The sequence below is a fragment of the Vibrio sp. UCD-FRSSP16_30 genome (assembly GCF_001676025.1).
Classification (GTDB): Bacteria; Pseudomonadota; Gammaproteobacteria; order Enterobacterales; family Vibrionaceae; genus Vibrio.
The window spans coordinates 1-57,671 of the sequence record NZ_LZFW01000079.1 but is presented as its reverse complement, the minus strand read 5'-3'; the positions used below and the strand labels follow the sequence as shown (position 1 = coordinate 57,671).

At 41.5% G+C, this 57,671-nt stretch carries 51 protein-coding genes, 1 rRNA gene and 1 other annotated feature (1 of these 53 running past the window's edge); of the genes, 32 read left to right on the top strand and 20 right to left on the bottom strand.

Annotated elements, in window-relative coordinates; genetic code table 11:
• Both arcA and A9260_RS15415 read right to left on the bottom strand, forming a co-directional pair.
• On the bottom strand, positions 1 to 699 hold the 5' portion of the coding sequence (gene arcA, locus A9260_RS15420; protein WP_068700523.1) for a two-component system response regulator ArcA. Its footprint begins 18 nt before the window's first position; the window shows 699 of its 717 coding nt (coding positions 1-699); the start codon lies at positions 697 to 699; the stop codon falls past the left edge of the window.
• 403 nt (positions 700 to 1,102) lie between these two features.
• Positions 1,103 to 1,672 (bottom strand): outer membrane beta-barrel protein, encoded by a 570-nt coding sequence (locus tag A9260_RS15415; RefSeq protein WP_231892623.1) that lies wholly within the window; start codon positions 1,670 to 1,672, stop codon positions 1,103 to 1,105.
• Between the two features lie 292 nt (positions 1,673 to 1,964).
• Positions 1,965 to 2,081: a sequence feature (Thr leader region), on the top strand.
• A 25-nt stretch (positions 2,082 to 2,106) separates the two neighbouring features.
• On the opposite strand from A9260_RS15415, the gene thrA reads away from it, so the two are divergent.
• From thrA to thrC, 3 genes are read left to right on the top strand one after another with little or no spacing between them, the layout of a single operon-like run.
• Positions 2,107 to 4,566 carry a bifunctional aspartate kinase/homoserine dehydrogenase I gene (gene thrA / locus A9260_RS15410; protein WP_068700521.1) on the top strand — a complete coding sequence of 820 codons (2,460 nt, stop codon included), beginning with the start codon at positions 2,107 to 2,109 and terminating at the stop codon, positions 4,564 to 4,566.
• A 2-nt stretch (positions 4,567 to 4,568) separates the two neighbouring features.
• On the top strand, positions 4,569 to 5,531 hold the full coding sequence (gene thrB / locus A9260_RS15405; protein ID WP_068700519.1) for a homoserine kinase: 963 nt from the start codon (positions 4,569 to 4,571) through the stop codon (positions 5,529 to 5,531).
• Entirely contained in the window at positions 5,528 to 6,808 is a 1,281-nt protein-coding gene (thrC, locus tag A9260_RS15400) for a threonine synthase (RefSeq protein ID WP_068700516.1), read from the top strand. The genes thrB and thrC overlap by 4 nt, the downstream gene beginning before the upstream one ends.
• A 129-nt stretch (positions 6,809 to 6,937) precedes the next feature.
• Here thrC and grcA read toward each other — a convergent pair whose 3' ends face one another.
• Positions 6,938 to 7,315 (bottom strand): autonomous glycyl radical cofactor GrcA, encoded by a 378-nt coding sequence (gene grcA, locus A9260_RS15395; protein ID WP_068700514.1) that lies wholly within the window; start codon positions 7,313 to 7,315, stop codon positions 6,938 to 6,940.
• 319 nt (positions 7,316 to 7,634) lie between these two features.
• On the opposite strand from grcA, the gene nfo reads away from it, so the two are divergent.
• The 3 genes from nfo to A9260_RS15380 all read left to right on the top strand — a co-directional run bounded on the left by nfo (position 7,635) and on the right by A9260_RS15380 (position 10,034).
• Positions 7,635 to 8,486, top strand: a complete 852-nt coding sequence (gene nfo / locus A9260_RS15390; RefSeq protein WP_068700511.1) for a deoxyribonuclease IV — start codon at positions 7,635 to 7,637, stop codon at positions 8,484 to 8,486.
• A 246-nt stretch (positions 8,487 to 8,732) separates the two neighbouring features.
• A complete protein-coding gene (gene ung / locus A9260_RS15385) occupies positions 8,733 to 9,413 on the top strand; it encodes a uracil-DNA glycosylase (protein WP_068700509.1) in 681 nt (226 codons plus the stop codon).
• A gap of 69 nt (positions 9,414 to 9,482) precedes the next feature.
• A complete protein-coding gene (locus tag A9260_RS15380) occupies positions 9,483 to 10,034 on the top strand; it encodes a hemerythrin domain-containing protein (protein WP_068700507.1) in 552 nt (183 codons plus the stop codon).
• Positions 10,035 to 10,110: 76 nt separating this feature from the next.
• On the opposite strand, the gene A9260_RS15375 is transcribed toward A9260_RS15380, so the two are convergent.
• Positions 10,111 to 10,296, bottom strand: a complete 186-nt coding sequence (locus A9260_RS15375; protein WP_068700505.1) for a DUF3545 family protein — start codon at positions 10,294 to 10,296, stop codon at positions 10,111 to 10,113.
• A gap of 394 nt (positions 10,297 to 10,690) precedes the next feature.
• Between A9260_RS15375 and A9260_RS15370 the strand changes: the two genes are divergently transcribed.
• The 4 genes from A9260_RS15370 (at position 10,691) to A9260_RS15355 (ending at position 14,113) form a co-directional block, all read left to right on the top strand.
• A complete protein-coding gene (locus A9260_RS15370) occupies positions 10,691 to 12,187 on the top strand; it encodes an alanine/glycine:cation symporter family protein (RefSeq protein ID WP_156684074.1) in 1,497 nt (498 codons plus the stop codon).
• A gap of 103 nt (positions 12,188 to 12,290) precedes the next feature.
• Positions 12,291 to 13,064, top strand: coding sequence for a peroxide stress protein YaaA (yaaA, locus tag A9260_RS15365; RefSeq protein WP_068700503.1), 774 nt, complete (start codon positions 12,291 to 12,293; stop codon positions 13,062 to 13,064).
• Between the two features lie 38 nt (positions 13,065 to 13,102).
• The gene (locus A9260_RS15360; RefSeq protein ID WP_068700501.1) at positions 13,103 to 13,642 is read left to right on the top strand and encodes a GNAT family N-acetyltransferase; all 540 of its coding nucleotides are present in this window, start codon (positions 13,103 to 13,105) and stop codon (positions 13,640 to 13,642) included.
• A gap of 42 nt (positions 13,643 to 13,684) precedes the next feature.
• Positions 13,685 to 14,113, top strand: a complete 429-nt coding sequence (locus A9260_RS15355; protein ID WP_068700499.1) for a VOC family protein — start codon at positions 13,685 to 13,687, stop codon at positions 14,111 to 14,113.
• 118 nt (positions 14,114 to 14,231) lie between these two features.
• Here the strand turns inward: A9260_RS15355 and srmB are convergent, their stop codons facing one another.
• From srmB to fldB, 3 genes are all read right to left on the bottom strand, one after another.
• Positions 14,232 to 15,452 carry an ATP-dependent RNA helicase SrmB gene (gene srmB, locus A9260_RS15350; protein WP_068700497.1) on the bottom strand — a complete coding sequence of 407 codons (1,221 nt, stop codon included), beginning with the start codon at positions 15,450 to 15,452 and terminating at the stop codon, positions 14,232 to 14,234.
• 74 nt (positions 15,453 to 15,526) lie between these two features.
• Positions 15,527 to 16,252 (bottom strand): tRNA1(Val) (adenine(37)-N6)-methyltransferase, encoded by a 726-nt coding sequence (locus A9260_RS15345; RefSeq protein ID WP_068700495.1) that lies wholly within the window; start codon positions 16,250 to 16,252, stop codon positions 15,527 to 15,529.
• A 125-nt stretch (positions 16,253 to 16,377) separates the two neighbouring features.
• Entirely contained in the window at positions 16,378 to 16,896 is a 519-nt protein-coding gene (fldB, locus tag A9260_RS15340; RefSeq protein WP_068700494.1) for a flavodoxin FldB, read from the bottom strand.
• Between the two features lie 120 nt (positions 16,897 to 17,016).
• Between fldB and xerD the strand changes: the two genes are divergently transcribed.
• The 5 genes from xerD to lysS all read left to right on the top strand — a co-directional run bounded on the left by xerD (position 17,017) and on the right by lysS (position 23,250).
• A complete protein-coding gene (gene xerD / locus A9260_RS15335; protein WP_068700492.1) occupies positions 17,017 to 17,922 on the top strand; it encodes a site-specific tyrosine recombinase XerD in 906 nt (301 codons plus the stop codon).
• A 50-nt stretch (positions 17,923 to 17,972) separates the two neighbouring features.
• Complete coding sequence (locus A9260_RS15330) at positions 17,973 to 18,713, top strand: thioredoxin fold domain-containing protein (protein WP_068700490.1); 741 nt, start codon at positions 17,973 to 17,975, stop codon at positions 18,711 to 18,713.
• Between the two features lie 67 nt (positions 18,714 to 18,780).
• On the top strand, positions 18,781 to 20,520 hold the full coding sequence (gene recJ, locus A9260_RS15325) for a single-stranded-DNA-specific exonuclease RecJ (protein ID WP_068700488.1): 1,740 nt from the start codon (positions 18,781 to 18,783) through the stop codon (positions 20,518 to 20,520).
• 113 nt (positions 20,521 to 20,633) lie between these two features.
• Positions 20,634 to 21,732 (top strand): peptide chain release factor 2 gene (prfB, locus tag A9260_RS15320; protein ID WP_156684073.1). Its coding sequence is split into 2 segments (ribosomal slippage): positions 20,634 to 20,708 and positions 20,710 to 21,732, totalling 1,098 coding nucleotides; the frame shifts between segments, so codons are not numbered across the junction.
• Positions 21,733 to 21,744: 12 nt separating this feature from the next.
• A complete protein-coding gene (gene lysS / locus A9260_RS15315) occupies positions 21,745 to 23,250 on the top strand; it encodes a lysine--tRNA ligase (RefSeq protein WP_068700484.1) in 1,506 nt (501 codons plus the stop codon).
• 105 nt (positions 23,251 to 23,355) lie between these two features.
• Here the strand turns inward: lysS and A9260_RS15310 are convergent, their stop codons facing one another.
• Positions 23,356 to 23,799, bottom strand: coding sequence for a CBS domain-containing protein (locus tag A9260_RS15310; RefSeq protein ID WP_068700482.1), 444 nt, complete (start codon positions 23,797 to 23,799; stop codon positions 23,356 to 23,358).
• Positions 23,800 to 24,063: 264 nt separating this feature from the next.
• On the opposite strand from A9260_RS15310, the gene queA reads away from it, so the two are divergent.
• The 7 genes from queA (at position 24,064) to ispH (ending at position 31,417) form a co-directional block, all read left to right on the top strand.
• Positions 24,064 to 25,116 (top strand): tRNA preQ1(34) S-adenosylmethionine ribosyltransferase-isomerase QueA, encoded by a 1,053-nt coding sequence (gene queA / locus A9260_RS15305; RefSeq protein WP_068700480.1) that lies wholly within the window; start codon positions 24,064 to 24,066, stop codon positions 25,114 to 25,116.
• A gap of 195 nt (positions 25,117 to 25,311) precedes the next feature.
• The gene (gene tgt, locus A9260_RS15300) at positions 25,312 to 26,445 is read left to right on the top strand and encodes a tRNA guanosine(34) transglycosylase Tgt (RefSeq protein ID WP_068700477.1); all 1,134 of its coding nucleotides are present in this window, start codon (positions 25,312 to 25,314) and stop codon (positions 26,443 to 26,445) included.
• Positions 26,446 to 26,589: 144 nt separating this feature from the next.
• Positions 26,590 to 26,925, top strand: coding sequence for a preprotein translocase subunit YajC (yajC, locus tag A9260_RS15295; protein ID WP_068700475.1), 336 nt, complete (start codon positions 26,590 to 26,592; stop codon positions 26,923 to 26,925).
• 22 nt (positions 26,926 to 26,947) lie between these two features.
• Positions 26,948 to 28,801 carry a protein translocase subunit SecD gene (gene secD, locus A9260_RS15290; RefSeq protein ID WP_082957162.1) on the top strand — a complete coding sequence of 618 codons (1,854 nt, stop codon included), beginning with the start codon at positions 26,948 to 26,950 and terminating at the stop codon, positions 28,799 to 28,801.
• An 11-nt stretch (positions 28,802 to 28,812) separates the two neighbouring features.
• Positions 28,813 to 29,760 (top strand): protein translocase subunit SecF, encoded by a 948-nt coding sequence (gene secF, locus A9260_RS15285; RefSeq protein ID WP_068700471.1) that lies wholly within the window; start codon positions 28,813 to 28,815, stop codon positions 29,758 to 29,760.
• Between the two features lie 87 nt (positions 29,761 to 29,847).
• The gene (gene fkpB, locus A9260_RS15280) at positions 29,848 to 30,279 is read left to right on the top strand and encodes an FKBP-type peptidyl-prolyl cis-trans isomerase (protein WP_068700469.1); all 432 of its coding nucleotides are present in this window, start codon (positions 29,848 to 29,850) and stop codon (positions 30,277 to 30,279) included.
• A gap of 193 nt (positions 30,280 to 30,472) precedes the next feature.
• Complete coding sequence (gene ispH / locus A9260_RS15275; RefSeq protein ID WP_068700467.1) at positions 30,473 to 31,417, top strand: 4-hydroxy-3-methylbut-2-enyl diphosphate reductase; 945 nt, start codon at positions 30,473 to 30,475, stop codon at positions 31,415 to 31,417.
• 61 nt (positions 31,418 to 31,478) lie between these two features.
• Here ispH and A9260_RS15270 read toward each other — a convergent pair whose 3' ends face one another.
• The gene (locus tag A9260_RS15270; RefSeq protein WP_068700464.1) at positions 31,479 to 32,963 is read right to left on the bottom strand and encodes a carbon starvation CstA family protein; all 1,485 of its coding nucleotides are present in this window, start codon (positions 32,961 to 32,963) and stop codon (positions 31,479 to 31,481) included.
• Between the two features lie 215 nt (positions 32,964 to 33,178).
• Here A9260_RS15270 and A9260_RS15265 point away from each other — a divergent pair, with 215 nt between their 5' ends.
• A complete protein-coding gene (locus A9260_RS15265; protein WP_068700462.1) occupies positions 33,179 to 33,523 on the top strand; it encodes a DUF2799 domain-containing protein in 345 nt (114 codons plus the stop codon).
• Positions 33,524 to 33,614: 91 nt separating this feature from the next.
• Here A9260_RS15265 and A9260_RS15260 read toward each other — a convergent pair whose 3' ends face one another.
• The 3 genes from A9260_RS15260 to A9260_RS15250 form a co-directional block, all read right to left on the bottom strand.
• Complete coding sequence (locus A9260_RS15260; protein WP_068700458.1) at positions 33,615 to 35,114, bottom strand: hypothetical protein; 1,500 nt, start codon at positions 35,112 to 35,114, stop codon at positions 33,615 to 33,617.
• 260 nt (positions 35,115 to 35,374) lie between these two features.
• Positions 35,375 to 36,280 carry an N-acetylmuramic acid 6-phosphate etherase gene (gene murQ, locus A9260_RS15255; RefSeq protein ID WP_068700456.1) on the bottom strand — a complete coding sequence of 302 codons (906 nt, stop codon included), beginning with the start codon at positions 36,278 to 36,280 and terminating at the stop codon, positions 35,375 to 35,377.
• Positions 36,281 to 36,317: 37 nt separating this feature from the next.
• The gene (locus A9260_RS15250) at positions 36,318 to 37,436 is read right to left on the bottom strand and encodes an anhydro-N-acetylmuramic acid kinase (RefSeq protein WP_068700454.1); all 1,119 of its coding nucleotides are present in this window, start codon (positions 37,434 to 37,436) and stop codon (positions 36,318 to 36,320) included.
• A gap of 94 nt (positions 37,437 to 37,530) precedes the next feature.
• Here A9260_RS15250 and nagZ point away from each other — a divergent pair, with 94 nt between their 5' ends.
• Positions 37,531 to 38,520, top strand: a complete 990-nt coding sequence (gene nagZ, locus A9260_RS15245) for a beta-N-acetylhexosaminidase (RefSeq protein WP_068700452.1) — start codon at positions 37,531 to 37,533, stop codon at positions 38,518 to 38,520.
• Here nagZ and btsR read toward each other — a convergent pair.
• Positions 38,494 to 39,219 (bottom strand): two-component system response regulator BtsR, encoded by a 726-nt coding sequence (btsR, locus tag A9260_RS15240; RefSeq protein ID WP_068700450.1) that lies wholly within the window; start codon positions 39,217 to 39,219, stop codon positions 38,494 to 38,496. The two genes, nagZ and btsR, sit on opposite strands and share 27 nt — an antisense overlap.
• Positions 39,212 to 40,912, bottom strand: coding sequence for a sensor histidine kinase (locus A9260_RS15235; protein ID WP_068700448.1), 1,701 nt, complete (start codon positions 40,910 to 40,912; stop codon positions 39,212 to 39,214). Before A9260_RS15235 ends, btsR begins: the two co-directional genes overlap by 8 nt.
• A 268-nt stretch (positions 40,913 to 41,180) precedes the next feature.
• On the opposite strand from A9260_RS15235, the gene A9260_RS15230 reads away from it, so the two are divergent.
• Together A9260_RS15230 and tyrA are read left to right on the top strand one after the other, a co-directional pair.
• Positions 41,181 to 42,254, top strand: a complete 1,074-nt coding sequence (locus A9260_RS15230) for a 3-deoxy-7-phosphoheptulonate synthase (protein WP_068700446.1) — start codon at positions 41,181 to 41,183, stop codon at positions 42,252 to 42,254.
• 12 nt (positions 42,255 to 42,266) lie between these two features.
• On the top strand, positions 42,267 to 43,397 hold the full coding sequence (tyrA, locus tag A9260_RS15225) for a bifunctional chorismate mutase/prephenate dehydrogenase (RefSeq protein ID WP_068700444.1): 1,131 nt from the start codon (positions 42,267 to 42,269) through the stop codon (positions 43,395 to 43,397).
• Between the two features lie 72 nt (positions 43,398 to 43,469).
• Here the strand turns inward: tyrA and ettA are convergent, their stop codons facing one another.
• Positions 43,470 to 45,137 carry an energy-dependent translational throttle protein EttA gene (gene ettA, locus A9260_RS15220; protein ID WP_068700442.1) on the bottom strand — a complete coding sequence of 556 codons (1,668 nt, stop codon included), beginning with the start codon at positions 45,135 to 45,137 and terminating at the stop codon, positions 43,470 to 43,472.
• A gap of 213 nt (positions 45,138 to 45,350) precedes the next feature.
• On the opposite strand from ettA, the gene A9260_RS15215 reads away from it, so the two are divergent.
• Together A9260_RS15215 and trpR are read left to right on the top strand one after the other, a co-directional pair.
• Positions 45,351 to 47,303 (top strand): transglycosylase SLT domain-containing protein, encoded by a 1,953-nt coding sequence (locus A9260_RS15215; protein WP_068700440.1) that lies wholly within the window; start codon positions 45,351 to 45,353, stop codon positions 47,301 to 47,303.
• A gap of 32 nt (positions 47,304 to 47,335) precedes the next feature.
• Positions 47,336 to 47,632 (top strand): trp operon repressor, encoded by a 297-nt coding sequence (trpR, locus tag A9260_RS15210; RefSeq protein ID WP_068700438.1) that lies wholly within the window; start codon positions 47,336 to 47,338, stop codon positions 47,630 to 47,632.
• A 15-nt stretch (positions 47,633 to 47,647) separates the two neighbouring features.
• Here the strand turns inward: trpR and yjjX are convergent, their stop codons facing one another.
• The 5 genes from yjjX to bamD all read right to left on the bottom strand — a co-directional run bounded on the left by yjjX (position 47,648) and on the right by bamD (position 52,330).
• The gene (gene yjjX / locus A9260_RS15205) at positions 47,648 to 48,163 is read right to left on the bottom strand and encodes an inosine/xanthosine triphosphatase (RefSeq protein ID WP_068700436.1); all 516 of its coding nucleotides are present in this window, start codon (positions 48,161 to 48,163) and stop codon (positions 47,648 to 47,650) included.
• 12 nt (positions 48,164 to 48,175) lie between these two features.
• Positions 48,176 to 49,354: a chorismate mutase gene (locus A9260_RS15200; RefSeq protein ID WP_068700433.1), complete on the bottom strand. Its 1,179-nt coding sequence runs from the start codon at positions 49,352 to 49,354 to the stop codon at positions 48,176 to 48,178.
• Positions 49,355 to 49,484: 130 nt separating this feature from the next.
• Entirely contained in the window at positions 49,485 to 49,832 is a 348-nt protein-coding gene (hpf, locus tag A9260_RS15195) for a ribosome hibernation-promoting factor, HPF/YfiA family (protein WP_068700431.1), read from the bottom strand.
• A gap of 232 nt (positions 49,833 to 50,064) precedes the next feature.
• Positions 50,065 to 51,516: a lytic transglycosylase F gene (locus A9260_RS15190; RefSeq protein WP_068700429.1), complete on the bottom strand. Its 1,452-nt coding sequence runs from the start codon at positions 51,514 to 51,516 to the stop codon at positions 50,065 to 50,067.
• Between the two features lie 88 nt (positions 51,517 to 51,604).
• The gene (gene bamD / locus A9260_RS15185; RefSeq protein ID WP_068700427.1) at positions 51,605 to 52,330 is read right to left on the bottom strand and encodes an outer membrane protein assembly factor BamD; all 726 of its coding nucleotides are present in this window, start codon (positions 52,328 to 52,330) and stop codon (positions 51,605 to 51,607) included.
• 138 nt (positions 52,331 to 52,468) lie between these two features.
• On the opposite strand from bamD, the gene rluD reads away from it, so the two are divergent.
• From rluD to A9260_RS15160, 4 genes are all read left to right on the top strand, one after another.
• Positions 52,469 to 53,446, top strand: coding sequence for a 23S rRNA pseudouridine(1911/1915/1917) synthase RluD (rluD, locus tag A9260_RS15180; protein ID WP_068700425.1), 978 nt, complete (start codon positions 52,469 to 52,471; stop codon positions 53,444 to 53,446).
• Entirely contained in the window at positions 53,443 to 54,165 is a 723-nt protein-coding gene (gene pgeF, locus A9260_RS15175; protein WP_068700423.1) for a peptidoglycan editing factor PgeF, read from the top strand. The genes rluD and pgeF overlap by 4 nt, the downstream gene beginning before the upstream one ends.
• A gap of 103 nt (positions 54,166 to 54,268) precedes the next feature.
• Positions 54,269 to 56,845, top strand: a complete 2,577-nt coding sequence (gene clpB, locus A9260_RS15170) for an ATP-dependent chaperone ClpB (protein ID WP_068700421.1) — start codon at positions 54,269 to 54,271, stop codon at positions 56,843 to 56,845.
• A 536-nt stretch (positions 56,846 to 57,381) separates the two neighbouring features.
• Positions 57,382 to 57,671: ribosomal RNA gene (locus tag A9260_RS15160) — 16S ribosomal RNA — on the top strand; the annotation flags it as partial.

Sequence of the window (57,671 nt, the reverse complement as noted above, 5' to 3'; positions counted from 1 at the left end):
ACAAAAACGGTAGCCTTCACCGTGAATTGTAGCAATAATTTCTGGCGTACCAGCAACTGACTCAAAATGCTTACGGATGCGACGAATAGTCACGTCTACCGTGCGGTCATGAGGTTTTAGTTCACGGCCTGTCATTTTCTTCAATAATTCTGCACGAGTTTGGATTTTTCCTGGGTTTTCACAGAAGTGAAGTAACGCACGAAACTCTGAACGCGGCAATTTGTAGCTTTCGTTGCTTGGGTTAACTAAAGAGCGGCTGTTTATATCTAAAACCCAACCGTTGAATGTGTATTTTTCAACGTTTTTGGTTTCTTCGCCTTCTTTGTTTACGCTCATTGAGCGAGACAAAAGGTTACGAGCACGAATAGTCAATTCACGAGGGTTGAATGGTTTTGTGATGTAATCATCAGCCCCAATCTCAAGCCCTAAAATTTTATCAACTTCATTGTCACGACCGGTTAAAAACATAAGAGCAACATTAGCTTGTTCTCTTAATTCTCTAGCCAAAAGTAGGCCGTTTTTACCAGGTAAATTAATATCCATTATGACCAAGTTAACTGGGTTTTCAGAGATAACTTGATGCATAGAAGTACCATCAGTTGCTTCGAATACACTGTATCCTTCGGCTTCAAAGATACTTTTAAGAGTACTACGAGTAACTTGTTCGTCTTCAACAATAAGAATGTTAGGGGTTTGCATTGGCTCTACCTAAACTATGTGTAATTGGTTGTAAATATATAAATTCTAGGCAAAAAATAACATCAAGGTAATCAATTTGTGCATATATAATACACCTTATGAGTACTTTATCTTAATGTCCCCCTCCTTGGAAATTCTCTAAGATACCTTCAAATCCTTCAGTAACTTTCATTCTTAGCCAAATTAATTGCGCATCATACCGACTTAACAGCTTGATAACAATCGAATATTGTTAATTTATTGCACTTGTTTGATTTTAATCAACAGTCAATTTTAACAAATATTGAGAAAAAAGCCAAAATTGTGTGATGAATGTCGAAGTTTTTTTATGAGAAGAAAATCTGGTGTCTTACCTACATATGCTGTCGTTGCAATAGTGTAAAGATTGTACGATTGATGAAGATTAGAAGCTAAATCCTAGTTTAACTTCAATGGCGCTTTGCCATTCTTCATAGTCTACAGTCGCCTTTAAGTTGAGATTGTCTGTAAGCATGTATTTCCCTGATAACTCCGCACCAATATAATCACTGATGGTGACAGCTTCTGAGTCTGGGGAGGCGTAGATGGCACTATTTAATGAAAGCTTATGGTTGAAATGATAATTAACACCACTGAGAAAACCTCGATTAATACTGCCTCGGTTTTCATTATGCTCAGAGCTGGATATTCGAGTTGCGACATACAGATCGATATTATCAAACACAGAGTAGGCATAACCGGTATCAACCCGCCACTCATCAAATTGCTCGCCAGAGCTTGGCGCGGCTGACATAAATAATCGGTGAGGGGATTGAGTCTCAGTTAAGTTAGCAGGAGAGCTTATAGTGGATGAATGTTCAGAGTCAGCAGAGTGCGTGTCGGTAGAGCTGAAGTCTGTAGAACTAAAGTTTGTCGAGCAAAAAGCTTGAGAGCTGAAAAGCACAAAAGTAATAGAGGCAATCATAGAAATGACATACTGATTATTTAAGCGCATCTTGCCTCCTCGAATCCTTGAGAGTTTCAAGTATGGTTGGAGAAAAGAGGAATTGCTATTGAGTTGCTTATAATTTATCCATATAAGCTTATCCAAGTAAGCAATGGTGGTGACTTTATGTGAGTGAGTTGTTCTGATAAATAAAGCTTTGATGTTTATACTTTGTTCGCACTTTTGTCGTAAAAAAGAAGAAATACGCATTTTTTGTTAATTTATCATTGACGAATTAGAGCAAAATAGGTAAATCTAGAAGTAGAAATATAAAGTTAAGTAGATGACATACCAATGAATACACGCAGCCCGATTACCACAATCATTATTACCAGTACTACGAGTATTGGGGCAGGCTGCTGAAAGAACACTTTTTAAAAAATAGGCCTGTATCCCACCAGATACAGGCCTTTTTTTTGCACTTTTTAGCTCAGGAGAATGGAATGCGAGTATTAAAATTTGGAGGATCGTCGTTAGCGGATGCGGATCGATTTTTGCGCGCGGCGAGTATTATTGCAAATAATGCTGATCAGGAAGAACTTGCGGTTGTGTTATCAGCACCAGGCAAAACAACCAACAAGTTAGTAGCCATTATTAACTCAGCTCTAGAAAAACAAGATGCAGAGCTGCAAGTTAAAGAATTACGAAAATCATTCTTTGAACTTGCTGAAGACATCAAACAGCAGTTACCCAATGTCCAGTTAGATGCTTTCTCTAACCAAGTCGATGAATCGCTTGGAAATCTAGCTGAGTTTATTCAAGGCATTCAGTTGTTAGGTATGTGCCCAAACAATGTTAATGCTCGCATTATCAGTAAAGGCGAGAAAATCTCTATTCAGTTAATGAAGGCGGTTCTTGAAGCTAAAGGGCAAGCGGCTGGTTTAATTGATCCTGTTCAATACTTGTATGCAAAAGGTGATTATTTAGAAGCAATGGTTGATGTTGAAATTTCAACGCAAAACTTTGTTCAATCACCACTACCCAAAGATGAAGTTCATCTAATGCCTGGTTTTACCGCTGGCAATAGTAAAGGTGAGCTAGTCACATTGGGTCGCAACGGCTCTGATTATTCAGCCGCTGTGTTGGCCGCATGTTTACGTGCCGACTGTTGTGAAATCTGGACTGATGTTGATGGCGTTTATAACTGTGACCCTCGTTTAGTTGAAGATGCGCGTTTATTGAAATCTCTTAGCTATCAAGAAGCAATGGAGCTTTCTTACTTTGGGGCGTCTGTATTGCATCCAAAAACCATTGCACCTATCGCTCAGTTCTCGATTCCTTGCTTGATTAAAAATAGCTTTAACCCGCAAGGACCAGGTACTTTAATTGGTTTAGATACTGGTGAAGACAACCTTGATATTAAGGGTATTACCACTCTTAATGAGCTAACAATGGTCAACGTATCAGGCCCTGGCATGAAAGGCATGGTAGGTATGGCAAGCCGTGTATTTGGCGCGATGTCTTCTGCTGGTATCTCTATTGTTTTGATCACTCAATCTTCTTCTGAATACAGCATTAGTTTCTGTATTGAAGCCGCTGATCGCTTGCGCGCACAGCTAGTACTTGAAGAAGCGTTTGAGTTAGAACTAAAAGACAGCTTATTAGAGCCTGTTGAGTTTATCGATGATGTGGCAATCCTAACGCTCGTCGGTGACAGAATGCGCACCTCTCATGGTGTTGCGTCTAAATTCTTTACTTCTTTGACTCAAGTAAACGTCAATATTGTTGCGATTGCTCAGGGTTCATCAGAGCGCGCAATATCAGCGGTTATCCCAGAAGATAAAATTGCTAAAGCAATCAAAGCTTGTCATGAAAACTTGTTTAACTCTAAACACTTCCTTGATCTATTTGTGGTAGGTATTGGTGGTGTCGGTGGTGAACTGGTGGATCAGGTTGCTAGACAACAGCAGAAGCTTGCTAAGAAAGGTATCGTGATTCGAGTATGCGCATTGGCAAATAGTCAGGGCATGCTTTTAGATGGCGAAGGTCTCGATCTTGAGCAATGGCGCGATCGCATGGGCGGCGCGAGTGAGCAGTTTAGCTTGCAATCATTGAGTGCTTTGGTTCAGCGTAATCACATTATCAACCCAGTGTTAGTGGACTGTACTTCAAGTGAAAATGTTGCAGGGCAATATGCGGACTTTTTGCAAGCGGGCTTCCATGTCGTGACACCTAACAAGAAAGCCAATACTGCTAGCATGTCTTATTACCATCAGTTACGTCAGGTTGCGCGTTCTTCTCGTCGTAAATTGATGTATGAAACAACCGTTGGCGCAGGATTACCGGTTATTGAAAACTTGCAGAACCTAATCAGTGCTGGTGATGAATTGGTTAAGTTTAACGGTATTTTGTCTGGCTCATTATCCTTTATTTTTGGCAAGCTAGATGAAGGTATGACTCTCAGCGAAGCGACAAAAGTCGCAATGGATAACGGCTTCACAGAGCCGGATCCTCGTGATGATCTATCCGGTATGGATGTGGCTCGTAAGCTGCTTATCTTAGCTCGTGAAACGGGCATGTCGATTGAACTAGAAGACGTTGTTGTCGATCAAGCATTGCCACCGGGCTTTGATGACTCAGGTTCAATTGCAGACTTCGTTGCTCGTCTTCCAGAAGCGGATGCGTACTTCTCAGAACAATTGGCTATTGCCGCAAAAGAAGGCAAAGTACTTCGTTATGTTGGTGAAATAAACGAAGGCAAATGCCGCGTGAGAATCGCCGCTGTTGATGATAATGATCCTCTATTTAAAATAAAAGATGGTGAAAACGCATTGGCATTTTATAGCCGTTACTATCAGCCAATCCCACTGGTTATGCGCGGTTATGGCGCAGGTACAGAGGTGACAGCTGCCGGTGTCTTCTCTGATGTAATGCGTACACTAGGTTGGAAGTTAGGAATCTAAACATGAAAGACAGTGTTTGCGTTTACGCCCCAGCATCAATTGGCAATGTCAGTGTTGGCTTTGATGTGTTGGGCGCTGCAGTTTCACCTATTGATGGCTCCTTACTCGGAGATAGAGTTTTAGTTGCAACGGGTGATTCTGAATTTTCGTTAAAAACCGCCGGTAGTTTTGTCACAAAGCTACCAAGTGATGCTAAACAAAATATTGTTTATCGTTGCTGGCAAGTGTTTGCAAGAGAGATGTCGGGCAAAAAATTGCCGATGCGCCATCTTGAGATGACACTGGAAAAAAACATGCCCATCGGTTCTGGGTTAGGCTCTAGTGCTTGCTCTATTGTGGCGGCATTAGATGCCTTAAATCAGTTTCATGATGACCCATTAATGCAAACTGAATTGTTAGCCTTAATGGGCGAGATGGAAGGCGAGATTTCAGGTGGTGTGCATTACGATAATGTCGCGCCTTGTTATCTTGGCGGTGTGCAATTGATGGTGGAAGAGCTAGGAATTATCAGTCAAGAAGTCCCTAGCTTTGATAGCTGGTATTGGGTTATGGCTTATCCGGGCATCACAGTTTCAACTGCGGCAGCTCGTGAGATATTACCTGCGCAATATCGCAGACAAGATATTATTGCTCACGGTCGACATCTTGCAGGCTTTATTCATGCTAGCTATTCTGGTCAGCCAGAGTTGGCGGCAAAAATGATTAAAGACGTTATCGCTGAACCATATAGACAGCGACTATTACCCGGTTTTTCAAAAGCTAGAGAGTTTGCATTAACCGCCGGAGCGCTGACTTCAGGAATTTCAGGCAGTGGTCCCACAATGTTTACTATCTGTGATAGTTTAGAGATTGCAGAGCGAGTAAAAACTTGGCTTGAAGCTAACTATGTACAAAATGACGAAGGATTCGTGCACATCTGCCAAATAGATCAGCAGGGTTCGAAGGAAACAGGAAGTAAATTATGAAGCTGTACAATATCAAAGAAAACGACGAAAAAGTCTCATTTGGACAGGCTGTTCGTCAGGGACTAGGACGTAATCAAGGGCTATTCTTCCCAACGGATATTCCTGAGCTAGAGAATGTTGATGCGTTGCTTGAAGAAGACTTTATTCCGCGAAGCAGCAAAATATTGTCAGCATTAATTGGCGATGAACTGTCAGAAGCTCAAGTTTCTGAGATGGTTAAATCTGCATTTCAATTTCCAGCACCGATCAAACAAGTTAAAGATGGCACTTACGCTTTAGAGCTATTTCATGGCCCAACACTAGCCTTTAAAGACTTTGGTGGCCGTTTTATGGCGCAGTCGCTGGCAACAGTATCTGAAGGTGGCAAGATCACTATCTTAACCGCGACATCAGGTGATACTGGCGCTGCGGTAGCACATGCGTTTTATGGTATGGAAAACATCAATGTTGTTATCTTGTATCCGAAGGGCAAAATCAGTCCTTTGCAAGAGAAGCTATTTTGTACCTTGGGTAAAAACATCCATACCGTTGCCATTGATGGTGACTTTGATGCTTGTCAGGCATTAGTTAAGCAAGCATTTGATGATGAACAGCTTCGTCAAGAAATTGGCTTAAACTCTGCAAACTCAATTAATATCAGCCGTTTAATGGCTCAAATCTGTTATTACTTTGAAGCAGCCGCTCAACTGAGCAAAGCACAGCGCGAAAACTTAGTGATTTCAGTGCCAAGTGGTAACTTTGGTAACTTAACTGCAGGTTTACTGGCTAAAGCTCTTGGATTACCGATTAAGCGCTTTATTGCCGCAACAAATGCAAACGATACTGTGCCTCGTTATTTAGAAACAGGTAAGTGGGATCCTAAGCCAACAATAGCCACAACGTCGAATGCGATGGATGTGAGTCAACCAAATAACTGGCCGCGTATTGAAGAGCTTTGCCAGCGTAAAGGTTGGGGCTTAGATACATTAGGTCGCGCTGCAGTTACTGATGAACAAAGTGCCGCAAGCGTTCAAGAACTCTATGGCCTTGGTTACTTATGTGAGCCACATGGTGCAATTGCTTATCGCTCTCTTCAAGAGCAACTAAAAGATGGCGAAACTGGATTGTTCTTATGTACGGCGCATCCAGCTAAGTTTAAAGAAGTTGTCGATGAAGTTTTAGGAACCGATATTGATTTACCTGGACCACTTGCTAAGCATGCGGTTATGGATTTGCTCTCTGAAGACTTAGCCAATGATTTTGAATTGTTAAAGGCAGTCTTGAGAAAAGTGCAGTAAGGATATTACGGCTACTGATGCAAAAACGACGCTTTGGCGTCGTTTTTATTATCTAAAAAGCAAAAAAAAGCTTGGTTTAAACCAAGCTTTTTTGTTTTTACTTAAGTTCTAAATTATATAATTTCTAAATTACATAGACTCAGTAAAAGTACGAGCGATAACGTCACGTTGTTGCTCTGGAGTTAGAGAGTTAAAACGAACAGCGTAACCAGATACACGGATTGTTAGCTGTGGGTATTTCTCTGGGTGAGCAACTGCGTCTTGAAGAGTTTCACGTTTTAGAACGTTCACATTCAGGTGCTGACCGCCTTCAATTTTTGGTGCTTTTTCGATAGCAATTTCACGGCTTTCGAAGTCACCTAGATCAGAAGCTGAGATCAATTGATCAGCCTCATAACCAGATGTTGCCACAACACAACGAGCTTCATTCTTTTCAGAATCTAGTAGCCAGATAGAGTTTAGAAGCTCATCGTTAGCTGCTTTTGTGATTTGAATACCTTTGATCATGATTTCTCCTCAGCCACATATGTGGGATTGATTTTCGGATATATTTAGAGCATTTTTGAGTTGCTCATTGCATGTCTGCCATTCTAATATTGATTTAGGTCAAAAAACAACTAAAAACCGTATTTTTTTTGGGGTATTTATTATGATTACGATCAAGTTATAGTTAATTCATAGGCTTACACGAAGTTTATTAACAACCTTAGTTAATTTGTTGGTTAATGTGTGGTTTTTTAACAACATTTGTAAGAAAATTATTGCTATTCAATTTGAGCATAATAGAAATTTAAGCCTGAATTTTTAAAAAATAAAGAGAATTTCAATGTCAAAAAGTAAGTTTATAGGAGCGCATGTTTCTGCCGCTGGTGGCGTGGAAAATGCGCCAATTAGAGCCAAGGAAATTGGTGCAAATGCTTTTGCTTTATTTACTAAGAATCAGCGTCAATGGGCGGCAAAACCATTAACTCAAAAAAGTATCGATTCCTTTAAGAAAAACTGTACAGCATTAGGTTTTTCATCAGAGCAAATATTACCGCATGATTCTTACCTGATTAATCTAGGCGCTCCAGAAGAAGAGAAGCTAGAAAAGTCACGAGCTGCGTTTATCGATGAAATGGAGCGCTGTGAGCTACTAGGGCTGACCTTACTTAATTTTCACCCTGGTAGTCATTTAAAGAAAATTTCCGAGACTGAGTGCTTAGCACGCATTGCTGAGTCCATTAATTTAGCGCATCAAGCCGTACCTAATGTTATTGCGGTAATTGAGAATACGGCAGGGCAAGGAACAAACCTAGGTTGGCGTTTTGAGCATTTAGCGGAAATTATTCATCAAGTTGACGATAAAAGCCGTGTTGGAGTGTGCCTTGATACCTGCCACACTTTTGTTGCCGGTTATGATTTGAGAACTTTTGAAGCCTGTGAAAACACTTTTGCGGAGTTTGAACGTGTGGTTGGCATGCACTATTTGCGAGCAATGCACATTAATGATTCAAAAATTGCATTAGGCGGTAAGGTTGATAGACACCATTCTTTAGGTGCGGGTGAGATAGGCTGGGATTGCTTTAAATATATTTCTCAAGATTGTCGCTTTGACGGTATTCCGTTGATCCTTGAAACCATTGAGCCTGAGCTATGGAAAGATGAAATCCAAGCACTGCGAGCATTTGCAATATAAGTTTGATCTCAAATAATTTGCTTTATTGGCACGTTTCTTTCATTACTTACTGTGATTTACCTCACAAAGTATTATGGAGTGTGCCATGTTCAAATTTGTTTCTGTTTTTCCACAAGCTCGACCTTGTCAGCCTACCCATGGATATCACCGCACCCCTCAACGAACGACTAAGAAGAAGTAATATCTAATTTGCTTACATTATGCCAATATTTTGCTATTCAATTGAGAGTAGCAGGGTAGGTTAGTGTGAGTTGGCAAGATTTTATTGAAGCGGAACGTTCTCAAGATTATTTCCGTTCTTTGCAGGCGTTTGTTGACGCAGAGCGATTGTCAGGGAAGACAATTTATCCCGATCCAGAACATGTCTTTTCGGCATTTACTCAAACACCAATAGAAACCGTTAAAGTCGTTATTTTAGGTCAAGACCCTTATCATGGTCCTAATCAAGCACATGGTTTAAGTTTTTCAGTATTACCCGGAAATAAAATCCCTCCTTCATTACGCAATATCTATAAAGAACTCACTCAAGACATTACCGGCTTTGCTGTACCAGAACATGGCTATTTACAAGCTTGGGCAGAGCAAGGTGTATTGTTGCTCAATACCGTATTAACCGTAGAGCAAGGTCAGGCACATTCTCATGCTAAAAGTGGATGGGAGATTTTTACCCAAAGAGCGATTGAGTATCTGACAAGCCAACAGCAAAATATTGTATTCATGCTTTGGGGCGCGCATGCGCAAAAGAAAGGAGCATGTATCAATCCTGTCCATCATTGTATCTTAACATCACCGCATCCTTCCCCTTTATCGGCAAGGCGTGGTTTCTTTGGCTGTCAGCACTTTTCAAAGGCTAATGTTTATCTAAAGCAACATGGAAAAAGCCCTATAAATTGGCAGGTTCCTAGTGCCAATCTGACGCTTTTTTAAGCTAGAACAAAACATAACCTGTAAAATTGCATAAACTTAAAGCTGTTATTGGTATTAAAGGATTAGATCATGATGATTGAAAGAATCCAGCGAGAGCATGCTTATATGATTCGTTTGCTGGGGATTTTAAAAGCAAAGTTAGTGCAAGTTCAGGCTGAGGAGCCGGTTAACTATACTTTATTGAAAGAGATTGTTGATTATCTTTGTGTGCACTCAGAAAGAACGCATCATCCAAAAGAAGATCTTATTTATCAGTATTTTGTTAGTAAGTATGGTGAGCAAAGTGATGTGAGTGACTTAGCCGCTGAGCATGTGGCACTCTCAAAAACAACTCATGAATTTTTAGATATTGTTGATATGATCTTACAAGATGCCGTTGTGCCAACGGATGTGTTTGCTGAGCAACTTGAAAGCTTCATCCATAATCAAAAGCAGCATCTATACCTTGAAGAGCATAAGATCTTGCCTTTGATCAACCAAACGCTAACAACATCAGATTGGCAATACCTAGAAAGCCAATGGGGTGCTCAGGAAGAGGATCCTGTATTTGGTGAGACGATTGCCGATAAATACAAGCAATTGGCTGAAAGAGTAAAACAAATCGATAAAGAGCTTATCTAGTATTGCGAACAAAATAAAAGGATGGGTATTAACCCATCCTTTGCCCGTAAGTCTGGTGAATCTGAGATCTTTAGGGCTACAGTTTAATATCCTCTAATTGATAATCACTGCATACATCCAAATCCATCAACTCCTTTTGAAGTTTTTGACGATCTTTTATTGCTTCAATTTCACGCCATTTGCGCTTTACAGGTTTAGAACGAGTTCTGCGAGTCGTACGTTCTTCCGTTTCAAAGATATTTTCAAGTTGCATGCCATCCATAAGCTACCCCTTTTAACTGTAATTAAGTACTTTCAGTTTTACCTAGCAGAGCTAATTTCATTTTTGCTGTGCGAGTAAACCTACCGTTATTATTAACATGAACTGCCTAATAGTATCTTTGAAGTGTTTCTCAAATATGAATCTAAAGTAACAAAATTGTGTCTCTAACTGTTTTTAATATACTGAATAGCAACATGAATGTTTAAATGTTGCGCACAAAAGGGTGCAATTTGATTTTCTTCGATTATATCGGCATTATTCGACCGCAAAATTAAATTTCAAAAATGGTACGAGCGAGGCAAGTCACTTTTGATTGCGTTCAGATCTAATGATTAAAACTGAATCATAACCATTTTATTACTCTTAACTGAGTCTATTTAAGTTCGAGGTTGACGTGACTGACATTATCAATTTAATGAATGATCTTCTGTGGGGATCGATTCTAGTTTATCTACTTGTTGGGGGTGGTATTTACTTTACCATTCGTCTTGGCTTCATTCAGTTTAGACATTTTGGACACATGTTCAGTGTTCTAAAAAATAGCCGCAAAGCCGATAAAGCGGGTATCTCTTCTTTCCAGGCACTTTGTACTAGTCTCGCAGCTCGAGTTGGTACTGGTAATATGGCAGGTGTTGCTGTTGCACTAACTGTCGGTGGCCCAGGCGCAATTTTTTGGATGTGGCTAATTGCCATGTTGGGTATGGCAACATCATTTGCTGAAAGCTCCCTTGCACAGCTATACAAAACAAAAGACAGCGATGGTAACTATCGTGGTGGTCCGGCCTACTACATGGAGAAAGGACTGGGCATGCGTTGGATGGGGGTATTGTTCTCTATCTTCCTAATTATTGCCTTTGGGTTAGTGTTTAACGCCGTTCAAGCTAACTCTATCGTTAGTGCAGTTATTCATGCCTTCGAATTGCCACAGCAAACCATATCTATTGGTGAGCTGGTTGTTGATAAAAACAAATTGATTGGTGGCGTCATTATTGCTGCTCTTTCTTCATTTGTTATTTTTGGCGGTATTCGTAAGATTGCTCGCACAGCAGAACTGATTGTTCCTGTTATGGCACTCGCTTATTTAGCTCTTGCTCTGTTTGTGATGTTCTCTAACCTTGATAAAGTCCCTGATGTTCTTGTTCTTATCTTTAAAAGTGCATTTGGTCTTCAAGAAGCGGCTGCTGGTGGTGTGGGCTATGCCATTGCACAAGCAATGATTAATGGTATCAAACGCGGTCTATTTTCGAATGAAGCGGGTATGGGTTCTGCACCTAATGCGGCTGCATCAGCGACACCGTATCCTCCGCACCCAGCCTCACAAGGCTATGTGCAAATGCTAGGTGTGTTTACCGATACTATCGTTATCTGTTCTGCCACTGTGGCGATTATCTTAGTATCAGGTGAGTTTGTACCAGGTGGAGAAATCACTGGTATTGAGCTTACTCAGCGCGCATTAACGGCTGAAGTTGGTGAGTGGGGTGGCATCTTTGTTGCTGTCGCGATCTTCTTCTTTGCTTTTACCTCGATTATTGCTAATTACTCGTACGCTGAAACAAACCTTATTTTCCTTGAGCACAATAACAAGGCAGGTTTGAACATCTTCCGCGTTATCGTATTAGGCATGGTCCTGTTTGGGTCGCTATCAACCTTACCGGTTGTTTGGGCTATGGCTGATGTTTCAATGGGCTTAATGGCCATCGTGAATATGGTTTCTATTTTACTGCTCTCGGGCATCGTGGTTAAGCTTGCTAAAGATTATAATCAGCAATTAAAAGCAGGTAAGGTACCGACCTTTAATGCTAAAGATTACCCAGAACTTCATTCTCAACTTGAAGAAGGTATTTGGGATGACCACGAAGAGCTAAAAGCACAAGTGGAAAGAAATAAATAATCGACATTGCCGATTAACACAATAGTGAAAGCCGTACTGACTTAGTGCGGCTTTTTTTATACCCTAGTGATATAGGATATAAAGCCAAGTTAAGGATACTGGTATGCTGATTTTAGTCTCTCCTGCAAAAACGTTAGATTTTGAGTCGCCTTTAGCGACAAAACGTTACACCCAACCGGAATTTATCGCCGATTCAGCTAAGTTGGTTAAGGTATGCAAAAAGCTTACGCCAGCGGATATCTCTGGCTTGATGAAAGTAAGTGATAAAATTGCAGGGCTGAATGTGGCTCGTTTTCAAGAATGGAGTACAACATTTACGCTTGAAAATTCGCGCCAGGCTATTCTTGCATTTAAAGGTGATGTTTATACTGGGCTTGAAGCGGATACTTTCTCTGAAGAGGACTTTGACTACGCGCAAAGCCACTTTCGTATGTTGTCTGGTCTATATGGGCTTTTGAAACCTTTAGATCTGATGCAACCTTATCGTTTGGAAATGGGCACAAAACTGGCCACTGATAAGGGTAGCAATCTCTATCATTTTTGGGGGGATAAGATCACCGATAAAGTGAATGAAGATCTGCTGGCACAAGAAGATGATGTACTGATCAACCTTGCCTCAACCGAATACTTTAAATCAGTGAAACCAAAGAACATACAAGGACGAGTTTTCACTCCTGTGTTTAAAGATCTTAAAAATGGTCAATACAAAGTCATTAGCTTCTTTGCGAAAAAGGCGAGGGGTATGATGGCGAAATATATCATCCAAAACCAAATCGATAGTATTGAAGCGTTAAAACAATTTGATATGGCGGGTTATCACTTTAGTGATACTGACTCGACCGCTCGTGAGTTAGTCTTTAAGCGTGATCAACAATAGTTTGAATTAAGCCATTTAAATAAATTGGAGGGAACCCTATGAAGTTCGAGACAGATAGGCTTCTTTTAAGACCATGGAAACCCTCTGATTTTAATGCTTTTGTGCAGATGAATAGCAATCCGCAGGTGATGCGATTTTTCCCTAGCACACTCAGTCCTATCCAGAGTATCGAGTTGGTGAGACGTTTATCCGATGAACTAGAGCGTTATCATTGGGGGATGTGGGCATTAGAGTTAAAGTCGACTCAGCAGTTTATAGGCATGGTCGGTTTACAGCGTCGCTCAGCAGGAGATGGTATTTTGCCTATTCCCTTTGTTGAAATAGCATGGCGTATTGATCAGCCTTTTTGGGGGCAGGGTTACGCTCCAGAGGCGGCGCGTATTATTCTTAATTATGCCTTTGACCACTTAGGTCTCCAGTCGGTTTATAGCCTCACTGCTTTATGTAATCTCCCTTCTCAGCGTGTCATGCAAAAAATTGGCATGCACAATACCTTAGCTGATTTTCAGCACCCAAAACTTGAGACTCACTCCAAATTGAGCTGGCATTGCCTTTATAAAATTACCGCTCCCCACTAACTGCTACGCTTAGAGGATATTTACTGTTTATAGGAATTTAATATGGAAGCTAGAGTTAGCATCATCACGCTAGGGGTTGCCAACCTTGAACGCTCTTATCTATTTTATTCCGCATTAGGTTTTCCTTCGTCTTATACCAAAGAGCAAGATATTGTATTTTTTAAAACCTCCGGTGTTTGTGTGGCGCTTTATCCCCTAGAAAAGTTAGCCCAAGAACTTGCTCTTGAGATCCCTGATGGAGCATCTCTGTTTCCTATGATGACCTTGGCCCACAATACCAAAGAGCAGCATCAGGTAGACGAGATATTACAACAGGCAGTACAAGAGGGCGGAGTATTGGTAAAGCCCGCGCAGAGAGTCTTTTGGGGCGGGTATAGCGGTTATTTCAAAGACCCTGACGGCCATCATTGGGAGATTGCTCATGCTGACAGTTGGCAGTTTAATGAAGATGGCAGTCTGATTATTGAGTAGCTTGTTAAACCACTCGTAGTCAATCTCTGATCATTTCATTACTGTGGTTGGTATTAAAGGCAAGTTTATAAAGTAGATGTCAAAAAAATCCCCAGCTCAAAGAGCTAGGGATTGAATGTTATTTTTTCTTTTTCTTCGCTTTACTAGCGGTTTTAGCCGCGGGTTTCTTTTTCTTCTTATTCGTCGCCGGTTTTTTATGTTTAGGACGAAGATCTTTGATGAAACGCTCTTTTATCGCTTCTTTTGTGTATCGCTCTACACGCTCAATCATAGATTGGTCATGGGCTTCAACAATAGAAACTGCATTACCTTTTTTGCCCGCTCTAGCTGTACGACCAATACGGTGTAGGTAAACATCAGCAGTACGAGGTAAGTCATAGTTAATCACATGACTTACATCCGGAAGGTCAATACCACGCGCGGCAACATCCGTTGCTAGCAATACGTTGACATCACCGTCACGAAAACGACTAATCGCATTGTTACGACGATCTTGAGGCATCTCACCTTGAATCCAGCTACACGGGATTTGAGCGCTGTCTAGCTGTTGGCGAAGCTCTGCAAGACGTTCACGAGTTTTTAAGAAGATGATACTTCTTTCTGCTTGCTCGGTAATAATGTGTTTTAACAGCTGAAGCTTATGTTCTGCGCTGTCAGCACGGTGATACCATTGTTGAATCTTTTTGCGCTCTTTTAGTGATGGCTGAGCATCAATAACAGCGGGTTCTTTTAATAGGTCAGCAGTAAAGCCTTCAACGCCTCTTCCTTCTAATGTTGCAGAGAATAGAAGAGTCTGTTTACGCCAGCGACACTCATTTGATAGACGGTCAACAACAGGGGCAAAGCCCATATCCAACATGCGGTCGGCTTCATCTAGGATTAGCCATTCGATTGCACGGCAATCAAAACGCTCAGCATTGATGTATTCCATCAAGCGTCCAGGTGTTGCCACAACAATATCTTGGGTTGTAGAGAGAATATCAGCGTGATCTTGATACATCACACCACCAGTAATGGTGAAGATATTAAAATTGGTATGTTTTGCCAGTTCACGTGCTTGCTCGGTGATCTGCATTGCCAACTCACGAGTTGGAGTTAGGATCAATACTCGAGCTGGCCCACCATTACGGCGCGGAAAATCTAAAAGATATTGCAGTGCTGGAAGTACAAAAGAGGCTGTCTTACCTGTTCCTGTTGGCGCAGAAGCAAGAATATCTTTGCCATCTAAAGCTTGAGGAATTGCTTCACTTTGTACTTTTGTTGGTCTTTCAAAGCCGATTTCTTCAATGGCTTTAATAAGGGATTGGTCTAGTTCTAACTCAGCAAAAGTTCTTAACACTGCAGTGCTCCGCAAAGGGGTGGACGAGAAAAGGATCTATTATAGTTTAATGGTGATGCTGGTCACACTCTTATTTACATCTTTAGGTAAAAACTCTGTGTTAGAGCAATAAATTGCGCACTGTAGCTGCCTTGTTGATGGATGATCAGCTCACTTTGCTCTGTTTTTACCGTTTCACTACCTTTAAGTTGTAGTTCAAATAAGTATCGAGAGTGACTTTTTGTTTCGGTTGTTCTGATTTTACAAAGCCGAGTTAAGTGCCATTGGCTTTGTATGGCATGCGCAATAAGTTGATCGGCTTCGAGCGTAGGCAAGATAAAGCTTGCTCGCCCATTGGCGTTTAATAATGTTGCACAGCTATTTAAAAGGTCATGGTGAGACAGGGTATCGGTATGTCTAGCGGTGGCCCTTGCTTGTAATGCCGCTTGCTCGCCAGAGTTAAAGTAGGGTGGGTTGCAAATGATCGTATCAAAGCTTTGATTGTTTGCTAGAGCGTAATCAATCACATCACCATGATGTAAAGTGAGTCGCTCTGCCCATGCACTGGCAGAGAAATTAGTATGCGCCGCTTCAATCGCACTATCGTGAATATCAATACCTGTAATGTTGGCTGTTGGGTTTCTCTGAGCGCACATCAATGCAAGTAAGCCAGTTCCTGTGCCAATATCGAGTATATTTTTACTGGTCGATAGCGCACTCCAAGCGCCAAGTAATACACCATCGGTACTAACCGGCATGCCGGTATTTCCCCCATAGATAGAGAAGTGTTTAAACTGAAAGCTCTTGGTTTTGCTGTGCATCGTATTCACTATCTTTAGGTTATTGGGAGTAATATAGGGGTAGCGGTAGGCTTTTGAGCTAAAAAGAGGTTCTTTGGAGAACCTCTTTCATTTGATGTTTCAATCGCCAACTTTGAATCGGGTATTTACAGTGACGTTGCGTATTCCGTGAGAATTTGTTCGCACCAAGAGGCAATGCGCTCTTCACTTAATTCATATTGCACATTGTCATCAAGAGCAAGGCCGACGAACTTTGAACCATCTTCGGTTAGCGCTTTTGAAGCCTGAAACTCATAACCGTCAACAGGCCAATAACCAACAAAGTTAGGATTGCTTGGCTGAAGCTGCTGATGAAGTAAGCCCATCGCATCCTGAAACCATTCGCCATATCCTTCTTGATCCCCTAAGCCGAACAATGCGACGTGCTTGTCGGTTAGACGAATGCCATCGATGTCTTGCCATAATGCTCCCCAGTCCTCTTGAAGTTCACCAAAATCCCAAGTAGAAATGCCTAAAATTAAGAAATCATAGTTGTTCATTACCGAAAGAGGTGTGTCTTTAACATTGTGCAATTCGACAATATCACTTCCAATAATCTCTTGAATTTTTTCCGCTGCCATTTCGGTATAGCAGGTGGTGGAGCCGAAAAATAGTCCAATCTTCATATTTTTAATTACAGCTAATAGTCATACTTTTAATTCTACCTTTATTTTTAATAAGTTTCAGTCTTTGCCTCTAGCAATCACAGTTATGCTTGTATACTTTAGGTAATTGCATTAGTCGCTATGGATTTTAAGTTGTTAAATCAAAATCTTATTGAACAATTTTTAGACGCTATCTGGATGGAAAAAGGTTTATCAGAAAATACCTTAGCTTCCTATAGGCTAGATTTGAGCAAGTTGTCACAATGGCTTGAGCTGAATAATTCAGATCTAACCTCAGTCAGCCCTGATCAACTATTGGAGTATCAAATTTGGTTGGCCGATAAAAATTTTGCTCAATCGAGCCGAGCAAGAATGCTGTCGGCAATGCGTCGATTATTTCAATACCTGTATCGAGAGAAAATTCGAGTCGATGACCCTAGCACGTTGCTCATTCGCCCTAAGTTACCTAAACGTTTACCCAAAGATATCAGCGAACAACAAGTAGAGAGTTTACTGGATGCGCCGAATACTGAAGATCCGATAGAGCTGCGTGACAAAGCGATGCTTGAACTTTTGTACGCAACGGGTTTGCGTGTTTCTGAGTTAGTTGGGTTAACAATGGAGAATATGAGCCTTCGTCAGGGAGTGGTTCGTGTTGTCGGTAAAGGGGGAAAAGAGCGTTTAGTGCCAATGGGGGAGAATGCCATTGACTGGATTGAACGTTTTTTGACTCATGGACGGTCAATATTAATGGGTGAGCACTCTTCGGATGTTGTTTTTCCGAGTAAGCGCTCAAGACAGATGACTCGTCAAACATTTTGGCATCGCATCAAGTATTATGCACAGATAGCGGGAATTGATAGTGATACGTTGTCTCCCCATGTTATGCGACACGCATTTGCGACCCATTTATTGAACTACGGTGCGGATTTACGTGTCGTACAAATGTTATTGGGACATAGTGACTTATCGACTACCCAAATTTATACTCATGTTGCCACCGAAAGATTGAAACAAATCCATCAGCAGCATCACCCAAGAGCGTGATCTTAATTCCTAAGAATCACTCTTAGCATTTTTATTTAGTAGGAAATTGTATGAATAGTTTACGTCAAGTTGTTAGCTTACTTATCTGCTCATTGATTGCATTTAGTGTTAGCGCGGCAAAGTTTGATGAAGCCAAAATTAAAGAACGATTTGCCAAAATAGGCGTATCGGTAATGCAAGTTGAAGCTCTTGAATTTGATGGACTGGTCGAAGTGACCACCAATCAAGGTACTTTTTATGCAACGCCAAAGGGAGATTACTTTATCCCTGGCAAGCTGTACTCATTAGACGACAGCGGTAATTTTAAAGATGTAACAGCGCTGCGTAACGGCCCTAAAATTGCTAACTTGCTGAACAATGTTAGCGATGAAATGATCGTGTACAAAGCAGAAAACGAGAAGCACGTAGTGACGGTATTTACGGATACCTCATGTGGTTACTGTTTGAAACTGCATCGTCAAATGGAGCAATACAATAAGCTTGGTATTACAGTGCGTTATTTAGCTTTCCCTCGCTCTGGTCCACAAAGCAAAGTAGGCCATGAAATGGCGAATATTTGGTGTAGTGAAGATCCTGCAACGGTTATGAGTGATGTTAAAATTCGTGGCAAAAATGCCCTTGCGCCGAATAGCGACATTAAAAAATGTCAGGCGATGATTACCGAGCAATATCAATTAGGTAAAGCGGTTGGCGTATCAGGAACACCGGCGGTATTTTCTGAAAAAGGCATTAATGTTGGTGGTTACTTATCACCTAAAGATTTACTAGCACGCCTTGAATCTCAAAACTAATTAACCACTTCGAAGCGCTGTATTTTATACAGCGCTTTTTTATTTCCTGTCCTTAATATTGATAATTATGATCGAAATTAAACGCCGTCCCCTTGCTGATATTGCCAATCTTCCTAGTTCTTTATCTGCCTTAATGAGGCGTATTTATGCCTCTCGTGGTATTGAATCAATAACGCAACTTGAGCGAGGCGCTAAAGGCTTACTTGCTCCGCAAAAGTTGTTTGGTATTGATGCCGCTGCTCAGTTACTTTTTTCTGCGATACAAAACAATAAGAGAATTATTGTGGTCGGGGACTTTGATGCTGATGGTGCAACGTCTTGTGCATTGTCGGTATTAGCACTGCGTATGCTAGGTTCAAGTAATGTGGATTATTTAGTGCCGAATCGTTTTGAAGATGGGTACGGATTAAGCCCAGAGGTCGTGCAACAAGCGATAGCAATGGGTGTTGATTTGATTATGACAGTCGACAATGGCGTTTCATCAATCGATGGTGTGCGCTTTGCTAAAGACAATAACATTCAAGTTCTGGTCACCGATCATCACTTACCCGGACATACTCTTCCTAATGCTGACGCTATGGTTAACCCTAATTTAAATGAGTGTGGATTTCCATCAAAAGCGCTTGCCGGCGTTGGTGTTGCTTTTTATCTCATGATTGCCCTTAGAGCTCTAATGCGCAGCAGCAACTGGTTTGGTCAAATGGGCATTGCCGAGCCCAACTTGACTGAGTTGCTTGATTTGGTTGCACTTGGAACCGTGGCCGATGTGGTCGCATTGGATGAAAATAATCGCATCTTGGTTCATCAAGGCTTACAGCGCATTCGTGCGGGCCACGGACGCCCCGGTATACAAGCATTAATTGAAGTTTCTAAACGTGATTCTAGCCGTTTGGTCGCGTCTGATTTTGGTTTTGCTTTAGGTCCTCGAATTAACGCCGCAGGTCGATTGGACGACATGTCTTTTGGTGTTGAACTGCTAATGAGCAATAACATACATGCGGCAAGACGTATGGCTGTTGAACTTGATGCATTAAATATTACCCGAAGAGAAATAGAAGAGGGGATGAAGATTGAGGCGATGGCTTTTTGTGAGCGAATCCAATTTAGCGCCGATCAAGAAATGCCTTACGGGATTACTTTATTCCAGCGTGATTGGCATCAAGGCGTTATCGGTATTCTAGCCTCTCGAATTAAGGATCAATTTCATCGCCCTGTGATTGCTTTTGCTGATGGCGGTGAAGGTCTGATCAAAGGCTCTTGTCGCTCTATCAAGGGAATGCACATGCGTGATGCTCTTGATAAAATTGATGTACAAAATCCAGGTCTAATTTTGAAGTTTGGTGGTCATGCTATGGCTGCTGGTTTAACGATTAAAGAAGTCGACTTTAAACGTTTTAGTGATTTGTTTGATCAAGCGGTACGAGATGAAATTGACGAGCATGCACTGAAAGGGATTGTGTTATCGGATGGCGAATTGACGCCAGAAGAATTCTCAATGCATACCGCTATGGAAATTCGCAATGGTGGCCCGTGGGGACAAGCCTTCCCTGAGCCGATTTTTGATGGTGAATTTAAAGTTCTGCATCAAAAGCTGGTGGGTGAAAAACACCTGAAACTAATGTTAGAGCCTTTACATAAATCTCATGGCACTAACATTATGATTGATGCGATTGCCTTCAATGTGGATCTACGACGTTGGCCAGATCCTGCTACGACTAAAGTTCGCCTAGCTTATCGTCTTGATATTAATGAGTTTAGAGGTAATCAAACTTTACAACTGATGGTCGAATATATCGATGCTGCTTAAGATACAGCTTAATAAGCTTGCTTAGATTGATTGTTTTCAAAATATTTCTGTATCTTGGTCACATTTTTAAGTAAAATTTCGCGGTTATTTTCTATTCAAAATATTGGCCAAAAATGTTTGAAATCAATCCAATCAAAAACCGCCTACAGGATGTGTCTGAACGCACTAATGTCCTGAGGGGGTACCTTTGACTATGACGCTAAGAAAGAGCATCTAGAAGAAGTAAATGCAGAACTTGAACAACCGGATGTATGGAATGAACCAGAGCGCGCTCAAGCGCTTGGTAAAGAACGTGCATCATTAGAAGCCGTAGTTGAAACCATTGATTTACTGGATCAAGGTGTCGAAGACGTAGATGGCTTGCTAGAGTTAGCGGTTGAAGAAGAAGACCAAGAAACGTTTGATGAAATCGAGCCTGAGCTTGTTGAGCTTGAAGCTAAACTTGCCAAGCTAGAGTTTCGTCGTATGTTTTCTGGCGATCATGACGCATCAGATTGCTATATTGATTTGCAATCAGGCTCTGGTGGCACTGAAGCTCAAGATTGGACCTCAATGATGCTGCGCATGTATTTGCGCTGGGCAGAAGCGAAAGGCTTTAAAGTTGAAGTCATTGAAGTTTCCGATGGTGATGTTGCTGGCCTCAAAGGCGCAACGGTACGTGTTTCTGGTGAATATGCTTATGGCTGGCTTCGCACAGAAACCGGTGTACACCGTTTAGTGCGTAAATCACCATTTGATTCCAGTGGTCGTCGCCATACTTCATTTGCGTCTGCATTTATCTATCCAGAGATTGATGACAACATTCAGATCGATATTAATCCATCGGATCTTCGCATCGATGTATACCGCGCTTCCGGTGCGGGTGGTCAGCACGTAAACACCACTGAATCTGCGGTTCGTATTACTCACGTACCAACTAATATCGTGGTTCAGTGTCAGAATGACCGTTCTCAGCATAAGAATAAAGACCAAGCAATGAAACAGCTTCGCGCTAAATTGTTTGAGTTTGAATTGCAGAAGCAAAATGCAGAGAAACAAGCAAACGAAGACGCTAAATCTGACATCGGTTGGGGCAGTCAAATCCGCTCTTACGTACTGGATGATTCTCGTATCAAGGATCTTCGTACCGGTGTCGAAAACCGAAATACACAAGCCGTTTTAGACGGTAATTTAGACAAATTTATCGAAGCTAGCCTGAAATCAGGGCTGTAATAAGGGTGTAATATGACTGACCAAGTTCAAATTGATGAAAACAAACTGATTGCAGAGCGCCGTGCGAAATTGGATTCAATCCGCAAGGAATGCAAGGCAAACGGTCACCCTAACGACTTTCGTCGTGACAGCCTAGCGGGTGATCTTCAAGCTCAGTTTGGTGAAAAATCAAAAGAAGAGCTAGAAGAGCTTAACCATGTGGTCGCTATTGCTGGCCGTATCATGGCAAAACGTGGTCCATTCTTGGTGATCCAAGAAACTTCAGGCCGCATTCAAGGTTATGCAGCTAAAGAAGTTCAAAAGACTCTTAAAGCGAAATACCAAGGTTTAGATATCGGCGATATCGTTGGTATCAAAGGTGCTTTACATAAATCAGGTAAAGGTGACCTTTACGTGAACATGGAAGAGTACGAATTGCTAACTAAAGCACTTCGTCCATTGCCTGAGAAGTTTCACGGCCTAACAGACCAAGAAATGCGTTACCGTCAGCGTTACGTTGATCTAATTGTGAATGAAGATTCACGTTCAGCGTTCATCATTCGCTCTAAGCTAGTGTCTGCTATCCGTAACTTCATGAGTGGCAAAGGTTACTTAGAAGTTGAAACGCCAATGATGCACGTGATTCCTGGCGGCGCAACAGCGCGTCCTTTCATCACGCACCATAATGCACTAGATATCGACATGTACTTGCGTGTTGCTCCTGAGCTTTACCTTAAACGTTTAGTTGTGGGTGGTTTTGATCGCGTATTTGAAATTAACCGTAACTTCCGTAACGAAGGTTTGTCACCTCGTCACAACCCAGAATTCACTATGATGGAATTCTACCAAGCTTACTCTGACTACAAAGATCTAATGGATCTGACTGAAGAGATGCTAAGTACGGTAGCGGTTGATGTGCTAGGTTCTACTTCAATGCCTTACGGTGAAGAAGTGGTTGAATTTGGTGGCACTTACGCTCGCATAAGCATGTTTGATGCTATCAAGAAATACAACCCTGATCATGCTGAAATTCAAGCAATGACAGAAGATGAGATTCAAGATCGTGACAAGATGGTTGCGATTGCAAAATCTGTGCATGTTGACGTAGAAAGCTTCTGGACTTGTGGTCAGCTTCTTGAAGAGATCTTCGGTGAAACAGCTGAACCTCAGCTTATTCAACCAACCTTCATTACTGGCTACCCAGCAGATATTTCTCCGTTGGCTCGTCGTAGCGACAGCAACCCATTCTTTACTGACCGTTTTGAGTTCTTTATCGGTGGTCGTGAAGTGGCTAACGGTTTCTCTGAGCTTAATGATGCAGAAGATCAAGATGCACGCTTTAAAGCGCAGGTTGATGCGAAAGATGCAGGTGATGATGAAGCAATGTACTACGATGCAGACTACATTACTGCTCTAGAGCACGGCTTGCCGCCAACAGCCGGTCAAGGTATTGGTATTGACCGTTTAGCGATGTTGTTTACCAACACACACACTATCCGCGACGTGATCCTATTCCCTGCGATGCGTCCTCAGCAGTAGTTTCTGAGTCATCTTTGCTAGGTTAGCTATTCTATTAGCTACTTGGTAAAAATGACGAAAACTAAAGTAATGAAAAAGCCACATCAAAATATGATGTGGCTTTTTTTATGTGCCCGCTTCTATCGGTTCAACTTCTTCTTGTAGCTCAAGTAAATTGATCGCAATAGTCACAAAGTCACTGTCGGTGATAATGCCGACGAGCTTTTCATTTTCGACAACGGGTAAACAACCTACCTTGCGTTTTTGAATCATGAGCGCACTTTCTCTTAAACCCGCATGTGGGCTCACGGCAATGACATTTTTGCTCATCGCTTGATTGAGTGGTGTATCTAGAGTGTAAGTACCAGAGTCTGGATTAATTTGCAGGTTTGAGTCTTGGGCTGCCAAGATATCTCGATGTGTGACTAAGCCAAGTAATTTATCATCCACATCAACAACAGGAACATGCCTAACTTCATGTTCAGCCATTAGTTTTTTGGCATCGGCAAGAGTATTGGAACGCAACAGAGTATAGGGGTTGCGAGTCATCAACTCGACTATTTTTATCATAGTAATCTCCTAGTAAGTCCCGAACTAATTGATCTACTTTAACTATAGTAATCAGCCGGGATTTTTACTTTGATTTACCCCTAATATTTTGCCGAATAGGCAAGATAATTCTATGAGATAAGATGACTTAATATTGAGATAAATAAAATTAAGATTGTTCTTATGTCACCGTTACTTTATGAACTTCCTTATATCCCCTTGATCTTGTCTGATGGCAATCTATACTAGCGCCCTGCAAAATATTTAGCCTAGGATCACTATCGCATGCAAGTTTCAGATTTTCATTTTGACCTACCAGATGAATTGATCGCACGTTATCCAATGCCGGATCGTACGTCCAGTCGCTTGTTACAACTTACTGGTAGCACCGGTGCACTGCAAGATAAGACGTTTACCGATATCTTGGATCTCGTGAATGATGGTGATCTATTAGTCTTTAATAATACCCGAGTGATTCCTGCGCGCGTATTTGGCCGTAAAGCCAGTGGCGGAAAGATTGAAGTATTAGTTGAACGAATGGTGGATGAGCATACGATCTTAGCTCATGTACGCGCATCTAAATCACCAAAGCCTGGCACACAACTGTTTCTTGGCGATAGCGATCAATATGCAGCTGAAATGGTTGCAAGGCATGATGCTTTATTTGAGATTCGCTTCACGTCTGACAAGGCTGTTCTACAAATATTAGAAGAAGTAGGGCACATGCCTTTACCTCCTTATATTGATCGCCCTGATGATGATTCCGATCAGGAGCGTTATCAAACGGTTTATAACGAGAAACCAGGCGCGGTTGCAGCCCCTACTGCGGGCTTACATTTTGATGATGAAATTCTAGAAAAAATTAAAGCCAAAGGCGCAAAGCTCGCTTTTGTCACTCTTCATGTGGGCGCTGGTACATTCCAACCGGTTAGAGTGGATAACATTCTTGAGCATCATATGCATGCCGAGTATGTCGAGGTGACTCAAGACGTTGTCGATGCGATCAATGAAACTAAAGCCGCAGGTGGCCGTATTATTGCTGTCGGCACCACATCGGTTCGCTCATTAGAGAGCGCTGCGCAAGATGCTGTGAAAAATGGCACTGAGCTAAAACCATTTTTTGGTGATACGGATATCTTTATTTATCCGGGTTATCAATTCCAACTGATTGATTGCTTACTGACTAACTTCCATCTACCAGAGTCAACACTGATTATGTTAGTCAGTGCATTGGCAGGATATGATCATGTTATGGAAGCGTATCAACATGCTGTTAAGAATCAGTATCGATTCTTTAGTTATGGTGATGCGATGTTTGTGACTCGTGAAGGATTATAAGTAAAAAAGTAAAGTTAGATACCATCCTCATTTGATGAGGAGGGTTCGATACAATTCATTTTATGAGTGTTTGCATCGTGTAAGGATATTCATTTCTTTCATTTATATGCGCACTCTTCTTTAGGGCAAATCAAGAGTTAGATTATTGTCCTAAACTAACGGTCAGATTGTTTCTCTGGCGCATTGGAGTAATTCGTGAAATTTGAACTTAAGAAAACAGACGGCACAGCTCGTCGTGGTCAATTGCAGTTTGAGCGAGGTTCAGTTCAAACCCCTGCATTTATGCCTGTTGGTACTTACGGTACTGTAAAAGGTATGACACCTGAAGAAGTAACAGAAACGGGCGCTGAAATATTGCTAGGTAACACTTTTCACCTATGGCTAAGACCGGGTCAAGAAGTGATGAAGCTACATGGTGATTTGCATGACTTTATGAACTGGCAGGGTCCTATTCTGACCGATTCAGGCGGCTTTCAAGTTTTCAGCCTAGGCGATCTACGTAAGATCACTGAACAAGGTGTTCATTTCCGTAACCCAGTTAACGGTGACAAAATCTTTATGGATGCAGAGAAGTCCATGGAGATTCAAAAAGATCTTGGCTCTGATATTGTCATGATTTTTGACGAATGTACGCCTTACCCTGCAACACATGATGAAGCACAAAAGTCGATGGAAATGTCTTTACGTTGGGCTCAACGTTCACGAGATCATTTCGACAAGCTTGAAAATACCAACTCTCTATTTGGTATCGTTCAAGGTGGTGTTTATGAAGACTTACGTGATGTTTCTGTAGAAGGTCTTACAAACATCGGTTTTGATGGCTACGCAGTTGGCGGTTTAGCCGTTGGTGAGCCTAAAGAAGATATGCACCGTATTCTTGAGCATACTTGCCCACAATTACCACAAGATAAGCCTCGCTATCTTATGGGTGTAGGCAAGCCAGAAGATCTTGTTGAAGGTGTTCGTCGTGGTATTGATATGTTTGATTGCGTGATGCCAACTCGAAATGCACGTAATGGACACCTATTTGTGACCGGCGGTGTGATCAAGATCCGAAACGCAAAACATAAAACAGATACAACACCTCTAGATCCTGAGTGTGACTGTTACACTTGCCGCAACTATTCTAAATCATATTTGCATCATCTAGATCGTTGTAATGAGATCTTAGGCTCTCGCCTAAATACCATTCATAATCTTCGTTACTATCAACGCCTAATGGAAAGCATCCGTAAAGCGATTGACGAAGACCGATTTGACGCTTTTGTAGAAGAGTTTTATGCACGTCGCGATAGAGATGTGCCGCCGATGTTAAAAGCAGAAGCATAATAAACCGTCAGAAAAGGTGATGTAGTCATACAAATAATTACATCTACCTAGGTGGTTTTATCGCTTAGCCCTTGAAAAAGGGACGATGAAACCACATTTAGTCTTATAACTTTAATTACGATTATTTTAAAAAGGGGATTTTTAATGAGTCTATTCATTTCTCAAGCTCACGCGGCGACAGAAGGTTCAGCACAAGGTGGTGGTTTTGAAATGCTGATCATGCTTGGCATGTTTGCAGTTATTTTCTACTTCATGATTTACCGTCCACAAGCTAAGCGCGCTAAAGAACATAAAAACCTTCTTGCTTCTATGAGCAAAGGTGATGAAGTTCTAACAAGCGGTGGCCTAGTTGGTAAGATTTCTTCTGTTTCTGAAGAGAATGATTTCCTTGCTATCGAGTTAAACCCAAACAATGAAGTTGTTATTAAGAAAGACTTCGTAACTGCAGTGTTACCAAAAGGTACGCTGAAGTCTCTTTAAAAACAGCTAGAGGATCCTCGCTGTGTTAAACCGTTATCCGTTATGGAAGTACTTGATGGTCTTATTGGCCATCTTAGTTGCGGCATTATATGCCCTTCCGAATCTTTACGGTGAAGATCCAGCCATACAAGTCACAGGAGCACGTGGTGCTTCTGTTGATATGGCTACTATGGATTCTATCACCCAAGCTCTTGATGAACAGAGCCTATCTCATAAGTCTATTGTGCTAGAAAATGGCTCAATTTTAGTCCGATTTAATGACACCGATACGCAAATTAGTGCGCGTGATGTTGTTAGTGAAGCACTCGGTTCAGACCTTATCGTAGCACTTAACCTTGCGCCTTCAACGCCAACTTGGCTAGAAAGCATTGGCGCTGAGCCGATGAAGCTAGGTCTTGATTTACGTGGTGGTGTGCACTTCCTAATGGAAGTGGATATGGACGCTGCGATGGACAAGCTTATCTCACAACAGGAAGAAGCCTTCCGTAGTGAATTACGTGAGCAGAAAATTCGTTACCGTGGCATTCGTGCAGGTAAAGACTCTGTTGAAATCACCTTACGTAATGCAGAGCAATTAGCTCAAGCAGAAAGCACTCTCAAATCCAAACACCCTGACATGTTGTTTGCTGATTCAGACAGCAATGGTCGATTTTTGCTAACAGCCACATTTACTGAGGCTCGTCTTACTGAAATTCGTAACTATGCCGTAGAGCAAAACATTACTATTTTGCGTAATCGTGTCAACGAACTAGGTGTAGCTGAACCATTGGTTCAACGTCAAGGTACTAGTCGTATCGTTGTGGAATTACCTGGTGTTCAGGATACCGCTCGTGCGAAAGAAATCTTGGGTGCGACAGCGACATTAGAATTCCGTGAAGTGGACATGCAAGCTGACTTAGCGGCTGCTGCAAATGGTCGAGTACCTGCTGGTAGTGAAGTTAAGTTCGACCGTGATGGTCGCCCTGCGGTACTGAAAAAACGTGTCATTCTTGGCGGTTCAAGCATTACTGATGCAAGTTCAAGTGCCGATGAATATGGCCGACCTCAGGTAAACATTTCGCTAGATAGCGAAGGTGGCAGCAAAATGGCCGCTTTCTCTCGTCAAAATATCGGCCAGTTGATGGCAACGGTATTTGCGGAATACAAGGACAGCGGTAAACGCACTCCTGAAGGTAAAGTCATACTTAACAAGCATGAAGAAGTGATCAACCAGGCGACGATTCAGTCTGCTTTAGGTCGTAGCTTCCGTATTACTGGTATTGATTCAGCGGCTGAAGCTCATAACCTTGCTTTACTACTTCGTGCTGGTGCATTGATTGCGCCGATTTCGATTGTAGAAGAGCGCACCATTGGTCCATCTATGGGTCAACAGAATATCGAAATGGGTATTCAGGCGTGTATTTGGGGTATGGTTGCGGTAATGCTATTTACGCTTGTTTACTATCGTAAATTTGGTTTTATTGCCAACATGGCGCTAATGGCTAACCTAGTGTTGATTATCGGTATTATGTCGATGATTCCAGGTGCCACGATGACCTTACCGGGTATTGCCGGTATTGTATTGACGGTCGGTATGGCGGTGGATGCTAACGTATTGATATTTGAGCGGATACGTGAAGAGCTTAGAGAAGGGCGTAGTCCTCAACAAGCGATTCACCAAGGCTATGCCAATGCATTTAGTACTATTGCCGATGCAAACATCACAACATTACTTACAGCGATCATTCTCTTTGCTGTTGGTACTGGTGCGATTAAAGGCTTTGCTGTCACTCTGTCTATCGGTATTTTAACCTCAATGTTTACTGCGATTATTGGTACACGTTGTGTGGTTAACTTGCTGTACGGCGGTAAACGCATCAACAAACTGTCGATCTAGAAGGTATTTCCATGTTTCAACTAATGAGAACTGAAAAAACGATCGACTTTATGCGCTGGTCAAAAGGCGCGGTTGTTTTTTCTTTACTAATGATTGCCGCTTCGGTCTATACCATTTCAACTAACTGGTTGAACTGGGGCCTTGATTTTACCGGTGGTACTCTAATTGAAGTCGGTTTTGAAAATCCTGCTAAATTAGACGAAATTCGTACGGCTTTAGATCAGAGAGGCTTTGGCGATGCAACGGTGCAGAACTTTGGTTCTGCGCGTGATGTCATTGTACGTTTACGACCTCATGAAGACTTACAAGGCGAGAAGCTAGGCGCTCAGATTATTCAAGCCCTAGAAGAAGGCACTGGCGAATCTGTTGAGATGCGTCGTGTTGAGTTTGTTGGTCCTAACGTGGGTGATGAGCTTGCTGAAGCTGGTGGTCTTGCGATCATAGTTTCTCTAATCTGTATTTTATTGTACGTATCCATGCGTTTTGAATGGCGTCTAGCGGCCGGTGCTGTACTGGCACTTGCGCACGATGTCATCATTACCATTGGTATCTTCTCTATCCTACAAATAGAAGTTGACCTAACAATTGTTGCGGCACTTCTTACCGTTGTTGGTTACTCCCTCAACGATACGATCGTAGTATTTGACCGTATTAGAGAGAACTTCCGACGCGTACGTAAGGGTGGCTCTGTAGAGATTATTAATGGCGCGATTACTCAAACATTGAGTCGTACATTGATTACCTCTGGTACAACATTGTTCGTGGTTATTGCTTTGTTCACTAAAGGTGGCGCAAACATTCATGGTTTTGCTATGGCATTACTATTGGGTATTACTGTTGGTACATACTCTTCAATTTATGTTGCGTCGAATTTAGCATTGAAACTTGGTGTCTCTCGTGAGCACCTAATGCCACCAAAAGTTGAGAAGGAAGGCGCAGAATTTGACGAAATGCCTTAAGCCTTTGTCTTATATCTAGTAGTCTTTTGAAACGGTCAACGATGTGTTGGCCGTTTTTTTTCGGTTTGAATCGGTAAAGGAGATACCATGTCTGTCATTAAAAAAGAGAGTGCGGTGACAATGCACTTTGCAATAAAGCTTGAAGACGGCTCTATTGCCGATAGCACTTATCAAATGGGTAAACCTGCCAAACTGGTTATTGGTGATGGCAGTTTGAGTGACAACTTTGAAGCTTGTTTGCTTGGATTAAAGTCCGGAGATAAAAACAGTGTTGTTCTAAAAGCCATTGATGCATTTGGTTTACCAAACCCTGACAGCATTCACTATATGGATCGTGCTAAATTTGTCGGTGAAGCAAATGTAGAGGTTGGAACTATCATGGCATTTAATGGCCCTGATGGTATGGAAATACCCGGTATCATCACTGAGATAGCCGGAGATTCTGTAACGGTTGATTTTAATCATCCATTAGCGGGACGTGACGTAACCTTTGATGTTGAAATTATTGCTATCGATTAACTAAGTACAATCACTAAATATAGCGATTAGATATAACGACTTAGCCCAACAATTTTACCTCAGTAGAAGTACCCACTTATAATTCGTGGGTATTACGACCTTGAGGTTACCTTCATAATATCGGTACAATGAGCGCAAATTGAGGTTGCTTATTGATTGAGTAACAAGGCCTTCATTAATGAAAGATAAGACAATGGAAATTTTATTAGCTAACCCACGTGGTTTTTGTGCCGGTGTTGATCGAGCCATCAGCATTGTTGAGCGAGCGCTTGAGATGTATCAGCCACCTATTTATGTCCGACATGAAGTGGTGCATAACCGCTTTGTTGTGGAAGGACTAAAAGCACGAGGTGCTATTTTTGTCGAAGAGCTTAGTGAAGTGCCTGACGATAATATTGTGATTTTCTCCGCCCACGGCGTATCACAAGCGGTGCGTAATGAAGCCAAATCACGAGATTTAACCGTATTTGACGCAACTTGTCCTCTGGTCACTAAAGTACATATGGAAGTGGCTCGTGCCAGTCGAAAACACACTGAAGTTGTGTTGATTGGTCATGCTGGTCATCCCGAAGTCGAAGGGACTATGGGGCAGTATGCCAGTCAAAAAGGCGGCATGTACCTAGTTGAAAAGCCAGATGATGTGGATAGATTGCAGGTAAACGATGCTTCTAATTTGCATTATGTCAGTCAGACTACTTTGTCGGTTGATGAAACTGCGGATGTGATTGAGCGTTTACGTCAAGTATTCCCTGAGATCCAAGGTCCTCGCAAAGATGATATTTGCTATGCCACGCAAAACCGTCAAGATGCGGTGCGCACTATGGCAAGTGAGGTTGATGTGATGATTGTGGTGGGTTCTAAAAACTCGTCAAACTCAACTCGATTAAAAGAATTAGCAGAGAAATTGGGTACTCCGGCTTATTTAACCGATTGTCCTGAAGATCTTAATGCAGACTGGTTTAAGAATAAAAATAAGCTTGGTATGACCGCTGGAGCATCTGCCCCTGAAGATTTGGTCAATGCAATCTTAGAAAGAATCAAGACGTTATCTGATTGCAATGAAGTCACTGAGATTACCGGTAGAGAAGAGAATATGTTCTTTGAAGTGCCAAAAGAGTTACAGGTTAAATTACTTTAATCTTTTTCTGCAAATGATAAAAATGGGCTTCCACTGGAAGCCCATTTTTTTGTCTTTTGGATTAGACGTTTTCGGTTACGGTTTCCGGTTTGTCTTCATTACGAAGGTCGGTTTCGCCTTTACCTTTTGAAATCTTAATCACAAGAGCGGTAATACCCAACATGACGATAACGCCAATGATAGTTGAGATTTCCATATTCAGACCAAAGCCCAGTTTTGCATTGTTGAGGATGAAAGTGATACACACAGTCGTCATAAACATCGCTGGGATAGTCGTAATCCAATGGAATTTGTTATAACGCAGTAGGTAAGCAGAAGCAGTCCAAAGCATCATTACTGCTGTTGTTTGGTTAGCAAAGCCGAAGTAGCGCCAAATCACGCCGAAGTCTACTTGAGTTAAGACGCCGCCAACAACAAATAGAGGAACAGCCATCATTAGGCGGTTACGCATACTGCGTTGGTCAAGGTTAAAGTATTCAGCCAGAATTAGACGGCTAGAACGGAACGCAGTATCACCAGAAGTGATTGGAAGGATAACCACACCTAAGAAAGCAAGAATACCACCGAACACACCAAGTAAACCAAATGATGAGTCATAAACCACTTTACCTGGGCCACCGGATGCAATCACATCTGACAAAGCATCAACAGAGCCAAAGAATGATAGCGCAAGAGCACACCAGATAAGAGCGATAATGCCTTCACCGATCATTGCACCATAAAATACAAAGCGACCATTTTTTTCATTTTCAATACAACGAGCCATTAATGGAGATTGCGTTGCATGGAAGCCAGAAATAGCACCACAAGCAATGGTAATGAATAGTGCAGGCCAAAGAGGCAGGTCATGTGGATTCATGTTAGTGAACATATCGCTAACTTGGAAATCACCCATAACAGAGTGTTCACTTGATAGCGCAACAGCTGTAATTAAACCAACAGACATGAAGATTAGTAGCGCGCCAAATAATGGATAGAAGCGACCAATGATTTTATCAACGGGTACGATAGTCGCGATAATATAATAAATGAAGATAATGCTGACCATGCTACCCATAGTCACCGTCATATTCGTTTGGTCGTTAATTAGGTTAGTAATCATCCCCGCTGGTGCGGATACAAAGACCACACCGACAAGAAGTAATAGAACAATGGCAAAGATATTCATAAAATGTTTGGCACCATTGCCCAGGTAGCGACCTGTTAATGTTGGTACAGAAGCTCCGCCATTTCGTATCGATAACATTCCTGAGAAGTAGTCGTGTACTGCACCTGCAAAAATACAGCCCAATACAATCCACAACATTGCCGCAGGACCATACAATGCACCCATAATAGGACCAAAGATTGGGCCAACACCTGCAATATTAAGCAACTGAACTAGGTAAACCTTCTTGGTCGACATTGGCACAAAATCAACGCCATCGGGTTTAGTTATGGCTGGAGTTTTGCGACTTTCATTTATGCCAAAAATCTTTTCTACTATGGAGCCATATATAAAGTAGCCTGCAATTAATGCTGCTACACAGGTAAGAAACCACATCATATCTGTATTCTCTTTGTGTAAGGGTAAATTTAATAAATTGTCTACTGACATAGTACAAAACCCTAAAAACAACCACATTAGGCGCGAGGGTCAGTGGTCGAATATTGGATTAAGTGGTGGAATACTTAGTTGAGTGGTTATCGCTAATTTACTGTTTGAGATTATGTGATTTAGGTATGCTAAGCTCAAATAAACAAACTGTTAAGTAGGTCACAATGAAAGGATTTAAGCTGGTTCTACTGCTTGTCGTTCCTCTTTTATTTGCATGTGCAAGTGGGGATGAGGCGCTAGTAGCAAAGGGTGATTGGAAGGGAATTGGCTATGCTGATGGTATGAAAGGAAAAACTCAGCGATCGTATGCCACACTTAACGAGTTAGGTTCAGCCAATATGGGCGCTTACGAAGAAGGTTATTCACAAGGCGTTAAAGAATACTGTAACCCTAACTTTGCCTATCAAATTGGATTATCGGGGCAGTATTATAATGGTGTTTGTGAAGGCTCAGAGGATGCGTTGAAGTTTCGTATGGAATGGCAACGCGGTTGGAACGAGCAAAACTAACTTTTATAACGGTTAATATAAACAAAGCCGGTCAGTGTTGAACTGACCGGCTTTTGTTTTATCTTCTTATTTTATGGTGCGACTTTCTATTTTAGAAAGTATTAAAGCCAAAGTACTTAACTTGGATACTGTTAGAGTTACCCCAAGTTAACGTAGGCGCACCAAGATCAGCTTTAGAGCTAGCATGACATTGCGCGTTATCACCACATAATGCATGTAGGTCTTGGTTATAACCCATGATGAACTGAACGTAGTAAGGGATGTTATTCGGTTTTAGCATGGTTTCGTTGACAGGATCATGCGCATAACCCCAAGTGTGGCTAAATTCGTGTGCAACAAGCGGCACTTGACCAAAACCTGCGTGAAGAAGAGTATCCGCTTCTACTGTCATCACTACTGGTTGTGGAGACCCTTTAGCCGCAGCCATACCATAGTCAAATCCAGATTTACTTGCAGATAAGATGACTTTTAGTTTGTGGCTTTCAGTCGTCACAAGAGAGTCAGCTTTGAGTTGAGCGAAGTTGTCTGGCATTGCGGTATTAAACGGCCCAGGCTGACCTTGCGTTGCTTTATCTAGCATGGCCATATTATTACCATCATTGAATTTAGCTTCAAATTCAGGCGTGTTATATAAGAACATCACTTGACCAAAGATACGCATGAAGCGAGCTTTCAATTCAGGTGTCCAGCTAGTTTGAATATAGCCAGGGGTATTGTTCGTTGCAGGTGATTCAAAGTCGAAATCTGCAGGGTTTGTGCCGTGGAAAATCAGATCATTATCAGCTTTAGCTAACATAACTTGAATGTTTTTAGCTAGCGTAGGATTCTTACTCGCTTTCTCAAGCACTAGTTGTGCATCTTGATCATCGAGATAAAACTTAGCTTTTAGTTCAGCTTTAAGATCCACTGCTTTAACTGTTCCACCTGATGCTTTTGGTAGCGGTGGGATATTAGCAACAGAAGCGGAAAGATCTCCTGTGTAATAAGCAGATAGGTTTTCACGGATTGTTTTTTTATTGCCGTTATCAAGTGTAATCTGAGTGTCTAAATGAGAGTTTATGTAGTGAATTTGCGTTGCTAATTCATTCCAATCATACGTTTGTCCATTTAGATCTTTTGTGTATGGAAAATCAGCACCTAGATTAAATACGCCATTTCCCTGAGCACTGCTTATTTCTTGCATGAACTCTTTTACAGAATCTAGCGTTGCTGAGTATTCAGGCCAGCCCATAGCATGTTGAATTGATGATAATTCAGCCTGAAGAGCAAATGGGATAAGCCCTGCAGTAGACCCTGGGAATGCAGTTGCAATCGATTTATGTTGCTTAGCTTCTGCTGCATCTAGAATATCTTTAGTGGCATCTTCATCAATAGCATAAGTAGTCGCGAGTGCAGCATCTAGTCCTGCAATTACCATTAGTTGGTTCTTACGAACTTGCTCTTCTTTAGTTAGCGTTAGACTACCTAACTCACCATCATCCGGAGCTTTAATTGCCGTTTTGTCGTGGTGATTAGAATCATGACAACCACCAAGTGCAATAGCACTTGCGATGATGGTAACCAAAGCGAGTTTTGATGTATTGAATTGCATAGAATCTCTTTAATAACTAATTTAAAGGACGTCTATTTCAAACATTAAAATAGGCTTTTATAGAAAACGCTTATTTCAATATAGAAAGTCAATCGACGCAGATGTTTATGATTGTTTGATTTTATTTTTGTGAACAAGATCAAGCAATCATTAAAATTGAGAAGTTATTTATCTGCGTGAATTTACATTCAGTTAATATTTCCTGACATTAGCTGAACAAACGGCAGGATTCTAAGATGTATTATTAATGGTTGTTATGGCTATTTTTGGCGTATAAAACCGCTTTGGCGCTCTAAAAGCGCTTGAGATTGAGCTTTATCTTTTCCTGTTAGCAGCATCATGATAGCCAGTTTTACCTTCATATCCGCTTGTTTCAACACTCTTTCTGCCTGTATCTCATCACACTCAGTTGCTTGCATCACAATTCGAATCGCGCGAGCTATCAGCTTTTTATTCGTTGGTTTTACGTCGACCATTAGGTTTTGATAGGCTTTGCCTACTTTGATCATGCTGGCTGTAGAGAGCATATTAAGCACGAGTTTTTGCGCAGTACCGGCCTTTAGGCGAGTTGAGCCAGTTAATATTTCTGGACCAACAATCGGAGATATAGTTATCTGTGCTTGCTGAGCAATTTCAGAATCAGGATTACATGAAATCGAAACTGTGGTTGCCTGCACATGATTGGCATACTGTAAACCACCGATGACATAGGGAGTACGACCGCTTGCAGCAATCCCCACCACAACGTCTTTATCGGTTAAATTAAGTGCCGATAAGTCTTGTTTTGCTAAGGTTAAACTGTCTTCTGCCCCTTCTTGAGCTTGAAACATAGCTTCTTTACCACCGGCAATGACTCCGATAACTTGTTCACTCTCAACGCTAAAGGTCGGAGGGCACTCTGAGGCATCAAGCACACCTAGTCGGCCACTGGTTCCTGCGCCAATATAGATAAGTCTTCCTCCTTGAGAGAAAGCCAAGCAAATAGCATCAACCGCTTTGGCTATTTGTGGTAATTCTTTACTGATCGCAACAGGCACTTCGGCATCTGCTTGATTCATCTTTTCTACAATTTCAAAAGAGCTGAGCGTATCAATATCCATAGTATTTGGATTGCGATTTTCCGACACTAACTTGGCTAGTGAGTTGATCAATGTAGTTTGTGACATAGTGAACCTTATTCTGTATAGCTTAATTCTGTATGGCTTATTCGGCCTGATAGATGACGCCAAGTGAAGTTGCTCGGCAAGCTCCTGTGACTTTAGGTAAATTGCTAGGAAGATTATGCATACGTCGATAGGCCAGCCATGCAAAGGCTAATGCTTCCATATAATCGCCACTGATACCTTGAGAGTCTGTAGAGCCAATATGCCATTGAGGTAACAGTGATTGTAGTCTTTGCATTAGCAGAGGGTTGTTTGCGCCGCCTCCGCAGACCAGTAATTGGTCATCATGTGAGGTTTGGTAATGAATGCACTGCTCCGCAATACTTGTTGCGGTAAATTCTAATAAAGTGGCTTGTACATCTTGCGCTGAGATAGAGAGGTTTACCTGCGATAATATCTCTTCTAACCAAGCTAAATTGTAATGTTCTCGGCCTGTACTTTTGGGCGGTAACTGCAAGAGGTAAGGGTCACTCATAAAATGCGCTAGAAGCGGCTTACAAACAACACCTTTTTGAGCAAATAGCCCATCATGATCAAAAGGCTTGCCTAGGTGCTTTTGAACCCACACATCCATCAGCATATTACCCGGGCCGGTGTCATAACCAAGCACTTCACCACAAGGTTTCAAGACTGAAATATTGGCAATACCCCCAATGTTGAGCACTACTTTGCAGCTCTGGGTCGTAGGAAATAGAGTTTGATGATAAGCCGGCACTAATGGCGCGCCTTGGCCACCAAGCGCCATATCTTTACGTCTAAAATCGGCGACGGTAGTTATGCCTGTTTTGATGGCAATGAGGTTGGCATCGCCAATTTGAGTGGTGAATGGCGTGTCACCTGTAGGCTGGTGGTATACGGTTTGTCCATGACAGCCGATGGCAGTAATATCGCTAGCATCAAGTGTTCGATGAGACAGAAAAGCGTTCACTGCATCGGCGTATAATAGGCCAAATTGATGATCCAGTGTACCTATCTGCTTTAGAGTCGTCGGCTGTCCTTGGCAGACTTGTAGCGTATGCTGCTTTAACTGTTCTGGTAACGGAAACTCAAAGGTATCAAGGCAGTGCGTTTTCCCATTTTCAAAGCGAACTAAAGCCAAATCTACACCATCTAGACTAGTTCCGGACATAATGCCAATATAAAGCTCTTTTTTATTCATATTTGAGGTGTGGGATCCGTTCTAACATTGTCAAAATACAATAAACTGAATACTCTGCTAATGCCACATTAGTTATACGATATAAGGATGAAGTATGGGGCCGTTATGGTTGGATGTTGAAAGCTATGAGATTGATGTTGAGGAACGTGAGATTCTGCAACATCCTACGGTTGGAGGTGTCATTCTATTTGCGCGAAACTATCATGATAATGAGCAGTTGCAAGCGTTGACTCAATCGATTCGCAAAGCGTCAAAACGCCCAATTTTAATTGGTGTTGATCAAGAAGGCGGACGAGTACAACGTTTTAAAGATGGCTTTAGCCAAATCCCTGCAGCGCAAAATTTTGCGACTAAGTCCAATGGAGAGCAACTGGCTAAACAAGCTGGTTGGTTGATGGCTGCAGAAATTATCGCTCATGACATCGATCTTAGTTTTGCTCCTGTATTGGATCAAGGGCATGAGTGTCTAGCCATTGGTTCGCGTGCCTTTGGGGAAGATCCTGCGACGATCATCAGTCATAGCTCTGCTTTTATGTTAGGCATGAAACAAGCGGGTATGGCGACAACGGGTAAGCATTTTCCGGGGCACGGTGGTGTGATTGCAGATTCGCATAAAGAAACCCCAATTGATACTAGAGACAATATTTTTGATCTTGATATGGCAATCTTCCGAGCTCAAATAGAGGCTGGATTGTTAGATGCAATGATGCCTGCGCATGTCATTTATCCTGAATATGACAATATGCCTGCTAGTGGATCTGAATATTGGCTTAAATCTGTATTACGTCAGCAACTAGGCTTTAAAGGCTTAGTCTTTTCTGATGATCTCAATATGGAAGGCGCAGGTGTGATGGGAGGGCCAGTTGATAAGGCAATGCAAAGTTTAAGAGCTGGCTGCGATATGGTACTGATGTGTAATAACCGAAATAGCGCCGTAGAAATTTTGGATACCTTACCAATTACTCAAGTCCCAGGTGCTTATTCACTCGCTAAGAAAAACACCATAACCCTTAACGAACTGCGCTCGTCAAGAGAGTGGAAAGAAGCAGTTGAGGCATTAGCTAAAGCCGAGCTTTTCCTTTAATACCTTTAAATAACGACGACTAACAGGGGCTTGGTGGCCATTAAGCGTAATGATCTCCGCCAAGCCCTGATCCAATAATCTAATTTCTCTAATTGCCTTTGGGCTGACTAAATATTGTCGATGACAACGTATAAGTGGGGTTTTTTCTTCAAGCACTTTTAGCGTGAGTTGGCTGCTGGTGGTGTGCTCTGAGGTTTGGATATTAACGCCACTAAAGTCGCTATAGGCCACCTCAATACTATCAACAGGAATAAGCATAATACGGTTATGCCCACAGCAAGGTACTTGCTCTAAGTTGTTAGGAGTTATGGCAGCATAGTCCACATTGATTTTATCTTTATTAAACAGTTTCTTTAATCGGCAAACGGTCTTATTCAACCTTTGTGGGTCAATTGGTTTTAGAAGATAATCAAAAGCATTATCTTCAAATGCTTGAAGTGCATATTTATCATAGGCAGTAACAAACACCACTGCCGGCATCGTATCTGGATCTAACATACTGAGCAGTTCAATACCCGATACTTGGGGCATATGGATATCTAAGAAAACTACATCAGGCTTTAAGGTATTGATTTTTTGTAGTGCTTGAATAGCGTTACTTGCTTGATCAATCACTTCTATGTGTAAAGTTTGTTCTAGAAGTTCACTTAACTCCTCTCTTGCAAACAGTTCATCGTCGACCACTAAAGCTCTAAGCATGATTATTCTCGTGATTATTTTTGTTGTAATTATTGGGAATAGTGAAGCTCATACGAGTGAACTTATTCGGTTCGCATTCGATTTTTAATCTGTGCTTTTCACCAAAGTAGTTGCTTAAACGCTTAGCGACAATCTGCATGCCAAGCCCTGTTTGATCTTTATTTTCTGGTTGATAGGAACCGGCATTATCTTCAACGGTAATCCTATCGCCCATAGGATCTGGACTGCTATATACTTTTACGACACCACTCTCTAAAAGATTGGATACGCCATGTTTGATCGCATTTTCAACTAAAGGTTGTAGGGTAAAACTCGGTACCATTTTATCAAGCAGATGCTCGGCAATATCAATGTTGATATCTAAGCGATCAACAAAGCGAGATTTCTCAATCGTAAGATAAGAGTTAACGTGCATTAACTCTTCTTTGAGAGTAACAAGTTCCGTATTTCGTTTCAGGTTGCCACGGAAAAACTGTGAAAGATGCTGGATTAGCTCTCTTGCTTTTCCGGGATCTCGTCGAGTGATAGCACTGATAGTGTTGAGTGCATTGAACAAAAAGTGTGGGTTGACCTGCGCATGCAGTAATTTTATTTCAGCTTGTGATAGTAGTATTTTTTTCTGTTGATACTCGCTATATAAAATTTGGCTAGAAAGCAATTCGGCAATACCTTTAGCCATGGTCATATTGATCGATGAGAATAGTTTGACCCTTGGTTCATACAGCTTAATTGTGCCAATAACCTTATCATCTGCAATTAATGGGATAACCAGAGATGAGCCTAACTTGCAATCAGCAGAGAGGGAGCATTGATAAGGGCTACTTCTTCCATCAAGATAGATTATTCGTTTTTCTTTCATTGATGTGAGCGTGTATTCAGATGAAATTAATGTATTGGGCTTGTGATGATCAGAGCCTATGCCTTCGAAGGCTAATATTTTTTCTTTATCGGTAATCGCTACCGCACCAACGTTAGTTTCATCTTGGATTATAGATGCGATTTTTTGTGCGCTTTTGGTATTTAACCCTTCAGATAATACCCCCACACTGCGCTCTGCAATGTTGAGAGCTCTTTTTGAATAAGTCGATGAGTATTTTTCTAAAATAGCTCTTCTATCTTGCAAGATACTAGTAAAGAAAGCCGCGCCTAATGAGTTAGCTAATATCATCGGAACAGCAATGGTTTCGACTAAATCTATCGCCTGTGACGTTGGCTTTGCCACAATTAAAATAATGGCCATCTGAATGATTTCAGCAAATAAAGTGACATTAAAAACTACAACAGAGCTAAATAATCGATCTGCTCGCCCTTTTCTTACTAGATATAGATGAACTAATCCGCCAATCAATCCTTCTGTTGTGGTTGATATTGCGCAAGCAAGATCGGTAAATCCGCCCATAGAATAGCGATGCAAACCACCGGTGAGACCGACAGCAAACCCAACAATAGGCCCTCCAAATATTCCCCCTAAGACTGCGCCTATTGCGCGAGTGTTGGCAATGGCATCTCCAATTTGTAAACCAAAGTAGGTACCAAGAATACAAAAAAGAGAAAACATCACGTAACAGATGAGCTTGTGGCTTAATCGTTCTGAAATGTTAAGTAGGGGAATGACGAGAGGCGTCTTACTTAAGGTATACGCTACCATGAGATAAACACACATTTGTTGCAGGAGAGATAGAATCAGTTCCATTATGTTTAACTCTAAATTGATATAGGGGGGGCAATTTAATCGAAAACCTAACCAATAACTGTGATACCAGTGGCTTAAATAAAGTTTAGTCACCACACCTAAAGTAAGAGTAAATTGGTTTATATAATTGACTCTAAAAATCATGCTGTAAACTATACTGTACATTAACTGTAATAATTAACGTACAAAACACTTGAATAATATTTGTCTTCAGGTATTGTTGAAACATATCTTAAAGTTTACGTACAAATTTATTTACGGTGGCACTATGCAGCGCAGCGAACTAAGCAATGTTAATATCAGTCAAGAGCAAGTTTTAATCACTCCAGAAGAATTGAAAACTAAGATTCCTTTGAGTGAAACGGCAAGACAGTTTGTTCAGCAGTCTCGTGAAACTATCGCTAATATCATCAGTAAGAAAGATCATCGACTAGTGGTCGTTTGTGGTCCTTGTTCTATTCATGATATTGAAGCAGCTAAAGAATATGCCAAACGTCTAAAAGCGTTATCTGAAGTTGTTGGCGATCAGCTTTACTTAGTGATGCGAGTTTATTTTGAAAAGCCGCGTACTACTGTTGGCTGGAAAGGACTGATTAATGACCCGCATCTAGATGGTTCTTTTGATATTGAACATGGTCTGCACACTGCTCGTAAGCTATTAGTTGAACTTGTTGACATGGGCATTCCTCTAGCAACAGAAGCGCTTGATCCAATTAGCCCTCAGTATCTTGCTGATACATTTAGCTGGTCTGCAATTGGCGCTCGTACTACAGAATCACAAACCCACAGAGAAATGGCGAGTGGCCTTTCAATGCCTGTTGGCTTTAAAAATGGTACAGACGGTAGCCTTTCTACTGCTATTAATGCGATGCAAGCAGCGTCTTCTAGCCACCGCTTCATTGGTATTAACCGTGCAGGACAAGTGGCATTACTGACAACTAAAGGTAACCCAGAAGGGCATGTCATCCTACGCGGTGGTAAGCAGACTAACTATGATTCAGTTTCTGTTCGTGAATGTGAAGATGAACTAGCAAAAGCTGGTTTGGACGCAGCACTGATGATTGACTGTAGCCACGCTAACTCTCGTAAAGATTTTCGTCGTCAGCCATTAGTTGCTTCTGATGCTATCCAGCAAATCCGTGAAGGTAATAAATCCATCATAGGTTTGATGATTGAAAGTAATATTCACGAAGGCAATCAGAGCTCAGATATACCGCTTGATCAAATGACCTATGGTGTTTCTATTACTGATGCATGTATCAATTGGGAGTCAACTGAGGCACTATTGACCCAAGCTCACAAAGAGCTCATTCCGGTTTTACAAGACAGATTAAGCAAGTAATAGAGTACCAGCATGGCAAAGCAACTACAGGGTTTAAGAGATAAGATTGATTCAGTAGATAAGCAAATGCTTGATCTACTGGAGCAACGACTAAAATTGGTGGAAGAAGTAGGCGAGGTTAAGAGTGAACATGGCCTGCCTATTTATGCCCCAGATAGAGAGGCAGCAATGTTACTCTCTCGTCGAAATGAAGCGCAGAAGCGTGGTATTCCGCCTCAACTTATTGAAGATATCCTGCGCCGAGTCATGCGTGAGTCTTATGCAAGTGAAAAAGACTCTGGCTTTAAATGCTTGAATCCTGATTTAGGTGATGTGGTCATTATCGGTGGTAATGGCCAACTCGGTAGCCTATTTAGAAAGATGTTTGATCTTTCTGGTTACAATGTAAAAGTGCTAGGTAGTAAAAATTGGCATGAAGCTGAGACGTTATTTAAAACGGCGGGCTTGGTGATTGTCACGGTACCGATTAACAAAACTGAATCTGTTATTGCTAAGTTAGATAATTTGCCTAAAGAGTGCATTTTGTGTGACTTTACTTCAATTAAGGCAAAACCTTTAAAGGCAATGCTGGAAGTACATGCAGGACCTGTAGTAGGGCTTCACCCAATGTTTGGCCCAGATGTTCCAAGTCTGGCAAAGCAAGTTATTGTTCATTGTGAAGGTCGAGATGCGCAGAAGTATCAGTGGCTACTTGAGCAATTTGCCATTTGGGGCGCAAGTTTATGCCCAATGGATGCAGAGCAGCATGATGATGGTATGACACTTATTCAGGCACTTCGTCACTTTACCTCGTTCGCGTATGGCTTACATCTAAGCAAAGAAAACCCAGATATCGATACACTGCTTAAACTAAGCTCACCGATTTACCGATTAGAGATCGCAATGGTGGGGCGTTTGTTTGCTCAAGACCCTGATTTATATGGTGATATCATTCTTTCTTCTGAAAAGAATATAAAGATGATAAAGCGTTTTCATCAACGTTTAGGCGAAGCAGTTGCGTTATTAGAACACCATGATAAAAGTGCTTTTGTGAATCAGTTTAACTCTGTTTCCGAATGGTTTGGTGACTACTCTCAGCAGTTTATGTTGGAAAGTCAGACCTTGTTAAAGCAAGCCAATGACTCTATTCAAAGAGATAATTAAAATCTATGTTAAAATAAAAAAGGTCGCTAATTGCGACCTTTTTTTATGCAAACCAGATAATTAGATAACTAATTATTTAGCGACACGTTTGTACTTAATGCGGTGAGGTTCAGCCGCTTCAGGTCCAAGAGTCTTCTTCAGCCATTCCATGTATTCGTTGTAGTTACCTTCGTAGAAGTTAACTTGACCTTCATCACGGTAATCAATGATGTGAGTCGCAATACGATCTAGGAACCAACGGTCATGCGAGATAACCATGGCACAGCCAGGGAACTCAAGTAGAGCTTCTTCTAGTGCACGTAGTGTTTCAACGTCAAGGTCATTGGTTGGCTCATCGAGTAGTAACACGTTACCACCAGTTTTAAGAAGCTTAGCTAAGTGAACACGGTTGCGCTCGCCGCCAGACAGTTGACCAATTACTTTTTGTTGATCAGCGCCTTTGAAGTTAAAGCGTGAACAGTATGCGCGCGCCGGAATTTCAAAGTTGTTGATCTTAATGATATCAGCGCCTTCCGAGATTTCTTGGAATACTGTTTTAGTATCATCCATGCTATCTCTAAACTGCTCAACAGAAGCCAGTTTAACCGTATCACCCATTTCAACCGTACCAGAGTCTGGTTGCTCAGTGCCGCTCAGCATCTTAAATAGAGTTGATTTACCTGCACCGTTAGCACCGATAATACCGACAATCGCCCCTTTAGGCATAGAGAATGATAGGTCATCGATAAGTACGCGACCATCAAATGACTTAGTCAGGTTCTTCACGTCGATAACTTTATCACCTAGGCGTTCACCTGGCGGGATAAACAGTTCGTTAGTTTCGTTACGTTTCTGACGATCGCCACTTTGTAGTTCTTCAAAGCGAGCCATACGTGCTTTAGATTTCGATTGACGGCCTTTAGGATTTTGACGAACCCACTCCAGCTCTTTCTCGATAGTCTTTTGACGAGCACTCTCTTGTGATGCTTCTTGTTGTAGACGCGCATCTTTTTGCTCAAGCCAAGAAGTGTAGTTACCTTCCCATGGAATACCTTCACCACGGTCAAGCTCAAGAATCCAACCCGCTGCATTATCAAGGAAGTAACGGTCATGGGTAATCGCAACTACGGTTCCTGTGTAATCAACAAGGAAACGTTCTAGCCACGCGACAGATTCTGCATCTAAGTGGTTGGTTGGTTCATCAAGAAGTAACATATCTGGTTTTTCTAGAAGTAGACGACAAATCGCTACGCGGCGACGTTCACCACCAGATAGTTTTTCAATCTTCTGATCCCACTCAGGTAGACGCAGCGCATCTGCGGCGCGCTCAAGTGAGTTTTCTAAATTGTGACCATCTTTTGCTTGGATAAGTGCTTCAAGATCGCCTTGCTCTTTTGCTAGAGCATCGAAGTCAGCATCAGGTTCTGCGTAAGCGGCATAAACTTCATCAAGACGTTTCATTGCGCCCGCAACATCAGCAACGGCTTCTTCTACAATTTCACGTACAGTTTTAGATTCGTCTAGTTTAGGTTCCTGTGGAAGATAACCTACTTTTAGCCCTGCCTGTGGACGTGCTTCACCATCGATATCAGTATCAATACCGGCCATGATGCGTAGTAATGTTGATTTACCTGCGCCATTTAGACCGAGTACGCCAATTTTGGCACCTGGAAAAAAGCTTAGAGAAATGTCTTTAAGGATTTGACGTTTTGGTGGCACGATTTTGCTCACCCGAGACATGGTATAGACGTATTCAGCCATTACCTAGATATCCTGTATTTAATGGGGTTATAAACCCTAGAAACAAAGCTCTATTTTATACCATGCTACCTACTTTTGTTACCGTGAGTCGCGCAAAATCATCAGTTGTTGAAATCCTCAATAGTAATTTACCTGATTCTTACAAAGTTCATCATTTGTTGCGTATTATGAATATAGGCAAATAAGAATTCTCATCATCAAAAAGAGATAAGCATGGCAGCATTTATAAAATGGTTAGGGATTGGTGTTGGGATGGTGTCATTATCAATCTCCGCATCATCGGGATCTGCATCACCAGTTTCATCAAAGCTACAGCAACAACGTGATATCTACGATCAGGCTCAAACTCTGATTAATCAAAAAGATTTTTCTCAATATCAATCGCTTCGAGATCAGCTAAACGATTATCCTCTTACTCCGTATTTAGATTACCGTATGTATATGGCTGATTTGGATCAGAGAACGCCAAGTGAAGTGGATAAATATATCAAGGACAACCATCGCTATCCGTTTTCTCAAACAGTGCGTGGTGCGTATCTTGATGCTCTAGTAAAAGCAGAAGACTGGCAGGGTTTTTATCAGTTTCAGGTGAAAAAACCTCGCATGCAAAGTTATCAGTGCAGTTATTACTTTGCTCAGTATCAAGTGGGGAAGAGTGTTGAGGCATTCAAAGGGGCCTCAAATTTATGGTTAAGTGGCTCAAGTGTTGCCAATGAATGTAATGCGCTATTTAAAGCATGGGACGAAGCAGGCTTACGTAAAGATGAGCTGATATTGCAACGTATCGAATTGGCGTTTGTTAGTCGTAATGGGCGATTGCTCAATCACTTAAAAGACTTACCTAAATCCGAGAAAACTAAAGATAACGCGAATGCTATTTATCAGCTTTATAAAAATAAGTCACAAATAGAAGAGTTTGCTACTTCTCAGCCTCACTCCAAGGTGAATAAAAAAGTGACGTTAGCGGCCTTAAAGCGCATTACTTATCAAGAAGCAAACCCAGAACTGGCCATCAAAGTACTGGATAGCGTGGCAAAAGCTCAGCAGTTTACCGATAAAGAATATCAAGATAGTGCTGACTATATTGCGTATAGCCTTATCAATACAGAGGATGCGCAACTGGCAAAGTGGCGTGACAATGCATTGTTAAATAGCACTAACTCTAAATGGTTGATGCGTCGAGCTCGCTTAGCGATTCAGCATCAAGACTGGAAAGGCTTAGAGGTATGGATTGGTAAACTTCCAGATAAAGAGAAAAACTCTAAACGCTGGCGTTATTGGCAGGCCCGCACGGATGTTGCTTTGGGGCAAGTCAGCCAAGGTAAAGCGGAAATGGAAAAATTATTGGGTCATCGAAACTTCTACAGTATTGCTGCTGCAGATTTTTTAGATAAGCCAATTCAATACAAAACCAGTTCGGTATTAAAGCAGCAGCATGCTTCTATTAAGGTGTTTTCTGATGCCTTAGTTCGTATCAAAGAGCTTATCGCGGTTGATAAAATTACCGCTGCTAAACATGAGTGGCGCTGGGTACTGGCAAGAGCAACCTCAGAACAGAAAAAAGAGCTGGCTCAATATGCGGCTAAACATCATTGGAATCACTTAACGGTCATTGCAACAATTGAAGCAAAAATGTGGGATCACATCAGTTTGCGCTTCCCTATTGCTCATCAATGGTGGTTTAACTTTTATGCGAAGAAATTTGATGTTGATCCGATCACATTAATGGCATTAGCTCGACAAGAAAGTGCGTTGGATATTGATGCTCAGTCTCCGGTTGGCGCTAGAGGTTTAATGCAAATTATGCCTAAGACCGCATCTTCAACGGCTAAGCATTATGATATTGAATATAGCGGAGCTGATGAACTATTTGATGTGAGTAAAAACATTGAAATAGGCAGTCGTTATTTGTCTGGGTTATTAGATGACTATGATGGAAACCGGGTACTGGCATTTGGCGCTTACAATGCGGGACCAAATCGAGTTCAGCAGTGGCGTGAGAGGACTGGTGGAAAAGTCGATGTTTATTCATATATTGAGTCCATTCCATTTGCAGAAACTCGTGGATATATTAAAAATATTCTTATGTTTGAAGTTTACTATCGCGGGATTTTAAATAAAAACGGACCATTTTTATCTGACTTAGAAGCTGAAATGAAGTATTAATAACAGAGTTTTACAGAACAAGTCGGTGCATTATGAACCCAGAAGAACAAGAGTGGCATAAATTACTCTCTACCATAGCTCAGGCTGCTAAGCAGGATGAGCATCAAGTACTATTGTCTATTATGCTCACGCCTGATGAAAAAGAGGCATTAGTAACTCGAGCTAAGATACTGCATAAACTGCTGAATGAAAAATGTTCACAAAGGCAGATTAGTCAAGAGTTGGGAGTGGGGATTGCGACGGTTACTCGGGGTTCAAATGAACTAAAAGGGCGTTCAGAAGAAGAGCAACAATTGGTTTCTCGTCTTCTGAAGCCCTTTATAGACTAATGACTTATGGTGATCTTAAAAAGCGTCTTGGTTATTAAATGGAATAAGAGCCAAAATAAGAGCTTGATGATAAACACTGCTGCGACTGAGGCGGTTATTGGTTAAAATCCCGATAGCGCCGCCTTTTTGCTTAATGTTTTGCGTGCCATAAGATTCATCCATGGCATCCCCTAGCTCTTTGCCTTGCTTCACTAGATTCAATACTTTGGTCGGTAGCATCAAGCTTGAAGAGCGTGACTCTCCGTGTTGCTGGTGAGACTCTATGATCATCCAAGCAAAAGTGGCATTAGCTTCAATGCCCGCTTCTAGACCCACATAGTAATCGGCATCAATAATCGCTTTTTTAGCATTTGATACTCGATTTTGTGCTCCGCGCTTAGTTTCTTCATTCGACATCGGCTGATCACCAACACCACTATCAACACTTACCCCTTCAAAGATAAACTCTTGTTGTGGGAACACTTCGTTAAAAGCACTTTCAACTGCATTTATCTTGGCTGGATTTAAAGAGGCAACAATGACCTTTTGCATCTAGATGATCCTTTAAAGCACTTTAACTTGAGTAGGTTTAATGTTCTCACTTGGGTAGCAGCCCAATACTTTGAGATAGCGGGTGATTTTTACCAGTTCATTGATTGCTGATTGCGCCGCATGAGAATCTAAGTGGGTTTCTAAATCCATATAGAACATCTCTTCCCAAGGATTGCCCATGATAGGACGAGATTCTAATTTAGTGATATTGATGCTGTGACGTTGCAATACTAATAGGCTTTCAACAAGAGAGCCTGCCTCTTGAGAGGTGGACATAATTAAGGTTGTTTTAGCTGGGATTTGGTCTGAAACACAAACCGCTTTACGCGCTACAACAATAAAACGAGTGTGATTTTCTGTTTGGTTAGCAATATTTTCTTGGACGTTTTGCAGGCCATAGAGCTTACCACTTATGGCGTTACCAATTGCAGCTGCATCAGGTCGGTTAAGCTCTTTCACCTTGAGCATTGCATCTGCAGTGCTAGCACAGGTTTCCAATTTAACCCCTTTAAGACGCCCTAGGAAATCACTGCATTGTTGATGAGGTTGCGGGTGAGAGTAAAGCGTTTTGATCTCTTCAATGCGCACATCTTCGGTCGACAATAGGCAATGCTCAATTGGATGAGACAGTTCACCGACTATATAAAGGGTCGTGTGCTGTAAAAGGTCATAAACCTCATTAATCGAACCTGAGCTGGTATTTTCTATAGGAAGAACACCAAAATCGGCATGACCGGATTCAACAGTTTTGGTGATACCTTTAAAGGAGTCACAATTGAGCTCGATAAGATCGGTATTACGACGGTTAAAGTACTCTCGGCTAGCAAGGTGTGAGTATGACCCTTTAGCACCAAGAAAGGCGACGCGAGCTAGTGGCTTACGTTGCAGGGCAGGGTTGACTAGGTTTTGCAGGTACGCCTGTTGCAACAATACCGAGTCTTCAATAATGGTATAAAAAACTTTAGTAATGTAATCCGCATCTAATTGGTATTTTTCTTTACCATTATTAATGAGTTTGACCAATAGTTGTTGTTCTCTATCGGCATCTCTTACTGGCTTAGAGGTTTCCACTTTGCTTTTAGCAACTTCTAAACTCAAATTGCGACGTTCGGACAGTAAGCTAAGTAGTTTATCGTCAAGAGCATTGAGTCTGTGGCGAATATCGTCGAGAGAAAGTGGTGTGTCAGCCATTTCTTGTTCCTTTAAATGGGGATTACGAAAAAGATATAGAGATCACAATAAGCTATGGCGGGAATTAGGGTCAAGAAAAAACAGCGCCATAAAGGCGCTGTTTTTATTGGTTAATCAATAATCGCTCAAATTATACTTCGTCGGTGATAGCTTCTTCCGGCTCTAGTGGTGCATCAGAGTGACTCGCGCGACGAGCTTCTGGTTTATGACGAAGCTTATTAAGTTGTCTTTCTAGCTTCTGTTCAACTTCATTTACTGCAATGTATAGGTCACTATTAATTGCAGAAGCAACCAGCTGACCTTTAGGTACGGTTAGAACAGCTTCAAACTTTTTATTCTTGTTTGGCTCTTCTTGGAAGCTGGTGTTGCAATTAATAATATCAACTTGCCATTTTTCTAGTTTGCTAAATTTATCTTCAATATGAGATCGAATCGCAGAGGTGATTTCAATGTTTTTACCAGTAATATTTATTTTCATATAAGTCGTTTCCTCTGTATAAAACTTTTTGGCTTAAGTTCAGATTACGACTTTTACGAAAATAAATCGAGATAAAGATCACATAAATCCACCTAAGAAAACCGTTATGAAATGTTTGTGATTTTTTGCATATCTCGATAAGAAAAATCTTGCGATCAGTTGTATTTACTGTCAAATTTGAATGAATAAATCGAACAGTAAATACGAACTCACACCTTTCTAAATCGCTAGATTAATCAGTCACATCAAATATCAGTCGTACTGGGTCAATCTGATTATTTAAATCATCATGAATCTTCCTGCGTTCATCTTGGATCTCTCCAAGTTGTTTATAGATCGTGTAATAGCGATTAATGTTAGCAACGTACTGCACCGGTTCTCTCCCAATATTTCTTCGTGCCACAATTTCAACATTGTTAAACCAAACATTATGGTCAAATCCTTGTTTCTTCGCTAATGCTCTCATTCTACGAATCTTGGCAGGTCCCGCATTGTATGAAGCAAGACTAAAGTAGACCTTATCATTGTCGTTAATATCAGAGTCACTAAAGTATCGATCATGGATAAACCGAAGATACTTGGTGCCGGCATGAATATTATTTTCGACTGGTTTAATATTGGGAATATTAATATAGGGGTCTTTAGCGGTAGCGGGCAGGACTTGCATGATGCCGACGGCCCCACGATGAGAAACTTTACTATTGTCTAAGCCAGACTCTTGGAATGCTTGGGCTGAAAGCATCACCCAGTCTATTTCATACTCTTGTCCGTAGCGTTCAAATAACTTAGATAAGCTTTCTAGCTTAGCCATTTTTTTAGGGTTCAATGCACGAGTAAGCCAGCGGGTATCTTGTAGGTATTTACCATAAATAACATTGCCCAGCAGAGTGCCCCTCTTGGCTGTACGTATGTAATTATTGATGACCTTTTTGAATTCAGGGTTGTTATGACGCAGTGCCCAAGCAATTTTACCATTGGTGCGTACTGGAAATTCTTCGTGTATTTGAATGTTGTTCATGACGTTTAGCCATAGTTTAGCTTTATGGCTATCAATTATGGTCGCAGGTATTATCCCTTGGTTCACCATTTCAACTAATTCAATATCTTGTAAGTTTTCTTGAACAAAGTTCACGGCAATCGGATTTAGACCATTACTGGATAGCTGTTCATTTATTAACTGAATACTTTCAAAGTAACTAGAGCTTGCTCTGACCCATACTTCCATACCACTGGTTTGCTCTAGTGATGTGATTTTTGGAGACTGTTTATGAGTGAGGATAAGTTCATTAACATCGTTAAGAATTGGTGTACTAAAGTCGATAATCTTTTTACGACGCTCAGTAATGGTGAGATTTGCGATTGCGATGTCGCCATAGCCTTTATTTAATGTATCAAATAGCTCATCTCGAGTAACCGGGATGATTTTGACTCGCATATAGGGGTGTTTTTTTTTCAGGCTAAGTTCAAAGTGATGTAACTGCTCGGCGATGATGCCTTTCGGTCTACCACCTTCGACATAATAGAAGCCAAGATCCGCTGCCACCAAAGCGCGCACAACGCCTTTCTCTTTGATAACTTTGTAGTCACCAGTATAGGTTGCTTGCTGTATAGGAGACAGTTCAAGAGCTTGTATTGGTAAGGATATTATTACTAGGGCAAAGAGCCCAATTATAAGATTTTTCATACAACATTCCGTGTTGGTTTATGAAAAAGTAGCATATAAGCTACGGTGGGACGTTAATTATTTAACATCCCACCCTTAAATTTAACATTTATAGTGGGTTTTGCTCAATAAGTTTTTGTGTTCGAGCAACAGCATCATCTAAATTAAGTTCTTGATAGGCAATAACTTGTAAGCGTAACGCTTTACGAGCTGCTTCTGTATCTGGATAACTACGTTGGATCTCTTGGCAGCGATTAACGGCTGCTATCCATGCTTTGCGGCGAATATAAAAATCAGCCGTTGCATAGTCATACTCAGAAAGACGATGTTTTAATGCCACCATGCGCTGTTGTGCATCTTGCGCGTAAGGGCTATTTGGATAACGTTGTAGTAAACGTTTAAAGTCTGAAAACGCTAGTTTTACCGGTTCTGGATCTCGGTCTGAGCGATCGATATTAAAAATATCATGTAAAAAGTTTCGATCTTGCGCCATGTGAGTTAAGCCTCGCATGTACAGCACCCAGTCTGACTTTTCATGAGTCGGATTTAAGCGAGTAAAACGCTCAATAGTCGCAAGGGCCAGTGGCAACTCATCATTTTTATAATAAGAATAGATAAGATCTAACTGTACTTGCTCAGAGTAAGGGCCAAATGGGTAACGAGAATCTAAAGCTTCAAGTTTTTCTACCGCTGTCGACCATGAACCTTCTCGCAAAGAAGCTTGAGCATCAGCATAAAGCTGCGAGGGCGGGATATCGGGTACAATTTCATCACTGCTGCTACATCCTGCGAGCAGTAGAACAGATAAAAGACCAACTAAAGTTTGATGTTTCATGTATAAACGAGAAGCCTGCTTAATTAAATTATTTCGTAGGTTACCGTTACAATCGGCGACTAAGCAGATACAATAACGGAAAGGTTTATTTTTTCATATAAATAAGCATTAGTCCCACAGTTTTTTTAAAAGTTCGATATGGCCCAGCAGATAGAGTTAAAAAGTACAGTAAAAGAGAGTCAACTAGGCCAACGCCTAGATCAAGCCATCGCAGAATTATTTGATGAGTTTTCTCGTTCCCGCTTGAAAGAGTGGTTGTTAGACGGAAAAGTCAGCGTTGATGGTACCGTTGTATCCAAAGCTCGAGTCAAAGTTATGGGCGGCGAAGAGATAGCTATCCTCGCTGAAATCGAAGATGAGGAACGTTGGGAAGCTCAAGATATCCCACTAGATATTGTCTATGAAGATGATGATCTATTAGTTATTAACAAGCCTCGCGGATTAGTCGTGCACCCAGGTGCAGGAACTCCAGATGGTACAATTTTAAATGCATTGTTGCATTACTACCCTCAAATTGCCGAGGTGCCTCGAGCGGGTATTGTTCACCGTCTTGATAAAGACACTACAGGTTTGATGGTGGTCGCTAAAAACGTACCGACTCAAACTCGTTTAGTTCGTACTTTGCAAAAACGTCGCATCACTCGTGAATACGAAGCGATTGCTATTGGCAAAATGACGGCAGGCGGCATGATTGAAAAATCAATTGGTCGTCACTCAACTAAGCGTACTTTAATGGCGGTTAGTGAGTTTGGTAAACCTGCAATAACGCATTACCGAGTTGCAGAACGTTTCCGTGAGCACACACGTATTCGATTACGTCTTGAAACAGGCCGTACTCACCAAATTCGTGTTCATATGTCTTATCTTCAACACCCACTATTAGGCGATATCGCTTATGGTGGCCGTGCTCGTATCCCTAAAGGGGCTTCTGAGGAATTGACGACAATGATTCGTTCGTTTGATCGTCAAGCATTGCACGCGGTTATGTTGATGTTTGTTCACCCATCAACCGGTGAGGAAATGCAGTTCCATGCTCCAGTACCGGATGATATGGTTCAAATGACCGAAGCTCTACGTCAAGATGCTCGCTTAAATAACGAAGACGATTATTTGTGAGTTATTTGCATCCCAATTGGAGTGTCGAAAACTGCGTTAAATCCATTAGTTCAACGCGAGCTGGTGGATTTTCAACGGGGGATTTTGCCAGCCTCAATTTAGGGATGCACGTTAATGATGATCCTATTACTGTTCAAAAAAATAGAGATCATCTTGCTCAGCTTAGTCAGATGCCATCATCACCTGTTTGGATGAATCAAACTCATTCAACAGTAGTTGTTGAGTTAACAAAACCGACAACTGAAGTGATAGAAGCCGATGCGCTAGTGACATCAGTTCCTGGAATTGTATGCAGTGTTATGACTGCCGATTGTCTGCCTGTTTTATTTGCCAGTGCCGATGGCAAAAAAGTAGCAAGTGCACATGCCGGATGGCGTGGCTTAGTCGGTGGAATTTTAGAAAATACACTGCAACACTTTTCTGGCCCAGTCACTGCTTGGGTTGGACCTGCTATTGGTGTTGATGCCTTTGAAGTTGGTGATGAAGTAAGACAGCAATTCATTGATATTAACAGTGATGATACCGTCGCTTTTTATTCGCATAAACCGGGTAAATGGATGGCTGATCTGCCGTTATTAGCTAAATTGCGATTACAAAGGGCCGGATGTGAATCTGTGACCTTATCTAATCTGTGTACCTATACAGATGAAGAGCGTTTCTTTTCATATCGTCGCCATTCTTCTACAGGGCGTCAATCTAGCTTTATATGGATTGAATAGTTCTCCCGCTTTAAACTCCCAACATATAGCACACTTGAAATTTTGCTCCTTAGCTACCATTTGATCTATTAGATAGTCATTAATAGCTTAATAGGAGGCTAATATGCGTTTTGAACGATTAACTGGCAAATTTCAAACAGCCCTTTCAGATGCACAGTCTTTGGCTGTAGGTCGAGATCATCAATATATAGAACCTACACACCTTTTGTTTACCTTGTTAAACCAAGAGGGAGGGAGCGTTAGACCACTCCTGACTATGTTAAATGTTGATATTGCACAATTGCGCATTCAACTCTCTGACAAACTCAATAGCTTTCCTAAAGTCAGCGGCTTAGCGGCTGATGTTCAAATTTCTGCTCCGTTAACTCAATTACTGAATCTGTGCGATAAGTTCGCGCAAAAACGTAATGACAGTTACATTTCATCAGAGCTGTTCTTACAAGCTGCGATTAACGATAAGAACCAGCTTGCTCCAATGCTTAAATCTCAAGGAGTGACAGAGGCTAAAATTGTCGAGGCGATCAAAAAGATCACAGGTGGTCAAAAGGTCGATGATCCAAATGCTGAAGAGCAAAGACAAGCATTAGAGAAATACACAATAGATCTCACCGCTCGAGCAGAGCAGGGCAAACTTGATCCTGTTATTGGTCGTGATGATGAAATTCGTCGAACCATTCAAGTCTTACAGCGTCGAACTAAAAATAACCCAGTACTTATTGGTGAACCTGGTGTCGGTAAAACCGCCATCGTTGAGGGGCTTGCTCAGCGCATCATCAATGATGAAGTACCAGAAGGGCTGAAAGGACGCCGAGTTCTTGCATTAGATATGGGGGCACTCATTGCTGGTGCTAAATATCGCGGCGAATTTGAAGAGCGCCTAAAGTCGGTACTTAATGAACTGGCGCAAGAAGAGGGTAATATCATCCTCTTTATTGATGAAATGCACACCGTTGTCGGTGCAGGCAAAGCCGATGGAGCAATGGATGCAGGTAATATGCTTAAACCTGCTTTAGCTCGCGGCGAATTACACTGTGTCGGGGCAACAACATTAGATGAGCATCGTCAATATATAGAAAAAGATCCCGCTCTAGAGCGTCGCTTCCAAAAAGTATTGGTTGATGAGCCTTCTGTTGAGGACACAATTGCAATATTGCGTGGCTTAAAAGAGAAGTATGAACTTCATCACCATGTTGATATAACCGATCCCGCTATTGTTGCCGCCGCAACCCTGTCTCATCGTTATGTTTCTGATCGTCAACTTCCGGATAAAGCCATTGATTTGATTGATGAAGCCGCGTCATCGATTCGTATGCAAATTGACTCAAAACCTGAGGCAATGGACAAATTGGATCGTAAGATCATTCAGTTGAAAATGGAACAACAAGCACTGCGTAAAGAAGATGATGATGCCAGCCGTAAACGTGTTGCTTTGATTAATGGCGAGTTATCGGATAAAGAACGCCAATATGCAGAATTCGATGAAGTGTGGGTGGCAGAAAAGGCTTCTCTATCTGGCACACAAAATATTAAAACCGAATTAGAACAAGCTAGATTAGATATAGAGTTTGCTCGCAGAGCTGGCGATCTCAATCGCATGTCTGAATTGCAATATGGCCGTATTCCTGAATTGGAAAAACAACTTCAATTAGCATCAGAAGCAGAACAAAAAGAACTGACATTATTGAAGAATAAAGTAGGTGATGCGGAAATTGCCGAAGTGTTGTCAAAACAGACCGGTATACCAGTTGCAAAAATGCTTGAAGCGGAAAAATCTAAACTGTTGCGTATGGAAGATGATCTGCACAAACAAGTGATAGGTCAAAATGAAGCGGTTGAGGCCGTTGCCGATTCTATCCGTCGTAGTCGAGCGGGATTATCTGATCCAAACAAACCGATAGGTTCATTCCTATTTTTAGGCCCTACAGGTGTAGGTAAAACAGAGTTATGCAAAACATTAGCAAACTTCCTATTTGATAGTGAAGAAGCAATGGTACGTATAGATATGTCTGAGTTTATGGAAAAACACTCTGTTGCTCGCTTAGTAGGTGCACCTCCGGGTTATGTTGGATATGAAGAAGGTGGTTACTTAACAGAAGCGGTGCGACGTAAACCATACTCAGTCATATTATTGGATGAAGTAGAAAAAGCGCATCCCGATGTGTTTAATATACTATTACAAGTATTAGATGATGGCCGGTTGACTGATGGTCAGGGTCGTACGGTTGATTTTAGAAATACCGTGCTGATCATGACTTCTAACTTGGGCTCTACGCAAATCCATGAGGGATTTGGTGATACAACTTATGAACAAATGAAAGAACGAGTGATGGATGTGGTTAAAAGTCATTTCCGCCCAGAGTTTTTAAACCGTGTTGATGAAAGTGTTGTATTCCACCCATTGGGTCAAAAGCATATTCGCAATATTGCTGCTATTCAGCTAAAAGCATTAGTGCAGCGATTAGAAGCTCAAGACTACTTAGTCTCTATTAGTGATGAAGCGCTAGATAAAATTGCTCAAATTGGATTTGACCCTGTTTACGGAGCAAGACCGCTAAAACGTGCAATCCAGCAATATATAGAAAACCCATTAGCTAAATCGTTATTGTCTGGGGCATTTGTTCCTGGAACTCAAATCGAGTTGGTTGTTGAAAACGATGAGTTAGTGACAAAACAGAGCTAACAGTATCTATTTGGGATATAAAACAGGGCTTATAGTCTACAAAATAGACGTCTTTGTTTGAAAACTATACAAGTGATATTTTTTTAAAAGAAAATTGATTTTAAGGCTTGCCACGGGGCGTTTTATTCTTATAATGCGCCCCACTGACACGGCAACAGCGGTAACGCTTCGTAGTGTTTCAGTAGGCTATTTAGCTGAACCATTTGAGTTTAACTTCTTAATAGAAAATAAATTCAAAAAAGTGTTTGACACTACGGTTCAAAACGCTAGAATGGCCGTCCACTTGAGAGGTAAGCCTCGAAAGTACGCTCTTTAACAATTTAAACCTATCAATCTGTGTGGGCACTCGTTGATGATAATCGAAAAGATTTATCAATGAACTGAGTGACCAATACAATGATTTTTAATCATTGGCACAGTCAATTCATTACTATTCTGTTGGAATAGTAATAGCTTTAAAATTACTTCTTACTTTCGAGTAAGGAACAGTTTTGAAGTCAGTATTCATTGAGCCGTTCTTCGGAACACAAAAACTTTAATTGAAGAGTTTGATCATGGCTCAGATTGAACGCTGGCGGCAGGCCTAACACATGCAAGTCGAGCGGAAACGACAACATTGACCCTTCGGGTGATTTGTTGGGCGTCGAGCGGCGGACGGGTGAGTAATGCCTGGGAAATTGCCCTGATGTGGGGGATAACTATTGGAAACGATAGCTAATACCGCATAACGTCTACGGACCAAAGAGGGGGACCTTCGGGCCTCTCGCTTCAGGATATGCCCAGGTGGGATTAGCTAGTTGGTGAGGTAATGGCTCACCAAGGCGAC

Excerpts from the sequence above, each read along its gene's own strand:
- A9260_RS15415 (WP_231892623.1), bottom strand. The coding sequence starts at position 1,672 with ATGCGCTTAAATAATCAGTATGTCATTTCTATGATTGCCTCTATTACT.
- thrA (WP_068700521.1), top strand. The coding sequence starts at position 2,107 with ATGCGAGTATTAAAATTTGGAGGATCGTCGTTAGCGGATGCGGATCGA.
- thrB (WP_068700519.1), top strand. The coding sequence starts at position 4,569 with ATGAAAGACAGTGTTTGCGTTTACGCCCCAGCATCAATTGGCAATGTC.
- thrC (WP_068700516.1), top strand. The coding sequence starts at position 5,528 with ATGAAGCTGTACAATATCAAAGAAAACGACGAAAAAGTCTCATTTGGA.
- grcA (WP_068700514.1), bottom strand. The coding sequence starts at position 7,315 with ATGATCAAAGGTATTCAAATCACAAAAGCAGCTAACGATGAGCTTCTA.
- nfo (WP_068700511.1), top strand. The coding sequence starts at position 7,635 with ATGTCAAAAAGTAAGTTTATAGGAGCGCATGTTTCTGCCGCTGGTGGC.
- A9260_RS15380 (WP_068700507.1), top strand. The coding sequence starts at position 9,483 with ATGATGATTGAAAGAATCCAGCGAGAGCATGCTTATATGATTCGTTTG.
- A9260_RS15375 (WP_068700505.1), bottom strand. The coding sequence starts at position 10,296 with ATGGATGGCATGCAACTTGAAAATATCTTTGAAACGGAAGAACGTACG.
- yaaA (WP_068700503.1), top strand. The coding sequence starts at position 12,291 with ATGCTGATTTTAGTCTCTCCTGCAAAAACGTTAGATTTTGAGTCGCCT.
- A9260_RS15360 (WP_068700501.1), top strand. The coding sequence starts at position 13,103 with ATGAAGTTCGAGACAGATAGGCTTCTTTTAAGACCATGGAAACCCTCT.
- A9260_RS15355 (WP_068700499.1), top strand. The coding sequence starts at position 13,685 with ATGGAAGCTAGAGTTAGCATCATCACGCTAGGGGTTGCCAACCTTGAA.
- A9260_RS15345 (WP_068700495.1), bottom strand. The coding sequence starts at position 16,252 with ATGCACAGCAAAACCAAGAGCTTTCAGTTTAAACACTTCTCTATCTAT.
- fldB (WP_068700494.1), bottom strand. The coding sequence starts at position 16,896 with ATGAAGATTGGACTATTTTTCGGCTCCACCACCTGCTATACCGAAATG.
- xerD (WP_068700492.1), top strand. The coding sequence starts at position 17,017 with ATGGATTTTAAGTTGTTAAATCAAAATCTTATTGAACAATTTTTAGAC.
- A9260_RS15330 (WP_068700490.1), top strand. The coding sequence starts at position 17,973 with ATGAATAGTTTACGTCAAGTTGTTAGCTTACTTATCTGCTCATTGATT.
- recJ (WP_068700488.1), top strand. The coding sequence starts at position 18,781 with ATGATCGAAATTAAACGCCGTCCCCTTGCTGATATTGCCAATCTTCCT.
- lysS (WP_068700484.1), top strand. The coding sequence starts at position 21,745 with ATGACTGACCAAGTTCAAATTGATGAAAACAAACTGATTGCAGAGCGC.
- A9260_RS15310 (WP_068700482.1), bottom strand. The coding sequence starts at position 23,799 with ATGATAAAAATAGTCGAGTTGATGACTCGCAACCCCTATACTCTGTTG.
- queA (WP_068700480.1), top strand. The coding sequence starts at position 24,064 with ATGCAAGTTTCAGATTTTCATTTTGACCTACCAGATGAATTGATCGCA.
- yajC (WP_068700475.1), top strand. The coding sequence starts at position 26,590 with ATGAGTCTATTCATTTCTCAAGCTCACGCGGCGACAGAAGGTTCAGCA.
- secF (WP_068700471.1), top strand. The coding sequence starts at position 28,813 with ATGTTTCAACTAATGAGAACTGAAAAAACGATCGACTTTATGCGCTGG.
- fkpB (WP_068700469.1), top strand. The coding sequence starts at position 29,848 with ATGTCTGTCATTAAAAAAGAGAGTGCGGTGACAATGCACTTTGCAATA.
- ispH (WP_068700467.1), top strand. The coding sequence starts at position 30,473 with ATGGAAATTTTATTAGCTAACCCACGTGGTTTTTGTGCCGGTGTTGAT.
- A9260_RS15270 (WP_068700464.1), bottom strand. The coding sequence starts at position 32,963 with ATGATGTGGTTTCTTACCTGTGTAGCAGCATTAATTGCAGGCTACTTT.
- A9260_RS15265 (WP_068700462.1), top strand. The coding sequence starts at position 33,179 with ATGAAAGGATTTAAGCTGGTTCTACTGCTTGTCGTTCCTCTTTTATTT.
- A9260_RS15260 (WP_068700458.1), bottom strand. The coding sequence starts at position 35,114 with ATGCAATTCAATACATCAAAACTCGCTTTGGTTACCATCATCGCAAGT.
- murQ (WP_068700456.1), bottom strand. The coding sequence starts at position 36,280 with ATGTCACAAACTACATTGATCAACTCACTAGCCAAGTTAGTGTCGGAA.
- A9260_RS15250 (WP_068700454.1), bottom strand. The coding sequence starts at position 37,436 with ATGAATAAAAAAGAGCTTTATATTGGCATTATGTCCGGAACTAGTCTA.
- nagZ (WP_068700452.1), top strand. The coding sequence starts at position 37,531 with ATGGGGCCGTTATGGTTGGATGTTGAAAGCTATGAGATTGATGTTGAG.
- btsR (WP_068700450.1), bottom strand. The coding sequence starts at position 39,219 with ATGCTTAGAGCTTTAGTGGTCGACGATGAACTGTTTGCAAGAGAGGAG.
- A9260_RS15235 (WP_068700448.1), bottom strand. The coding sequence starts at position 40,912 with ATGGAACTGATTCTATCTCTCCTGCAACAAATGTGTGTTTATCTCATG.
- A9260_RS15230 (WP_068700446.1), top strand. The coding sequence starts at position 41,181 with ATGCAGCGCAGCGAACTAAGCAATGTTAATATCAGTCAAGAGCAAGTT.
- tyrA (WP_068700444.1), top strand. The coding sequence starts at position 42,267 with ATGGCAAAGCAACTACAGGGTTTAAGAGATAAGATTGATTCAGTAGAT.
- ettA (WP_068700442.1), bottom strand. The coding sequence starts at position 45,137 with ATGGCTGAATACGTCTATACCATGTCTCGGGTGAGCAAAATCGTGCCA.
- A9260_RS15215 (WP_068700440.1), top strand. The coding sequence starts at position 45,351 with ATGGCAGCATTTATAAAATGGTTAGGGATTGGTGTTGGGATGGTGTCA.
- trpR (WP_068700438.1), top strand. The coding sequence starts at position 47,336 with ATGAACCCAGAAGAACAAGAGTGGCATAAATTACTCTCTACCATAGCT.
- yjjX (WP_068700436.1), bottom strand. The coding sequence starts at position 48,163 with ATGCAAAAGGTCATTGTTGCCTCTTTAAATCCAGCCAAGATAAATGCA.
- A9260_RS15200 (WP_068700433.1), bottom strand. The coding sequence starts at position 49,354 with ATGGCTGACACACCACTTTCTCTCGACGATATTCGCCACAGACTCAAT.
- hpf (WP_068700431.1), bottom strand. The coding sequence starts at position 49,832 with ATGAAAATAAATATTACTGGTAAAAACATTGAAATCACCTCTGCGATT.
- A9260_RS15190 (WP_068700429.1), bottom strand. The coding sequence starts at position 51,516 with ATGAAAAATCTTATAATTGGGCTCTTTGCCCTAGTAATAATATCCTTA.
- bamD (WP_068700427.1), bottom strand. The coding sequence starts at position 52,330 with ATGAAACATCAAACTTTAGTTGGTCTTTTATCTGTTCTACTGCTCGCA.
- rluD (WP_068700425.1), top strand. The coding sequence starts at position 52,469 with ATGGCCCAGCAGATAGAGTTAAAAAGTACAGTAAAAGAGAGTCAACTA.
- clpB (WP_068700421.1), top strand. The coding sequence starts at position 54,269 with ATGCGTTTTGAACGATTAACTGGCAAATTTCAAACAGCCCTTTCAGAT.